Here is a 55191-nt window from a genome sequence, read left to right as displayed (position 1 = left end):
GCAGGCGCCCGAGCCTTGGGTCGCCCTGCGCGACGCGGCGGTCGTGACGTTGCTTTACGGCTGTGGCCTGCGGATCTCCGAGGCGCTGGGGTTGAAGGGGCGCGACCATCCGCTGGACGAGGTACTGCGCATCACCGGCAAGGGCGGCAAGGAACGGCTGGTGCCGGTGCTGCCCGTGGCACGCGAGGCGGTCGCGGCCTATGTCGCCGCCTGCCCCCACGGGATCGCCCCCGACATGCCCCTTTTCCGGGGGGTGCGCGGCGGCCCGCTCCTGCCGCGGATCGTCCAGAAGGTCGTGGCCGAAGCGCGGATGCAACTGGGCCTGCCGGCCACCGCAACGCCCCACGCCCTGCGCCACAGCTTCGCGACCCATCTGCTGGAGGCCGGCGGCGACCTGCGCACCATCCAGGAGCTTCTGGGCCATGCCTCGCTGTCGACGACGCAGACCTACACGGCCGTCGATACCGCCCGGCTGATGGAGGTCTATGACCGGGCCCACCCCAAGGCCTGAGCCGCCCTCGGGCGGGCAGGACGTTCCCGATCCCGTTTGCGCCGCGCGTTGAATTCCGGCATGAACAGGCCATGACAGCCCATATGCGCGCCATCCTGGTCCATCTTTTCACCGCCACCGGCGCGGTCTTTGCCATGCTTGCCATGCTGGCCGCGGTCAGCGAGGAATGGTCGCTGATGTTCCTGTGGCTGGTGGTGGCCTTCTTCGTGGACGGGATCGACGGCCCCTTGGCCCGCCGCTTCGACGTCAAGCGCCACGCGCCCGAGTTCGACGGCGTGCTGCTGGACCTGATCATCGATTATCTGACCTATGTCTTCATCCCGGCCTTCGCGCTGTTCGAATCGGATCTGTTGCCGGGCTGGACCGGCTGGGTCGCGATCATCCTGATCACCTTTGCCAGCGTGATGTATTTCGCCGACAACCGGATGAAGACCAAGGACAACAGCTTTGCCGGCTTTCCGGGCTGCTGGAACATGGTGGTGCTGGTGCTGTTCGCGGTCGAGCCGAATTTCTGGGTCATCCTGGGCATCGTCACCCTGCTGACGGGCGCGATGTTCACGCCGCTGAAGTTCATCCACCCGGTGCGCACCCGGCGCTGGCGCTGGTTCAGCCTGCCGATGGCGCTGGCCTGGACCTTCTTTGCAGGCTGGGCGGCCTGGGTCGATTTCGACCCGGCAAGCTGGGCCGGCTGGGGGCTGGTGATTACCAGCGCCTATTTGATCCTTGCGGGCATCGCCCAGCAGATCATCCCGGCGCGCGGCGGCGATGACGAAGGGCCCGAGGAGGCCTGAGCGGGTTTTGGGTGGCCCCGCAGGAGCCTCCGGCAGGGATATTTCGGCGACACTGAAGGATCAGAGCCGGGTTATGACGACCCCGGCCAGGATAAGCGCAGCGGCGATCGCCTTCTGCCGGTCCATCCGTTCGCCGAAGGCGATCCAGCCGATCAGCACCGCGAAAAGGATCGAGGTTTCGCGCAAAGCGGTGACCAGGGCGATGGGGGCCTGGGTCATGGCCCACACCGCGATGGCGTAGGCCAGATAGGACATGGCCGAGGCCAGCAATCCCCAGCCCAGCGCCGAGGGCGCCATGCGCAGCACCGAGGGGCCCTTGATCGCCACCTGAACCGGCACGAAGAACACTGCCGAGAAGATCAGCAGCCATCCCACGTAGGAGACCGCGTTGCCCGAGATGCGCGCGCCGGTGCCGTCGACCATGGAATAGGCCGCGGTCGCCAGCGCCGAGCCCAGCGCGAAGGGCACCATGCGCCGGGACTCGCCGTTGCGGAAGACGCCGCGCGCCATCAGGACGATGCCCGCCCCCAACACCAGGATACCCGCAACCTCGGCCGGGGCGATCGTGTCGGCCAGAAGGACCGCGCCGGCCACCAGCACCAGAAGCGGTGCGGCCCCCCGGGCCAGGGGGTAGACACGGCTGAGGTCGCCCTGCTCGTAGGCCACGGCCAACAGCAGTTGGTAGGTTGTATGGATCAGCCCCGATGCCAGCAGCCAGGGCCAGACATGGGGCTGGGGCCAAGGGTTGAAAGCGGCGATGATCACGCCGATCAGGGCATGCCCCACGGTCAGCACCAGCATCGCGCTTTGCTTGGAGGCACCGGTCTTGACGATGGCGTTCCACGAGGCGTGCAGCAGCGCGGCCCCGAGGACGGCGAAGAAGACAAGCAGCGTCATGGGCGGCCTTTCGGGGCGGCGGGTAATCCGGGGGCGGCGGGGCTGCCGCCCCCGGTCGATTCAGGGTGCCGGGCGCGCGGACGGGTGGGGCCGGCGGGGATAGCCCCGCGCCCTGCCCGCCCCGGCCGGATCAGACGCCCGCGTCCTTGAGGGCCGCGTCGCAGCGGCCGCAGACCTGCGCGTGGGCGTGGTGGCCCACGTCGGGCAGGATCTTCCAGCAACGCTGGCACTTTTCGCCCTCGGCCTGTTCGAAGACCACGCCGACGCCGTCGATCTCGGGCAGGCGGAAGGCCTCGTCGGGGATGGGATCGCCCGTCAGTTCCACCGCCGAGGTGATGCAGATGTCGGCGAAGGGCAGCGTGCGCAGCTGGGCCAGCACCGCCGGATCGGTGACATGGACCACGGGCGCGGCTTCGAGCGAGGCGCCGATGACCTTGTCGCGGCGCTGTTCCTCGAGGGCGGCGGTCACGACCCGGCGCACCCGCCGCACGCCGGCCCATTTGGCGGCCAGCGGATCGTCGCGCCAGTCGCCGGGGGTGGCGGGGATGTCCTGAAGGTGGACGGAGCTTGCGTCACCGGGGAACCGCTCCAGCCAGACCTCCTCCATCGTGAAGACCAGGATCGGCGCCAGCCATGTGGTCAGCCGGTGATAGAGGATGTCGAGCACGCTGCGCGCAGCGCGGCGTTCCACCGTGTCCCCGTCGCAGTAGAGCACGTCCTTGCGGATGTCGAAGTAGAAGGACGAAAGATCCACCGTGGCGAAGTTGAACAGCGCCTGAAACACGCCCTGGAAGTCATAGGCGGCGTAGCCCGTGCGCACCCGGTGGTCGAGCTCCGCCAGACGGTGCAGCACCCAGCGTTCAAGCTCGGGCATGTCCTCGGGGGCGATGCGATCGGCCTCGGAGAAGCCGGACAGGCTGCCCAGCATGAAGCGCATGGTGTTGCGCAGGCGGCGGTAGCTGTCGGCGACACCCTTCAGGATCTCGTCGCCGATGCGCAGGTCGGCGGTATAGTCCGACTGGGCCACCCAAAGCCGCAGGATGTCGGCGCCGTATTGCTTGATTACCGCCTCGGGGGCGATGGTGTTGCCCAGCGACTTGGACATCTTGTTGCCCTTGCCGTCGAGGGTGAAGCCGTGGGTCAGCACGCCGCGATAGGGGGCGCGGCCACGGGTGCCGCAGGCCTGCAGCATCGACGAGTGGAACCAGCCGCGGTGCTGGTCCGTGCCCTCGAGGTAGAGATCGGCCAAACCGTCCTCGGACCCGTCCTCGCGGTCGCGCAGAACAAAGGCGTGGGTGGAGCCCGAGTCGAACCACACGTCGAGGATGTCGAACACCTGCTCGTAGGCGTCGTGGTCGTGGTCGTCGCCGAGGAAGCGGGCCTTGGCGCCGTCCTTGTACCAGGCGTCGGCGCCCTCGGCCTCGAAGGCCTCGGTGATGCGGGCGTTGACGACGGGATCGCGCAGCAGAAAGTCGGGATCGGTGGGCTGGGTGTCCTTCTTGACGAAGCAGGTCAGGGGCACGCCCCAGGCACGCTGGCGCGACAGGACCCAGTCGGGCCGCGCCTCGATCATCGAGTAGAGCCGGTTGCGCCCGGTCTTGGGCGTCCATGTCACCAGCTTGTCGATCGAGGTCAGCGCCCGTTCGCGGATGGTGGTGCCATACTCGTCCTGGCCGTCGCCGACGGCGCGGTCGATGGCGGCGAACCATTGGGGCGTGTTGCGGAAGATCACCGGCGCCTTGGAGCGCCAGGAATGGGGATAGCTGTGGGTGACGCGGCCACGCGCGATCAGCCCGCTGGCGGCCACCAGCTTGTCGATGACGGCGGCGTTGGCCTTGCCTTCCTTGCCCTTGCGGTCAAAGACCTGAAGCCCGGCGAAGAACGGCACATGGTCCAGGAATTCGCTTTCCTCGCCCACGTTGTAGGTCATCCGGTCCAGCCAGTTGCGGCGGACGAAACATTCGAAATCGTCTGCGCCGTGGCTGGGGGCGGTATGCACGAAGCCGGTTCCGGCATCGTCGGTGACATGATCGCCGTCGATCATCGGCACGTCATAATCCCAGAAGCCCTCGGCACCCTCGACCCCGTTGAAGGGGTGGATGAGGGTGAGGCCCGACAGCTCGTCGGCGCTGACATCGCGCAGGCGGGTGCTGGCGGTCACGCGGGCGCGGGACAGCACCTCATCTGCCAGCTTGTCGGCCAGCAGGTAAAGGTCGCCTTGCGCCGTCCAGCTTTCCTCCTCGGTCCCGTCGACCCGGTAGAGGCCGTAGGCGATCTTGGGGTTGAAGGCGACGGCCTTGTTCGAGGGGATGGTCCAGGGCGTGGTGGTCCAGATCACGACGCGGGCGTCGGCCATGTCGGCGGGCGCGCCTTCGCGGATCTTGAAGGGCACCCAGATCGTGTGGCTCTTGTGGTCGTGGTATTCGACCTCGGCCTCGGCAAGGGCGGTCTTTTCCACCGGGCTCCACATCACGGGCTTGGAGCCACGATAGAGGGTGCCGTTCATCAGGAATTTCTGGAACTCCTCGGCGATGACACGCTCGGCGTGGAAATCCATCGTGAGGTAGGGGTTGTCCCAGTTGCCGGTGATGCCGATGCGCTTGAACTCGTCGCGCTGGATGTCGACCCAGCCTTCGGCGAAGCTGCGGCATTCCTGACGGAAATCGACGATCGGCACGGCGTCCTTGTCCAGACCCTTCTGGCGATACTTCTCTTCGATCTTCCATTCGATCGGCAGGCCGTGGCAGTCCCAGCCGGGGATGTAACGCGCGTCCCGGCCCGACATCTGCTGGCTGCGGATCACCATGTCCTTGAGGATCTTGTTCAGCGCGTGACCGATGTGCAGGTGCCCGTTGGCGTAGGGAGGGCCGTCATGCAGGGTGAAGGGCTGACGGGTCTCGGCCTTCGCCTTGTCGCGCAGCCGCTCGTAGACACCGATCCGCGCCCACCGCTCCAGCCAGCCGGGTTCGCGCTTGGGCAGGCCCGCGCGCATGGGAAATTCGGTCTGGGGAAGGTTCAGGGTGGTCTTGTAATCGGGGGCTTCGGGCGTGTCGGGCGTGTCGGCGCACATGGGATGCGATCCTTGGATGTCTTTTGGGCGGCATGAAGGGGATGAGGGCGGCACCTGTGGAACCCAAGCGCCTGTGACCGGCCGCTCGGATCAGAGGGCCGGGGTGGTAATTCGGATAATGATCGCGATTGCACGTCTCATGCGCAGGGTTATATGCCCCGCTCCGGGATTGGTCCAGAGGGTGCGGCGCATGGCCCTGCGGGGTGTGGCGGCGGGGGGAAGACGGGGGAGAAGACGGGGGAGGCGGGCCCGCGTGATGCAGGTCCGACGCCCCCCCGTCATCGCGTTATCCCGTCAGGAGCGCCCTTTCCAGGGCACCAGCCAGTTCTCGGCCAGCCGCATCAGGATGTCGATGCCGTAGCCGACGATGCCGATCAACACGATCCCCATGATGACGATATCGGTCAGCTGGAACTTCGAGGCCGCGACGATCATCTGCCCGGCCCCCTTCTCGGCGGCGACAAGCTCGGCCGCGACGACCGTGCCCCAACAGACCCCCATCGCCACCCGCGCGCCGGTGAAGATCTCGGGCAGCGAGTTGGGGATGATGACATGGCGCAGGATCTGCCATTTCGACGCCCCCAGCGAGTAGGCCGCGTGGATCTTGGTGATGTTCACCCCCGAGACCCCTGCCCGCGCCGCGATGGTCATGATCCACAAGGCAGCAAGGAACAGCAGCACGATCTTTCCGGTCTCGTCGATGCCGAACCAGATGATGACCAGCGGGATCAGCGCCAGCGGCGGCACCGGGCGCATGAACTCGACGATGGGGTCGAACCAGCCCCGGAACCAGTTGGACAGCCCCATCGCATAGCCCAGCGGGATCCCCACGGCAGAGCCCAGCGCGAAGCCCGCGACCACCCGCATCAACGACCAGCCGACGTGTTCCCACAAGGTGAAGCCGCGATAACCGTCGGTGCCGATCTCGATCAGGCGGTTCCAGACATCCTCGGGGGCGGGCAGCCAGATCTTCTCCATCTGCCAGCCGGGATCGGGGCTGAAGTTCAGCGTGCCCTTGGGGGTCATGGTGACCGTGCCGTCGGCAAGCTTGACGGTTTCGCCCGGTGCGATGGGTTGCCCGTCAATGGCGATCACCTTGTAGCCCTCGGCGTCGCCTCCGACGTCGTTGCGATCCACCCGGATCAGCCCCGACCGCCAGGCCGCGACGGAGGCCGCATCATCCTTGGCAAATCCCTCGCCGCCGTCGGCGCCCTCGGGCTTGGCGGCATCCTCGCCGACCCGGTGGACGTTGACCCGCACGACGCCTTCGTCGGTCGACAGATCCGGCGCCTGCGCAGTGTAGGTGAAGCTGGTCTCGCCCAGAAAGGGACCCGGCGCGTGGATGGGCGTGATCTTCGAGCCGGTGAACGCCCCCCAGATCAGGAAGATCGCCAGAACCGAGATGATGCTGGCGATGCGGTTCGGGCGCACGGCGCTTTCGTCCCCGAAGGTCACGGTCTTGAGCGAGGTGAAATCGCGCTGGCGTTCGACAAAGCGGCCCGTGGCGCGGACCGCGACGAAAGCGGCGATGAAGATGGCGACGTAGATCAGGGCGATGGTCATGACGCGGCCTCCGTGCGGCCCATGATTTCCTCTTCCATGTTCCAGATCATGGTCAGGATCTCTTCGCGGGTCTCGGCGTAGCCTTCGGTCTTCTTTACGTCGCGCAGGTCGGCATCGACGCCCATGTCGGCGAAGGGCAGGCGGTATTCCTTGTGGATGCGTCCGGGCCGGGGCGCCATGACCAGCAGGCGTTCGCCCAGCAAAAGCGCCTCTTCGACCGAGTGGGTGATCAGGATGATAGTCTTGCCGGTCTCTTTCCAGAGCTTCAGCACCAGCCCCTGCATCTTCTCGCGGGTCAGGGCATCAAGGGCGCCAAGAGGTTCGTCCATCAGGATCACCTCGGGGTCGTTGGCCAGACAGCGGGCCAGCGCCACGCGCTGCTGCATGCCGCCCGACAGCTCGTAGACCGCCTTGTCCTTGAAATCGCGCAGGCCGACCACGTCCAGCAGATGATCGACGATGCCGGCGCTTTCGGCCTTGGGCATGCCCTTCATGTTGGGGCCGAAGGCCACGTTCTCGCGCACGCTCATCCATTCGAACAGCGCGCCCTGCTGAAAGACCATGCCGCGTTCGGGACCCGGCCCGACGACGGGCTTGCCGCCCAGCACGACGCGGCCCTCGGTGGGGGCCAGAAAGCCCGCGACGATGTTCAGCAGGGTCGTCTTGCCACAGCCCGAGGGGCCAAGAACGCTCAGCAATTCGCCCTGCCTGATATCAAGCGAGACGTTCTGCAACGCCTGCACCGAGGTGCCGTTGGGCAGATCGAAGCGCATCGAGATGTTTTCGATGGATAATCCGGACATGTCCCCTCCTGTCCCGGTGGTGATCCGTTCGGCGGATCTGGCAATTGCGGCCGCACCGATAGGGTGCGGCCGCGGTGCCTGTCTGGCAAGACTGGGCTTGCGGGCGTTTACATGCCGATGGACTTGAGCGGCCCGATGTTCACCGCATCTTCATAGCTGTCGCGGGCCTGATCGATGTTGCCCGAGTCCTTGAAGACCTTGGCCACCCCGACCATGAACTCCTGCGAGCCTCCGCCCAGCCATTTCGCGCTGAGCTGCTCCTCGACCGAGGGGAAGACGAAGGTAGACAGGGTGGATTCGGCCGCCGCCTCGTCCATGCCGGCGTCCTTGGCGATCACGGGCAGCATCTCGGCCTTGTGCTCGCCCGAGTTCCACATGGCGTTGGCGTCGGCCGTCACCTTCAGGAACTTGGCGACCATGTCGGGGTTCTCGGCGACGAAGGCGGCGGGCGCGGTGGTCACGTCAAAGACCAGGATGCCCAGCTCTTCCTTCTCGGCGCCGGTCAGCAGCACGTTGCCATGCTCTTTCATGCGGCGCAGCGCGCCACCCCATCCGCAAGCCATGTCGACCGACCCCTGGCTAAGGGCCGCAGCCCCTTCGGCCGGGGCCATGTCCACGACCTCAAGCCCCGAGACGTCGATGCCGAAGTGGTCCATCTGCTTGAGAAAGCCGTAATGGGCGGCGGTGCCCAGCGGCACGGCGACCTTCTTGCCGGCAAGCTCGTCCGCCGAGTTCTTGTCGATCTCAAGGTTGGTGGCGACGACGCAATTGTCGTTGTCGGAATAGCTGACGGCCACATCGACGATCTGGATGTCCTGCCCGGCGGAGGCCGCGACCACGAAGGGCGGCACGCCCTGGCTGACCGACAGTTGCACGTCACCCGAGGCCATCGCCGCCGACATCGCCGTGCCGGTGTCGAAAGCGCGCCAGTTGACCTTGACGCCCATCTCCTCGTCATAGGTGCCCATCGCCTTGGCGTATTCGAAGGGCATGGGCCATTCCAGGAAATAGGCGACGGTGATTTCGCCATGGGCCTCGGCCAGCGCGGCGCGGGGCGCGGCGATCGTGCCGAGGGCGGCGATTGCCGCGGCAGCAGCGATCCAGTTCTTGAGTTGGGGCATGTTGGTCTCTCCCGTGTTGGGGCGGTCGTTGCCGCCAGCAATGAAAAAATCCGGCCACGGTTTGCCGCGGTCCGATACCTGTTCACTGTCCCGAGCCATGCACAAAAATCCCCTGTCGCATACCCCATTTCTGTTTCGCAGGGTCGACGGGTGTGGACTGCCCGATACCCCGGCAGGTCGCGGGCCGCGTCCGCCACCCGGGGCGGCACATCCGAAAACCTTTTGAAGATCACAACTTATGGGCGAGTTAATTGACGCGTATCCCGGACCCCGATGCCGCCGACCCAGGGTCGGAAAACATTTGGTATCGTTGAGAACACGCGCGTATATTGTCGGCGCAGGCCGCCCCGTCCCCGGTTGCATCCGGGGCGACCGGCACGTCTTATCTGCCCGTCAATTCCCAACGGCCGCCGTGGCCTTACCGATCGGAGCCTTTTTCATGGACGCCAGCTTCCTGTCGAACGATTTCGAGGATGTCGTTGCCGCTGACCGCACGAACGTGTGGCACCACATGACCCAGCACAAACCCTACGAATCCTCGGATCCCCGCATCATCGTCGAAGGGCGCGGCATGCGGGTCTGGGACCAGAAGGGCAAGGAGCACCTGGATTGCGTCTCGGGCGGGGTCTGGACGGTCAACGTGGGCTATGGGCGCGAATCCATCGCCGACGCGGTGCGCGACCAGCTGGTGAAGATGAACTATTTCGCGGGGTCGGCGGGTTCGATCCCCGGCGCACGCTTCTCCGAGCGGCTGCTGGCCAAGATGCCGGGGATGAGCCGCCTTTACTATTGCAACTCGGGTTCGGAGGCCAACGAGAAGGCCTTCAAGATGGTCCGCCAACTCAGCCACCAGCGCCACGGCGGGAAGAAATCCAAGATCCTCTACCGCGAGCGGGATTACCACGGCACCACCATCGGCACCCTGTCGGCCGGCGGTCAGGATGAGCGTAACGCCCATTACGGCCCCTTCGCGCCCGGCTTCGTCCGCGTGCCCCATTGCCTGGAATACCGCAGCCAGTATGGCGAGGTTTCCGACTATGGCGCACGCTCCGTCGCCGCCATAGAGGAGGTCATCCTGCGCGAGGGTCCCGACACCATCGGCGCCATCTGCCTTGAGCCGGTGACCGCAGGCGGCGGTGTCATCACCCCGCCCGAAGGCTACTGGGAAGGCGTGCAGGAGCTTTGCCGCAAGTACGAGATCCTGCTGCATATCGACGAGGTCGTCTGCGGCATCGGCCGCACGGGCACTTGGTTCGGCTATCAGCATTACGGCGTCAAACCCGACATGGTCTCGATGGCCAAGGGGGTCGCCTCGGGCTATGCCGCCATCGCCTGCCTGGCCACCACCGAAGAGCTGTTCGACGCGTTCAAGGACAATCCCGACGACCCGCTGAACTACTTCCGCGACATCTCGACCTTCGGGGGCTGCACCGCCGGACCGGCGGCCGCGATCGAGAACATGCGCATCATCGAGGACGAGGGCCTGCTGGAGAACTGCACCGCCATGGGCGCGCGGCTGATGGGCAACCTGGCCGAGCTGAAGGAGCGGCACAAGGTCGTGGGCGACGTGCGCGGCAAGGGGCTTTTCTGCGGCGCCGAGCTGGTCGCCGACCGCGACACGCGGGAGCCCGCCGACGAGCGCAAGGTCCAGGCCGTCGTTGCCGATTGCATGGCGCGGGGCGTCATCATCGGGGCCACCAACCGCTCGGTCCCCGGGTTCAACAACACGCTCTGCTTCAGCCCCGCGCTGATCGCCAAGCCCGACGACATCGACCATTTGACCGACACGGTCGACCAGGCCCTGGGCAAGATCTTCGGCTGAGCCGAACCCGCCGTCCCCGACCGGAAAAGAAAGGCGCCGCGCGACCACGCGGCGCCTTTCCTCGTTCTCAGCCCCGGGCGGTGCCCCCCTTGGGCGCCAGGCGCGAGATCACGTAGATTACCGTCGAAGCGGTGACGATCGACGGGCCCGCCGGCGTGTCCAGCCAGAACGAGGCCGCCAGCCCCGCCACCGCCGACAGCGCGCCGATGGCGGCGGCGATGGCGGCCATCGCCTCGGGCGTGCGGGCAAAGCTGCGGGCCGCGGCGGCGGGCAGGATCAGCATCGCCCCGATCAAAAGCGCCCCGACCACTTTGATCGCGACCGCCACCACCAGCGCCAGCGCCAGCGTCAGGATCAGCGACTCGCGGCGCGGGCTGATGCCCGAGGCCGCCGCCAGGTCGGGGTTGAGCGTGGACAGAAGCAGCCCCTCCCACCGCCAGGCCAGAAGGGCCAGCACCGCCACCGCCCCCAGCAGGATCGTCACCAGATCCCCCTGCCCCACGGCCAGGATATCCCCGAAGAGATAGGCCGACAGGTCGATCCGGTTGCCCCCCGCAAGCGAGGCGGTCACGAGCCCCAGCGCCAGCGCCGAATAGCTGATGACGCCCAGGCTGGTGTCGCTGTTCTGCTCCCCCCGGCCCAACAGCACCACCCCCAGGCCCAGCGTCAGCGCGGCAACAAGGCTGCCCAGCGCGATCGGCAGCGACATGGCCAGCGCCAGGGCGACGCCCAAGATCGAGGCATGGGCGGTCGCGTCCCCGAAATAGGCCAGCCGCCGCCACAGGACAAAGCACCCCAGCGGCCCGGCCGCCAGCGCCACGCCGACTCCGGCGAGGGCGGCGCGCAGAAGGAAATCGTAAAGCATCATTCCGATGGTCCCCCAACCGGTCGCGCGGGACCATGATTTTGGCCGCAGTCATGGGCCGGCCCGTCGCCGTGGTGGTCATGGTCATGTCCATGATCGTGGTCGTGGTCGTGGTGGTGGCTGTGGTCATGCTCGTGCCGGTAAAGGGCCAGCGCCCCCGCGGCAGCGTCGCCGAAAAGCGCGCGATAGGCCGGCGCGTCCGCGACCGCATCGGGCGCCCCCTCGCAGCAGACGTGTCCGTTCATGCAGATCACCCGGTCCGAGGCCCCCATCACCACGTGCAGATCATGGCTGACCAGCAGCACGGCGCAGCCGGTTTCGGCGCGGACCTGCTCGAGCAGGCGGTAGAAGGCGGCGATCCCGGGCTGGTCCAGCCCCTTGGTAGGTTCATCCAGGATCAGCATCTGGGGCCGGCTCAGGATGGCACGGGCCAGCAGCACACGCTGAAACTGCCCACCCGACAGGCGCGACATCTGCCGCCCCTCCAGCCCCTCGGCGCCGACGCGGGCCAGGGCGGCGGCGCGCTCGGCCCGGCCGGGGCCGCGCGGCAGCGACAGGAACCTCTCGACCGTCATGGGCAGGGCGGGACCGATTTCCAGGGTCTGGGGCACGTAGCCGATGCGCAGGCCCGGGCTCCGGCGGATGGTGCCCGCACCCGGCCGCAGCACCCCGATCAGCGCCTTGATAAGGGTCGACTTGCCCGAGCCGTTGGGCCCGATCACGGTGACGATCTCACCCGCGGTGATGCGGAAATCGACGTCGTGGATCCCTGCGCCCCCGGGATAGCCGGCGGCAAGGCCATGGGCCTCGATCAGTGGCGCGGTCCCTTGCCCGGGCTTTGCCAGCGCCCCGTCGGCGGCCATCACCGGCCCCCCCCGGCATCTTTGGAGCGGGGCGCGCCCTTGCCGTCGCCGATGCCCTCGCCGTCGTCGGCCAGGCAGGCCGGGCACATGCCGACCCCTTCGATATTCACCCCTTCAAGCTGAAACTCCAGCGGCACGGCGGCCTGTCCCACCGCGCGGCGCGCCCCGCCCGAGGGGCTTTCGGCCACCATTCCACAGCCTTCGCAGATCAGCAGCACGGGGTCGTGCCTCTCCCCGGGGTGCATGCAGGCGGTATAGCCGTTCACGCGGCGCACCCGGTGGGCGCAACCAGCCTCGACCAGAAAATCCAGCGCCCGGTAGGCAACGGGCGGCTGGGAGCCGAAGCCGTGATCGGCCAGCCGCTCCAGCACCTCGTAGGCGCCCATGGCGCGATGGGCCTCAAGCAGGATCTCGAGAGTCTGGCGCCGCACCGGGGTCAGCCGCAGGCCGCCGCTTGCGCAATGGGCCTCGGCCCGGGCCAGGATGCGGGCCTGGCACTGGCGATGATCATGGGCGGTAAAGGCGATTGCCTGATCGGGCGCTTGTTCGGGCGCCCCTTCGGCATGCCTCTTGGAAGAAGGATCGTCGGCCATGGTCTGAACCCCTGTCCTGCGGCGGCGGTCGCGCCACCCTGCGGCCCCGGAAAGCGACGTGCGATAAATCAGGCCGGTTTCCTGCTTGTGATATTATCACATTCATACGTATGTTACGGCGCAACGCAACACAAGCCGGGTAATCGCATGTCCCCTCTCTCATCCCTATCGCCGAAACGTTTCCTGCCCGGTCGGATCGCGGGGCTGGGCGCGATTCTCTGCGCCCTGGCGGTCGGCCTGTCCGCGCCCGCCGCGCAGGCGGCGCCGCCGCAGGTGGTTGCGGACCTGCCCGTGCCATGGTCCCTGACCGCCCAGATCATGGACGGGGTCGGCACGCCGCGTCTGCTGGTGGAGCCGGGCACTGATCCCCACGACCTGCAACTGCGCCCCTCGCAGGTGCGGCTTCTGACCGACGCCGAGCTGGTGGTCTGGACCGGGGCCGAGCTGTTGCCGCCGGTGGCCGAGATGCTGCATCGGCTGGAGATGGAGGAGGCCGCGCTTGCCCTGCTGGAGATCCCCGGCCCCGATGCCGCCGGGGAGCACGCAGAGGATGAACCCGAGGATGCCCATGACGCCGACGCCGGTGATGAGGCGCATCACGACGACGACGCGCTTCACGCCTGGCTCGACCCGCGCCGGGCCCTCGCCTGGGTCGATCCGATCGCCGAGCGGCTGGCGGCGATGGATCCCGAGAACGCGGCCACATACCGCGCCAATGCCGCCGCCCTGGCCCAGCGGATCGGCGAGGCAGAGACACAGGTGGAGGCCCTGGTCGCCCCCCTGCGCGACCGGCCCGTCATCGTGCTGCACGACGCCTACGCCCCCTTTGCCGAGCGATTCAAGCTGGAGATCGTCGGCGCTATCGCCGAGGCCGAGGGCATGCCCAGCTCGGCCCGGCGGTTGGTCGAACTGCGCCGCCTTCTGGTCGACACCGGCGCCCGCTGCGCCTTCCACGAGCCCCACCAATCCGATGCCCTGCTGCGCAACGTCGGGGAGGGGACCGGCATCCGCATCGGCACGCTCGACGCCTCGGGCGGGTTCGGGGAGCAGACGCCGGACCTTTATCCGCGCCTGCTGGTCGAACTGGCCGAGAGCATTGCACGCTGCGATGCGGGCGCGGCCCCGGACGAGGGTGCGAAATGACGGCGGGCGCGATGAACGGTGCGGCGGGCGGTAACGGCGCCACCCCCTGGCTGGGCGCCCTGATCGAGGATGGGCGGATCGAGATGCACGGGTTCGACCCCGCAGGCCGCGCCCTTACCTGCCTAAGCGCGCAGGCCGGTGAAAGCCCCGCCGATCAGCTTGCGGCGATGGCGGCCCAGCTTGATCCCCGGGCCGAGGTCCTGCTGCTTGCAGGTTGGACCGGGGGTACAGCCCTGCCCGCCCGCCCCGTCCCCTGCACGCCCCTTGCCGAAGGGGAGGCCACGGCGGTGGCACCCCGGGGATATGCAGGGCCGCGCCTGGTGGCGCTGCCGCCCATCGGACAGGCCAGCCCGCCGGACCTGATGGGCGCGGCCGCGATCCGCGTGGCGGGGGCGCTGGTGATGGAGCCCGAGTTCGACGGCGTGATCTGCGTCGTGGGCGCGCGCAGCTTCTGGGTGCATGTGAGCGCAGGCGAGATCGTATCCTTCCAGGGGTTCTTGGCGGGCGCCCTGCTGGACCGGCTGGCGCCCCCTGACCCCTTGGCCAATAAAGACCACGCCCTGCTTACGACAGAGGGTGCGGCTCAGGCATTCGACACCGCCCTTGCCGAGACCCGAAGCCGTCCCGAACGACTGGCCGCCGCCCTGCACCGGGCGACCCTGAAGGGGACCATCCCGCCGCAGGACGATCAGCCCGACAGCCGTCGGGCCACCATCGCCGGTGCCCTGATCGGGGCCGAGTTGACCGCCGCCCGCCCCTACTGGCTGGGACAGCGGGTGCTGCTGCTGGCTGACGCGCCGCTGGCAGAGGTTTACAAGCGCGCGCTGGACGCTCAGGGTGCTGAGGCCGGGTCGATGTCCGCGCAACAGGCCGCCGCCCTGGGTCTGGCGGCCGCGCGCGCGTCCCTCTGATCCCGGCTCCAGGGGCCCGGCGCGGGCCAGGGTGCGAGTGAACGGGGGGGGGCCGCATGGGTTCGCGGACACGGGACAGGACCGTCGAGGTTTTCGATTCAACCCCCTGCCGGTTGGGCGAGGGGCCGTTCTGGCACCCCGAACGCCAACAGCTTTTCTGGTTCGACATCCTTGGCCGCCGGTTGTTGACGCGCAGCGGCTCGGAGACCCAGGTCTGGCAGTTCGCCGAGCATGTCTCGGCCGCCGGCTGGATCGACCGGGACCGGCTTTTGATCGCCTCGGAAACCGCGCTTTTCAGTTTTGACGTGACCGATGGCACCCGCCATCGGCTGACCCCGCTCGAGGCCGACAACCCGCGCACCCGGTCCAACGACGGGCGGGCCGATCCCTGGGGCGGCTTCTGGATCGGCACGATGGGCAAGTCGGCCGAGCCCGAGGCGGGTTCGATCTGGCGTTACTATCGAGGGGAGTTGCGGCGGCTGGTTCCGGGGCTGACCATCTCGAACGCGATCTGTTTCTCGCCCGACCGCAGCTTTGCCTATTACACCGATACGACTACCCGGCAGATCATGCGCCAGCCCCTCGATCCCCAGGACGGCTGGCCCGACGGGCTGCCGCGTGTCTGGCTGAACCTCAATGAGGATTGCCTGAACCCGGACGGGGCGGTGATCGATGCACGGGGCAACATGTGGCTGGCCCAATGGGGCGCATCGCGCGTTGCCTGCCACAATCCGCAAGGCCGTCTGATCGAGGTGGTGGATCTGCCGGCGCCCCGCGTCTCCTGCCCGGCCTTCGGCGGCAAGGACATGCGGACGCTGTTCATCACCACCGCGATCCAGGGTTTCGAGGGGCAGCGCCCCGCCGCCATCCCCGAGGCCGGGCGCACCTACCGGGTCGAGGTGGCGGCCCGGGGCCAGCAGGAGCATCGGGTCATCGCATGACGCCGCCCCGCTTGCGCGACGCGCCGCGCGGCCAGCGCGCCCCTTTCGGCACCCGCCGCGACGGCACGATGGTCGAGCGCCTGACCATCGGCAGCGACCCCTGCGCGGCGGGCCGCATCAGCCTTGGCATCCTGACGCTGGGGGCCACGTTGCACGGGCTGTGGCTGGACGATGACCCGCACTCCCTCAGCCCCGGCGGCGCGGACCTGGCCGCCCAGGACGGGCCGCTATCGTCCTTCGGATCGCTGACGGGGCCGGTCGTAAACCGGGTGCGCGGAGGGCGGGTCCAGATCGACGGGGAGAGCTGGCAGATGCCCTGCGTGCCGGGCGGCGGCTGGAGCCAGCACAGCGGCCCCGAGGGGATCCAGGCGCGTATCTGGCAGGTCGCGGACCTTGCCCCCGACCGCGCCGTCCTGCGGCTGACACTGACCCACGGTGCCTGCGGCCTGCCCGGCGACCGCGTGATCGACGCCACCTACCACGCCACGCCGGGTGCCCTGCTTTGCACCGTCAGCGTCACCACCGACCGGCGCACACCGATCAACATCGCGCATCATGCCTATTGGAACCTGAACGGTGGCGGGTCGCTGGCGGGACACAGGGTGCAACTGGCGGCCAGCCGGATGCTTGAGACCGACGCGCAGATCCTGCCGACGGGTCGGCTGCTGCCGGTCGCGGGCGGGCCACTCGACTACCGCGGAATGCGGGTGCTGTCGCCCGGCCCCGACAACCGGCACGATCATTGTCTGGTCCTTGATGAACCGGCTGGGCAGGTCGTGGACGGCATGCGTCTGGCGGCAATGCTCGAAGGACCGAACGGCACACGGATGTGGCTTGAGACCGACGCGCCGGCGCTTCAGGTCTATGACGGCGGCACGGTGGACAGCGCCGGGATGGCGGGGCTGAACGGGCGGCCTATCGCTACCTATGAGGCGCTGGCGTTGGAGGCGCAGGGCTATCCCGACGCGCCCAACCGGCCCGAGTTTCCCACGATCATGCTGGACCCCGGCCAGAGCTGGCGCCGCAGGACACGCTGGTCCTTCGAACGGCCCAAAGCCAGGGGCTGACAGCAAAAGACCCGCCCGGCGTGCGCGCGGGGCGGGTCTTTCGATTGGTGTCAGGGGCCGCGATCAGACCGGGCGCCTGCGATCAGACCTCGATCTCCTGACCGATGCCACGCTCGCGGGCCAGTTCGACCGCCTTGGCGGCCACGGCCAGATCCTGGAGTCCGACGCCGGTGCCGTCGAACAGCGTGATCTCGTCATCGCTGCGGCGACCGGGATCCATGCCGGCGATGACGGCGCCAATCTCGGTGATGTCGGATTCCGCAAGGCTGCCGTCGGCGACGGCGTGCTGGGCCTCGCCGATGGTGATCGACTGGGCGATCTCGTCGGTGAAGACGCGGGCGCGGGCCAGAAGGGCGGCCTCGACTTCCTGCTTGCCCTTGGTGTCGGTGCCCATGCAGGCCAGGTGCGTGCCGCCCTTGACCTGGGCGTCCTTCAGGATCGGATCGAAGCTGGAGGTGATCGAGACGATCACGTCGGCCTCGGCCCCCATGCGGTCCAGATCGACCGACTCGTAGGGCAGGCCCAGCTCGGCCGCGGTCTCTTCCAGACGGCTCAGCATCTCGGGGTGGAAGTTCCAGCCGATGACCTTTTCAAAGTCGCGCTGCTTGGCGGCGGCGCGCATCTGGAAGGCCGACTGGTGACCGGCACCGATCATGCCCAGCACCTTGGCACCCTTCGGCGCCAGATAACGGATCGACACGGCCGAGGCCGCAGCGGTGCGCAGGGCGGTCAGCAGGTTGCCCCCCACCATCGCCGTCGGGCGGCCGGTGTCGGGATCGAACAGGAAGACCGAGGACTGGTGGTTGGTCAGCCCCTTGTCGGCATTGCCGGGCCAGTAGCCGCCGGCCTTGAGGCCCAGCACCAGACCCGCGCGGTCAAAGCCCGACTTGAAGCCGTAAAGCGCGTCGGCGTGGCCGATGGCCTCGCGGATGACAGGGAAGTTATAGGCGTCCTTGCGGGCCATCGCGGCAAAGACGGATTCGACGGCCTCGAACGAGTCCTGCGGCGAGATCAGGTCCGCGATCGCGGATTCGGGAACGACATACATCAGCGAAAAATTCCTTTCAGACATGAAAACGGCCGGCCCCGGCGGGCGGGGTCGGCCGTCTCTTGGATCAAGTGGGCTCAGTAGGCCTTGCCGCGGGCGGTCACGGGCCACAGGGTCTCGACCTTGCCGTTGCGCACGCCGACGTACCAGTCATGCACGTTGCAGGTCGGGTCGCAGTGGCCGGGCACCAGGCGCAGCTTGTCGTTGACCTTCAGCTTCTGGTCGGGGTCGGCGACGACGCCATGCTCGTCCGAGCATTTGACGTATTCCACGTCGTCCCGGCCGAAGACCTTGGGCAGACCGCTGTCCAGCGACTGGGCCTTGAGGCCGGCGTCCACGATCGCCTTGTCCTTCTTGGCGTGGCTCATGACCGAGGTCAGCAGGAACAGCGCGTTGTCGAATTCCGACTCGTCGATGCGCTTGCCGTCCTTGTCCTTGATGCGGCCGTAGTCGGCATCCATGAACGCGTAAGAGCCGCACTGAAGCTCGTTGTAGACGCCCGAGTTGCCCTCGAAATAGTAAGAGCCGGTGCCGCCACCGCCAACGATGTCGCACTCCAACCCTTCGGCCTTCAGGCCTTCGACCGCATCGCGGACCATGTCCACGGCGATGTCGATCTTGGCCTTGCGGTCGTCATAGTTTTCCATGTGCTGCATCGCGCCCTGATAGGCCTGGATGCCGGCGAACTTCAGGCCGGGGGCCTTGTCGATTGCCTTGGCGATGCGAACAACGTCCTCGGTGGTGGTGACGCCGCAGCGACCGGCGCCGCAGTCGATCTCGACCAGACACTCGATCTCGTTGCCGTGCTTCTGGGCAGCGGCGGACAGGTCGGCCACGTTCGCCTCGTCATCGACGCAGACGATGGCGCGGGCGCCGTGGTTGGGCAAGCGTGCCAGACGGTCGATCTTGGCCGGGTCGCGCACCTGGTTCGACACCAGAATGTCCTTTATGCCGGCGCGGGCGAAAGCCTCGGCCTCGGAAACCTTCTGACAGCAGATGCCGCAGCCGCCGCCCTTTTCGATCTGGTACTTCGCCACGTCGGCGGACTTGTGCATCTTGCCGTGCACGCGCAGGCGCATGCCGGTCTTTTCGCAGAAGGCGCGCATGGTCTCGACGTTCTTCTCGAACGCGTCCAGGTCGACGATCAGACAGGGGGTCTGAATGTCCTTCTCGTCCATGCCGATGGCGGCGGGGATGTCGTAGCCGACTTCGTAATCGTCCAGTTTGACTTGCTTGTTCATGGTTCAGCCTTTCATCCAGGGCAGCTTGTCCAGGTCGACGTTGCCGCCGGTGATAATGATACCCACACGTTTGCCTTTGAACGTGTCGGGGTTTTTCAGGATCGTGGCCAGCGGAACGGCGGAGCTGGGCTCCATCACCAGTTTCATCCGCTGCCAGATCAGTCGCATGGCATCGACGATCTCATCCTCGGAAGCCGTCAGGATATCGGTAACGTGGTTGGACACATAATGCCATGTGTTGTCCTTCAGCGGAACCTTCAGACCATCGGCCACGGTCACCGGCGCGTCGTCGGCGATGATGTGGCCGGCCTTGAACGACCGGTAGGCGTCGTCGGCCTGCTCGGGCTCGGCGGCATAGATCTCGACCCCGGGGGCGATGTTGGACAGGGTCAGGCAACAGCCCGACACCATCCCGCCGCCACCGATGGGGGCCACGACCGCGTCCAGCTCCTCGACCTGCTCGACCATCTCACGCGAACAGGTGGCCTGCCCGGTGATGATGCGCAGATCGTTGTAGGGGTGCACGAACTCGGCCCCGGTCTCTTCCTGGACCTTGGCAAAGACCTCTTCGCGCGAGGAGGTCGAGGGTTCGCATTCCACGATCCGCCCACCATAGCCGCGCACGGCGGCCTTCTTTGCCTCGGGGGCGGTGCGCGGCATGACAACCGTGCACTCGATCCCGCGGCGACCGGCGGCATAGCTCAGCGACAGGGCGTGGTTGCCCGACGAATGGGTCGCCACGCCGCGCTTTGCGGTCTCCTCGTCCAGGCCGAACACCGCGTTCGACGCGCCGCGCACCTTGAAGGCACCGGCCTTCTGGAAGTTCTCGCATTTGAAGAACAGCGAGGCCCCGGTCAGTTCATCGAGGTAGCTCGACGTCAGGACCGGCGTGCGGTGGATATAGGGTTTGATCCGCTCATGGGCGGCGACGACGTCTTCGAAAACCGGGAAACCGTCCTGGTCCTTCATCTCTTTGCCTTTCACTCGGCCGCGGCCTGCATGGCCGCGCTGCCCACGCGATAATACTCCTGTGCCGCGGCGACGCCACTGCCCAGTTTCACCGGGATGCCCAGATCGACCATCGACATCTCGGCGACCGACAGGCCCGACAGCATCATCGCTTCGGTCAGGCTGCCCAGGTGACCGATGCGGAACACCTTGGTGGCAACCTCGCCCAGGCCGACGCCGAAGGCCATGCCGTAGGCTTCGGCCGCGTGGGTCGCGACGGCAGAGCCGTTGAACCCCTCGGGGACGACCACGGCGGTCACGGTGTCGGAATAGAGCGACGGGTTCGCGGCGCAGGGCTTCAGGCCCCAGGCGGCGATGGCGCGGCGCACGCCCTCGGCGATGCGGTGGTGACGGTCGAACACCGCCTCCAGCCCCTCGTCGAGCAGCATGTTGACCGAGGTGTTGAGACCGTTCAGCAGACCCACTGCGGGGGTGTAGGGGTAGCCACCGGCGGCATAGGCGTTCAGCATGTCGCGGAAGTCGAAGAAGGTGCGCGGCAGCTTGGCGGCATCCATGTGCGACAGCGCCTTCTGGCTGACGCCACAGATCGCGAGGCCGGCGGGCATCATGAAGCCCTTCTGCGAGCCGGTGACGGCCAGGTCGACGCCCCAGTCATCCATGCGGAAGTCCATCGAGGCGACCGAGCTGACGCCATCGACCATCAGCAGCGCGGGGTGCTTGGCGGCATCCATCGCGGCGCGGACGGCACCGATGTCGCTGCGAACGCCCGTGGCGGTCTCGTTATGGGTGGCGAGGACGGCTTTGATCTCGTGGCCTTTGTCGGCCGCCAGGATCTCCTGGTACTTGTTCGCGGGGATGCCCTCGCCCCAGGGGGTCTCGACGATCTGCACTTCGAGGCCGTGGCGCTGGCACATGTCGATCCAGCGGTGGGAGAACATGCCGTTGCGCGCGGCCAGAACCTTGTCGCCCGGCGACAGCGTGTTCGAGATGGAGGCTTCCCAGGCACCGGTGCCCGAGGCGGGGAAGATGATGATCTCGCCGCTGGTGGTCTTGAGGACCTTCTTCAGGTTCTCGCGCACGGGGGCGAAGATTTCACCGAAGACCGACGAGCGGTGGTCGATCGTGGGCATGTCGCATGCCTTGCGGATCACTTCGGGGATATTGGTGGGACCGGGGATGAAGACCGGGTTTTGAAAAGACATATCGGGAATCCTCCTCTTTCGAGGGCAACATACGCCCGGGACCACGCCGTCGCAATTTTTTTGAAATACTTTTTCTTTTTTCGCACAGAGCGGAAAATATACTAAATTTCCGCACCTTATCCTTTTTCAAAAATATGGATCACTTTTTCAAAAACGAATCGTGCAGATGAGGGCGCCCCCCCAAGAGGGGGTGCCGCCCTCGCCCCTCGCCGGTCGCCCCTGCCCCCCGGAAACGCGAAAGGGCGCGGGGATGTCCCCGCGCCCTTCCGTTGCAATCTGGCGTTCGCTTACTTGGTGAACGAACCGATATAGGCGATGACCGCTTCGCGATCGTCTTCCTTGCGCAGGCCGCTGAAGCCCATCTTGGTGCCGTCCAGGAAGTCCTTCGGCTTGGTCAGGAAGCCGTGGAGGTTTTCCTTGGTCCAGACCAGGCCGCCGGCGCCGGCCTCTTCCATGGCGGAAGAGTAGCGGAAACCGTCGACAGTGCCTGCGGTCGCACCGACGATGCCGTTCAGCATCGGGCCCGACTTGTTCTTGGCGCCGTCACCGACCTGGTGGCAGGCCTTGCACTTCTTGAAGACCTTCTCGCCGTCGGCGATCAGCTCGGGATCGGCAGCGGTCTCGGAGGCCACGACCGGAGCTTCGGCTGCGGCCGGAGCCTCTGCCTTTTCTTCGGTTGCTGCGGCTTCTTCGGTCGCTTCCTCGGCGGGTGCCTCTTCCGATGCCTCTTCCGCCGGGGCGGCTGCGTCGGCTTCGGTCACGCCCGAATCCTCGCCGGTTGCCTCGGCCTCACGTGCCTTGCGGGTCGCCGTGTCCTCGGGGGTCACGTCAACGATCGCGGCGCGCGCGGTGATCTCGACCTCGGGTTTGCAGTCGGTCATGCAGACCTCGCCCGAGAACTTCGGCAGTTCAACCTCTGCCCGATCGTCGGGGTAGAAGGCTTCCGCGTTCGGCATCTTGACGTCCAGGAACGTCTCTTTCGACAGGGTGAACTCGTCGTCGACCAGGTCGTTGAGATACAGCAGGTAGGCCGTGATCGCGTAGACTTCATCGTTGGTCAGCGACTGCGCGTTGCCGAAGGGCATGGCGCGGTTCACGTAGTCGAACACCGTCGACAGGTAGGGCCAGTAGGAGCCGATCGTCTTCACCGGACGATCGTTCTTCAGCGAACCCTTGCCACCGGCCAGGACCGGCCAGCGGCCCACGGCCTCACCGAAGTCACCGTGACAGACCGCACAGTTGTCGGTGTAGAGAGGCTCACCATCCATGACTGAGCCGCTGCCCTCGGGCAGACCGGCGCCGTCGGGACGCACGTCGATGTCCCAGGCCGCGATCTCTTCCTCGGTGGCCGGGCGGCCAAGACCGAAGTTGCCAGTGTCGCCGCTGTAGCCTGCGGGCAGGACGGCCGCGTCGGCCGCGCCCTCGGCGGCGTGTGCCGCGCCGGACAGGTTGGCGGTGAATGCGGGCTTCACAGGTGCCGGGGTCGCCGCGGTTTCGGCGCGGGCAACCTGGGCGGTCTCGGCGGGCTCTTCAGCCTTGACCGAAGCCACGACGTCGACCCGCTTCTGGGCCGGCAGAGGCGTGACGTTGAAGTCGGCGGTCGTGTACGCCAGCCCGAGGACCGCTGTGGCCCCGAGGACGGCGGCGATGCTAACTGATTTCGACATTTTCGGCCTCGCCCTTTTCGTTGATGTACCAGGTCTGGATACCATTGTTGTGGTAGATCGAATTCTCGCCCCGGATCTTGCGCAGCTCGTCCTTGGTGGGCTGCACGTAGCCGGTGCTGTCATGGGCGCGGCTCTGCAGCAGAAGCGGCGTGCCGTCCCATTCGAACTCGAAGTAGAACCGGTGCATGGATTTGCTCAGCGACGGGCCGGACATGCGGGCCTCGTGCCAGTTCTTGCCGCCGTCGATGGTGACGTCGACGCGCGGGATGGTGCCGCGGCCGGACCAGGCGATGCCGGTCAGCACGGTGCGGCCCTTGCCGTGGGTCAGCGGCGCCTGCGGGCTGGGGTTGGTGATGACCGACTTGGCGTCCATCTCCCAGGTGAAGCGGCGTGCCTTACCGTCGGCCATGAGGTCCGTGTACTTGGACGTCTCTTCGCGGTGATGCCAAGGCTCGTCACCAACTTCGAGGCGGCGGAGCCACTTGACCCACATGTTGCCTTCCCAGCCGGGAACGACCAGGCGCAGGGGGTAGCCCTGCTCGACGCGCAGCGCCTCGCCGTTCATCTTGAACGCGACGAGACAGTCGTCCATGGCCTTTTCCATCGGGACCGAACGGGTCATGCCGGAGGCGTCTGCGCCTTCGGGCATCACCCACTTGCCGTTGGTCTTCACGCCGGCTTCTTCCAGCAGAAGGCGCAGCGGGATACCGGTGTACATGACGTTGTGGATCATGCCGTGGGTGAACTGGGCGCCGTTGAGCTGCGCACCGCGCCACTCCATGCCCGAGTTCGCCGCGCACTCGCAGAAGTACACGTGGTTCTCACGCGGGAAGCGCATCAGGTCCTTCATGGTGAAGACCAGGGGCTTGTCCACGAGGCCGTTGATCATCAGGCGGTGCTTGGCCGGATCGACCTGTGCCGCACCCGCGTGGTGACGCTCGAAGCAGACACCGTTGGGGGTGATGATGCCGTCAAGCTCGTGGATCGGCGTGAAGTTGATCGAGCTGACCGGATCGGCGGTCAGCCATTCAACGTTCCGACGACGCACGTGGCTTTCGTAGGGCGACGGCATGCCATAGGGAAATTCGTCAACGCCCGGGCCCAGCTCCTGCATCCAGGGCTGGATTTCGGTGATTGCCGGATCCCCGGCAGCGGCACGAGCCGCACCACCGGTGGCGACAGCGCCCCCAGCGGCAAGCCCGGCCTTAAGAAATCCCCGGCGCGTAGCGGGGGCAGATCTTTCACGGCTCATTCTCGTGTCCTCGCGCTTCTCTGAAAAGTTCATATTCAGATTAGTGAATGTTTGAGTTCGAGTCTACGGGATTCTCCCGCATACCCAACGATTGCTGGCATATTTTACTGACTTTTTCGGCATATTCAGCCGCCTGACGGTGGCCCGAAAACTGCAGGGTCTGCCAGTTCGATGACGGAAACGGGCCCACCCCTTAAGGGCGGGCCCGATCCAGAAGCCGGGTAGGTTAACCGGCGTTTACCAGGACCGACTGGTTCGGATCGACCGACACAGTGCCCTTGCGCTTGATGTAGTCCTCGACCACGTCCCAGATGGCGGGGCCTTCGGTGCCCTCGTTGACACTGGCCCAGCCCGAGACGACGTAGGACTTGGCGGGATCGACCGCCTCGCCGTTCTTGAGCATCGTCATGTTGGTGATCCGCTCGCCCTGGGGCTTGGAGATGTCGATGCTGTAGCCCATGCCGCCGACGCGGACCATGTCGCCACCCTGCTGGTAGTAGGGATCGGGGTTGAACAGGTTGTCCGCCACGTCCTCCAGAACGATCTTCAGGGTCTCGCCGGTCATCTCGGTGCGATAGGCGGCGGGGTAGTTCATCGCGGTGGCGTTGTGCAGATCCTCGCGGGTGATCTCCTGGCCCGGCAGCAGGCTGGGGCCCCAGCGGAAGCCGGGCGACAGGGCGATGTCGGCCTCACGCTCTTCGATGAGCGCGTTGCAGATCAGGTCGTCCCAGGTGCCGTTGAAGTTGCCGCGACGGTAGAGCAGGCTGTCGGTGGTGCCCAGCACCTCCTCCAGCTCGGCCTTGAAGGGCTCGCGCTGCTCGTCGATCAGGGCGGCGACCTCTGCGTCGGGCTCAATCACGTCCGAGAAGATCGGGATCAGCTTGTGCTTGAAGCCCATCATCCGGCCCTCGCGCACGTCCAGGTCCAGACGGCTGATGAACTTGCCGTTGGAGCCCGATGCGATCAGCAGGGTCTCGCCGACCATCAGGGGCTCGGGCAGGGCGTCGTGGGTGTGGCCGGTCAGGATCACGTCGATCCCCTCGACCCGCGAGGCCAGCTTGCGGTCCACGTCAAAGCCGTTGTGCGACAGCACGACGACCAAGTCGGCGCCGGCATCACGAACCTCTTGCACCACCTCGTTCATGCGCTCCTCACGGACGCCGAAGGACAGGCCGGGGAACAGCCACTTCGGGTTGGCGATGGGCATGTAGGGGAAGGCCTGGCCGATGACGGCGATCTTGGCGCCACCGCGCTCGAAGATCTTGTAGGGCTCGTATGCGGGTTCTTCCCACTCGGCGTCGTAGATGTTGGCGCCCAGGAAGGGGAAGTCGATCTCGTTGTCGACGATCTCGGTCACGCGGTCGAGGCCCAGGGTGAATTCCCAGTGGGAGGTCATCGCGTCGGGCTTGAGCGCGTTGAACACGTTGACCATGTCCTGGCCCATCGTCTTCTGCGCGGTGTAGGACCCCTGCCAGGTGTCGCCGCCGTCCAGCAGCAGCGCGTCGGGCCGGTCGGCGCGGATGGCGTTGACCACGGTGGCCACGCGGTCCATGCCGCCCATCTTGCCGTACTCACGGGCCAGGGCGACGAAGTCCTGGTTGGTCAGGGCGTAAGCGCGGGGCGAGCCTGCTTCGATGTTGAACATCTTCAGGAAGTCGGCACCGGTCACGTGGGGGGGGACACCGTTGACCTCGCCGACGCCGAGGTTGATCTCGGGCTCGCGGAAGTAGATGGGTTTCAGCTGGGCGTGGACGTCGGTGATGTGGATCAGCGTCACGTTGCCCATGGTATCGAACTCGAGCAGCTGGTCCTGGGTCATGGCCTGCTGAGCAGCGAGCTTGGACCAGTTACCGACCCCGGAGACACCATAGATCGCGGATGCCGCAATCGAGGCCTGCAAAAAGTCACGACGAGAGATCATGGGAAAATCCTCTGCCACAATACATATGCGGCTTTTTGAATGTTTCAGCGAAAGAAAATGGCCCCGGCCCGAGTATCCCTCGGGCCGGGGCCATTTTCAGATTCAGTTGCGGACCGAAGGAGTTTCGATCGCCAGCCCGTTGCCGCGCGAGGCGACGTAGAGCTCAAGCGCCTCGAACTCGTCCGAGCCTTCCTTGTAGGGAGTGGCGCGAACGTTGGTCATGCAGCCCTTGAAGCGGCCGTGAACCGAGTTCAGCTTGGCGTTCTTCAGACGGTAGGTCGGGAAACCGTTGATCTGGCCCTGGCTGAGGCGGTCGGCACGGATCATGTTGCCGTAGTTGTCCTCGTGGCAGTTGGCGCAGGCGAGGTCGAGCTGACCGACACGGGTGTAGTACAGCTCTTTGCCCTTTTCCCAGAACGGGGCAGCAGGCCCGTCCACGGCCACGTTGACCGGCATGCCGCGCGACTGAAGCCCAATGAGGGCGGTCACGGCGGTCATCTGCGTGCCCGAGTATTTCCACGGCTCGGCGCCCATGCGCTCGGTCCGGCACTCGTTCACGAGATCGGTCAGGGTCTCGAGTTCGCCGGCCTCGTTGACGCGCGGAAGCGTCGTGGTCAGCCCTGCGAAATCCTCGACATTTTCGTGGCAGTCCTTGCAGGACTTGCCGGCGGAACCGTCCGCTTCCGCGAACAGATCCGCCCCGGTATCCACGAAGACGAACGCCGGATTGTCAAAGTCATCGGCCTGAAGTGTCTGGGTCTCGTCGGACCGGTATACCCAGCCCGAGATGACCTCGTCGATATTCTCCAGATACGCCGGAGCCTCCGCGCGCGTCGGAATCGTCTTGCCTTCAATCGAAAGCTCGGCCGACTCGTCTGCTGTGGCGACTCCCGCGCCCGCAATCAATGCAGCAAATGCCATTGCGCTGATCTTGGTCAGTCTCATCCGGCGTTCCTCCCCTTTAAGATACTTTATTCGACCGTGATAGCCTTAGTGTCTTCATAGACCGAGCCATCGTCGTCGTACCAGGTGAACTTGAATTCACCGGCTTCCGGCACCTTGGCGTCGAACTGGAAGTAAGGGTTCGTCGAGACAGCAGGCTCGATCGTCACGTCGATCACGTTCTCACCGTTGAAGTCGCAGGTGAAGCGGTTGATGATCGAGCGCGGAATGATCTTGCCGTCGCTGTCCTTGCGCTGACCCGATTCCATCTTGTGGGAGATCAGGGTCTTGATGGTGATGGAATCCCCGGCGGATGCCGATTTCGGGACCTTCACGCGAGGTTTAACACCTTTAGCCATTCTTTGTCGTCCTTTTACCTAAATTAGCCGCCGCAGCCGCCGATGGTGACCTTCACGGTCTGCTTCGCGGTCTGGAACGAGCCATCTTCCATCTCGGCGACAGCAACCACGTCCTGGGTCGTCGCAAGGCGGATACGGGTCGAAGCTTCGCGCGAGCCGGCCAGCGGGCCAAACTTGAACGTGGCGACGGCAGGGTTCGGGTTGCCGATGGCCAGGAACGTCACGGCAACGGCGCCGGGGGCGTCGATGGCGACGGGAACGGTGTTGCCGTTTTCTGCGATCTCGGGCGCGGTCAGCACCAGGTCGCCGCCCTCGGCAGCTTCCTTGCCGCCGGTCACCGACATGACCGCTTCTTCGAAGGTCGCAGCGCCTGCGGGCAGTGCAACGATCGTCGCAGCGGCGGCGGCCCCGAGGGCCATCGCGTTACGTCGTGTCAAATTCATATCTTATCTCCTCACGATCCCGGAAGGATCACTGTTCCTTGAGTGTCATCAGATAGGCGACCACATCCTCGACCTCTTGCGCGGTCAGGACGGGTGTGCCTGCGAAATCCTTGAGAGGGCGGTTGTACCCCTCAGAGATGTAGAAGGCGGGCATGATCGTGCCCTCAAAAAGGTTCTTGGCATTCACCACGATGCCCCGAAGCTCGGCCTCGGACCAACGATCGGCAACGCCGTCGAGGGGAGGACCAACCTCACCATGAAAGGGCTGCTCTGCCAGATCGCTGTTCACGTGGCAGGCCAGGCAGTTGCCAAGCTTGCGGTTCGCGAAAACTTTCCGGCCATTCGCCGCATCACCGGCGGGGCCCAGGGACGCACCGACGGCACCATCCTCGAATTTGACATCGGTCGGCGCAGTCTCGGCCGCCATCGCCACGGTTGCAGTCGCAGCAATAACAACCAGCCCATAAAGAGCGTGCTTCATAGAGAATCCTCCCAATTCATTCCCTTTTCAAGCGATGCTATCCGAAGCCATGGTCTGCACGCAATATAGAATTGCATTTTGTGAATATGTGCACGACAGCCGCGGCGAGCCTCGCGTCCTCCCGAACGTAGGACAGGCGTTCACCGTAGATCGGAGCCCGGGGATTTTCAACGAAACTCGCGCGTTCCGGGCACGAAATCGGGGCAAAACCTGCGTGGTGCGGGCCGCTCCCCTTGCCCCTCAACGGTCGGGCCATCCCCCGCCGCAAGGTTTCGGCGCCCTGGGACGCACCGGAGAGGGGGGCGGAGCTTCGCCCATCGGCGCGGATCGGGGCGCCGGAGGGGGTCGTTTCCGGTCCACGACGGCATCCATCTGGTCCGAAATCCGAATCGCGGACGAATCACCAGGGGCCCTCGGCGCCGCCCTGCTGCTCCGCCGCATCTCTCTGCGGCGCGGCAAAACAAGGGGGCTCAGCCGATCTGGGTGAAGCCGGGGAACCACTCCAGCATCTGTGCACCAATGTAGTTCACGCTGTTGGTCGCCAGCAGAACGGCGAAGATGATGAGCATTACGCCCATCGCCACCTCGACATACTTCAGATAGCGGCGATGGCGCTGAACCATCCGCAGGAAGGGCTTGGCCAGCAGCGCCGCCAGCACGAAGGGCAGCGTCATCGACAGCCCATAGACCAGAAGCAGCAATCCGCCCTGCGCCACGTCGAGGCCGCTGGCCAGCACCAGGATCGCCGTCAGCGCCGGCCCGACGCAGGGCGTCCAGCCAAAGCCGAAGGCCAGCCCCATGACATATGCGCCGACAAGGCCCTTGGGTTCGGCCGTGCCGTTGAACCGGGCCTCGCGGTAAAGGATGGGAATGCGGATCACACCGATGAAGTGCAGGCCGAAGACGAACAGCACCGCCGCCGCGATCCACGAAAGCTCCCGGTCCCAGGCGCGGACGAACTGGCCGGCGGTCGAGGCGCCAAGCCCCAGCAGCACGAAGATCGTGGTCACGCCCAGCGCAAAGAATAGTGATGAGATCACCAGCCGCCGCTGCGCGCCCGGGGCGATGCCGCCGTCCTCGCGCAGCTCGGACATCGAGATTCCTGCAAGATAGCTGAGATAGAAGGGCACCATGGGAAGAACGCATGGCGACAGGAACGACAGGAGTCCGGCAAGCGCCGCGCCTCCGAAGGAAATCTCTAGCATGCTGAATCTCTTGTATGGGCCGGCTCGCCAATACATATTACAAAAATGATATGTGTCAAAAAGGATCGAAAATGTTCCTGAGGTTCACAGCACCCGCCGGGACGCCCCCCAAGGGCCGCCTGCGCACGGCCGCCCTCGCCGCGGCTTTCGCCCTTCCGGCACTGGTCGCCGGCGCCTTCGCGGGTCCCGCCGCGGCCGAGATCAACCTTGCCATGTTCGAAGAGCACGGATGCGTCTGGTGCGAGAAGTGGAACAAGGAGATCGGTCCGATCTATCACAAGACCGACGAGGGCAAGATCGCCCCGCTGGTTCGCTACGACGTGCACTCGACCGACTATTCCCAGTTCGAGCTGAAGTCGCGCCCCTACTTCACCCCGACCTTCATCCTGATGGAGGACGGCAAGGAGCTGTCGCGCATCGAGGGCTACCCGGGAGAGGATTTCTTCTGGGCCCTGCTGGGCATGATGATCGACAAGCTGCCCGACGAGAAGAAACAGATCCCGCCCGAGGCGACCACCGAGGCCGCGGCCGAAACGGATGCGGGGGCAGAGGGCGCGACCGGTGCGGCCACCACCGCCAACGCGGTCGGCACGGTCGAGGCCGCACCCGAGGGTTGATACCATTGAGCGCCAGCTCGGCGCCGGGCCCATGGGCCGCGCCAGGGCACCGGCGCGCCGCCGCTCCTCCCCGCCCCGTGCGGTGGACAATTTAATTCGTTTACGACTAAGTTACCACGGCTGGAGCCTTTCAACGCTGCCCCCTCGCCAAGGCCGGGGGCTTCGCGGTATAGAGGACATGCGCACGTGCGTTGCTGGCGGATCCTCCGGGATCCCGCCCGCTTTCGGGCGTGCATGGGCCCGACCGGTCTTCCGGCGCGGACGGGTATAGGGGCCACGAGCTGGATCGGAGCACTGCAAGGCACGGGCATGACACAGACTGCGTTGACATTCGGCCCCCATTCCGGCGACGGCCCCGCCACCGAAGGCGTGGGTCACGTGATCCTGCCCGAGGAGATGATTGCCAATTCGCAGGCGGCATCGTCGTTTCTCAAGGCGGTCGCCCATGAAAGCCGGCTGATGATCCTGTGTCACCTGACCACCGGCGAGAAAAGCGTCACCGAGCTGGAGAACCTGCTGTCCTCCCGCCAGGCTGCGGTCAGCCAGCAGCTTGCGCGCCTGCGCCTGGAGGGGCTGGTCGAGCACCGCCGCGAGGGCAAGGTCATCTATTACTGCATCAAGGATCACAAGGTCCGCAGACTGGTCGACCTGATCTACGAGATCTTCTGCGACCCGATCAAGGACTGAACCGAACGTCGGCGCCGCCGGGCGGCGTCGCCATCTGTCCCGGGGAGGACGAAATGGATCAGCTACCATTTGGCGCCGTTGCCGCCCTTGTCGGCCTGGGGACGGGAATGATCCTGGGCCTTGCCGCCCGGCTGGGCAGCTTCTGCACCCTCGGCGCGATCGAGTCGGCCTTCTACGGCGAGGATCAGCGCCGCGCGCGCATGTGGGGCGTGGTGCTGGGCACCGCGATCACGGCCATCTACCTGCTTGAGGCCGGTGGGCAGATCGATCTGCAACGCACGATCTATCATCAGTTCGACTGGAACCCGCTGGCCAGCATCATCGGCGGCCTGATCTTCGGCTATGGCATGGCACTGGCGGGCAATTGCGGGTTCGGGGCGCTGGCGCGTTTCGGCGGCGGCGAGATCCGCGCCATGGTCGTGGTGGTCGTGATGGGCATCTTCGGCTTCATTACCCTGAACGGACCGCTGGCCGAACTGCGGGTGCTCCTTTTCCCCATCACCCCGGCCGAGGGGGCGCAGGGACTACCCCAACTCTTCACCCAGGCCAGCGGGCTGCCGATGCTTGTTGCCGCGCTGCCCGTCGCCGGATTGCTCTTTTTCTGGGCCTTCGTGCATGCGCCGCTGCGCCACTCGCCCAGCCATGTGTTCTGGGGCATCGCCGCGGGGCTTGCGCTGGCCGGGGCGTTCTGGGGCACTTCGGTGCTGGAACGCGAAAGCATGGGCGAGGTCGCGGTCTCGGGCCACACCTTCACCGCCCCCCTTGGCCGCACGCTGCTTTACCTGATGACATCCTCGGCCGGCGGCCTCAGCTTCTCGGTCGGATCGGTCCTGGGCGTGCTTTCCGGGGCCCTTCTGGGATCCTTCATCAAGCGTGAGTTCCGCTGGGAAGCCTGTGAGGACCCGCGTGAGCTGGGCCGCCTGGTTTCGGGCGCGGCCCTGATGGGCGTGGGCGGGATCGTGGCCATGGGCTGTTCCATCGGACAGGGCGCCTCGGGCTTCTCCACGCTGGCGTTCTCGGGTCCGGTGACACTGGCGGCGATCATCGTGGGCGCGCTGGTGGGACTGCGCCAGCTTCTGCAGGGGTTTCAGCCGGGTTAGGCCTTGGGTGTTTCCCCCGGCCGCTCCATGACCAAAGTCTCCAGCGCCGCGCGGGTCGCGGCGGGGATCGGTGCGGGCCGGCGGGTTTGCCGGTCGACATTGACATGAACGAACCGCCCCTCGGCGGCGGCGCGCGGGGCCTCGCGTGCGAAAAGCCCCACCGCGTATTCCACCGACGAGCCGCCCAGCCGCATCACCCGCAAGCCGGCCTCGACCTCGTCGGGAAAGCGCAGCTCGGAATGGTAGCGACAGCCGGTCTCGACCACGAGGAACACCGTCTTGCCCACCTGCGGATCAAGCAGGCCCCGCCGCATCAGGAACCCGTTCACGGCCGTGTCGAACAGGCTGTAATGGACGACGTTGTTCATGTGGCCGTAGACGTCGTTGTCCGACCAGCGGGTGCCCAGCACCTGAAAGCGGGCATAGGCGCTGCGCGGCGCGGGGGCCGGGCGGCTCAAAACGCGGCCTCGTAGATCGCGAGGGCGTCTGCCTCGGCCACCGGGCGCGGGTTGTTGACCAGAAGCCGCTGCTGGTTCATCGCATCGCGCGCCAGCGCCGGCAGCGCCTCGCGCGTGACCCCGGCATCGCGCAAACGCTCGGGCAGACCGCATTCCATGGCCAGCCCGGCCAGCGCATCGGCGAAATCCGCCGCCAGCGCCTGTGCCCCCTGCCCCGTGCCGCCCATCTCGGGGAAGGCGATGGCCGCGATCTCGGCGTAGGCCTGCGGCGCCGTCACCGCGTTGAAACGCAGCACATGGGGCAGCACCAGCGCGTTCGACAGCCCGTGCGGCAGCTTGAAATGCCCGCCCAGCGGATAGGCCAGCGCATGGACCGCCGCCACGGGCGAATTGGCAAAGGCCTGACCGGCCAGAAGCGAGCCCAGCAACATGTCCGACCGCGCCGCCAGATCGTCGGGGGTGCGCACCGCCCGCAACAAGGCGCCGCCCATCAGGCGCAGCGCCTCGCGGGCCAAGGCCCGCGAGATCGGGTTGTTGTTGGGGCTGGCCGAGGCATAGGCCTCGATCGCGTGCACCATCGCGTCGATGCCAGTGGCGGCGGTCACGTGGGCGGGCAGGCCCAGCGTCAGCTCGGGGTCCAGCAGCGCGACATCGGGCAGGATGACGGGGCTGACAACGCCCATCTTTTCACGGGCCCCGGTGGTCACGATCGATACCGGCGTCACCTCGGACCCGGTGCCAGCCGTCGTGGGCACCAGCATCAGCGGCAGGCGGGGGCCTTTGGCATTGCCGACGCCGTAAGCCTCGGCCAGCGGCTGGTCGCTTGCCGCCAGCAGTGCCGCCAGCTTGGCCACATCCAGCGACGAGCCGCCCCCCAGCCCAAGCACGCCGGTCACACCGGCCTCGCGGGCTTGCGCGGCGGCGGCCTTGACCACCGCCTCGGGCGGGTCGGCGACCACATCGGCGAAGAGCGTGACCGCGACACCGGCCTCGTCCAGGACCGTCTGCGCCCGGTGGATGATGTCGGTGGCCATCATGCCCGCATCGGTCACAAGCATCACGCGCGGGCCCAGAACCTCATGCGCGATGGCGCCCAGTTCCGCGGCCAGCCCCGCCCCCATGCGGATGCTTTTGGTGGTGTTGAAGGTGAAACTCATGCGTGCCGCCCCTGCCCTGCGTGGTCGCGGGCATGATGCGCAGCGCGGCGGCCAAGATCAACCAACAGAGCAGAGGGCCGACCCCGCAGGCAGCGGGGTGGCGCGATCCGAGCCGTCAGCCGCGACCGCGGTAGGTGGACACGCCCTGATCCGGAACCCAGACACCCGCCGGCACCTCGCCGGTCTGGTAGAAGATGTCGATGGGGATGCCGCCGCGCGGATACCAGTAGCCACCAAGCCGCAGCCAGCGCGGCTCGAGGGTATCAATCAGCCGGCGGGCCACGGTGACCGAGCAATCCTCGTGAAACGCGCCGTGGTTGCGGAAGCTGGTAAGGAACAGCTTCAGCGACTTGCTTTCGACCAGCCAGTCGCCGGGAACGTAATCGATCACCAGATGGGCGAAATCGGGCTGTCCCGTCATCGGGCAAAGCGATGTGAACTCGGGCGCGGTGAAGCGCACGGCATAGTTCACGTCCGCTTGCGGGTTGGGCACCCGTTCCAGCACCGCCTCTTCGGGCGAGGCGGGCTGCTTGGTGTCGCCGCCCAGCATGGTCAGGTTCTGATAGATGTTGTCACTCATGCCTTTGCCCTTTCCGGGATAAGATCAGACGCCGCGTTTGTTGCCCCAGATCAGGACATGCAGTTGCGGCAGGATATGTGCATCGAACCAGCCGTCGGCCAGTGCGCGTTCGACCAGCCATTCCATCCGGTCGTTGATGCCCTCCATGTCGATGGGGGCATCCTCGGCCTCGGGCGGGGGCGGGGTGTGGTTGCCCGGCTGAAGATAGACGGGCAGGTCGGGGTAGCGGGCGGCGACCTCACGGGACCAGAGGTAATCGGCCTCGTCGAAGATGACGATCTTCAGCACGATCCGCGTGCCCGCGCCGGCCGCGATGCAGGCGTCGAACTGGGCCCAATCTGGCGTTTCGCCCGACGAGGGGGGCTTGGGGCTGAGGATCAGCAGCGCGAGCCGCGCGAACCAGTCCCGCGCGACCGAGCCTTGGGTTTCCAGCGCAAAGCCGTAGCCGGCCGCGCGACCCGTCTCGATCAGCGGGCCGAAATCCTGAATCGCGGGGTTGCCGCCCGAGAGGGTGACGGTCAGCGGCCGGTCGCCCGACAGTTGGCGCACCCGGTCCCAGACCTGTCCTGTGTCCATCGCCGCCCACTCGTGGCGGTAGGCGCTGTCGACCGCATGCAGGCTGTCGCACCACACACAGCGGTAATCGCACCCCCCTGCCCGCACGAAGACCGTGGGCTGGCCGATCAGCGCGCCCTCGCCCTGAATGGTGGGGCCGAAGATCTCGGCGATGCGCAGGCGCTCGGCCTGGGGGGTGGGGGCCGGGCGCACAGGCATGGGGTCGGCCTGGGCCGTCATGGACGATACTCGGCCCATGTCTTGGGCGTCTCGCTGATGCGCACGGCGCTGACCTGCGGCCAGCTTGCGCGCGCCCGATCAAAGATCGTGCGGGCCAGCCATTCCGAGGTCACGCCGTCATGGCCGAAGACCTCGTTCAGGTGGCGGTGGTCCAGCGTGTCATCGATCCAGGACTTCAGCGGCGCCAGCGCCCGGTAATCCACGACGAACCCGTCGTCGTCCAGCGTCTCGGACGACAGCTCCACCTCGACGATGTAGTTGTGCCCGTGCATCCGGGCGCAGGGATGATCGTCAGGCAGACGGCACAGCTGATGCGAGGCCGAGAAGTGGAATTCCTTGGTGATGCGATACATCACGCCTCCTTCGCGGCGATGGCCGCGCGCCAGAAATCGGGGTCGGCATAGGGAGTCGGATCCTCGACCCCCGCCAGATGAAAGGCCTCGCGCCGCTCGACGCAGGTGCCGCAACGCCCGCAATGGATCTCGCCGCCCTTGTAGCATGACCACGTCTCGGCGAAGGGGGTATTGTGGCGGGCGCCCTCGGTCACGATGGCGGACTTGGGCTGATGGACGAAGGGGGCCAGCAGGCGGACCCGGCCATAGCCCTCCATCGCGTGGGCCTGCATGGTGTCGAAGGCCTCGACAAAGCCGGGGCGGCAGTCGGGGTAGATGAAATGGTCGCCCCCGTGGACGGCCGTTGCCACGGCCTCGGCGCCCCGCGCCTGGGCGATGCCGAAGGCCACGGTCAGCATGATGGCGTTGCGGTTGGGCACGACCGTGATGCGCATGGATTCCTCGGCGTAGTGGCCGTCGGGAACCTCGACATTGTCGGTCAGGGCCGAGCCGGACAGAAGCGCCCCCGCCGCGCGCAGGTCCACAAGCTGGAACCACACGCCCAGCCGCTTGGCGCAGGCGCGGGCGCTGTCCAGCTCCTTGGCGTGGCGCTGGCCGTAATCGAAGGCGACAAGGCCCATCAGATTGCCCTGCGCCGCCACCGAATGGGCAAGCGACACGGAATCCAATCCGCCCGAGCAGATCACGATCGTTTTCATGTCATGTCCTTGTTTTGCGAACCGGGTAGGCTGCGACCGGTGCCCGGAACCTCCGGGCGGGGGTGGTTTACTCAAAGACCGCGCAAAAGGAAAGCCCGACGCTGCGGGTCGTCCTTTCACGATTTCGATCCCGTGTGATCCGGCGCGCCGCTCAGGGCGCGTCGGCCAGCGCCTCCATCGTCTCGTCCGCGTCCAGCGGGTGATAGCAGGCATAGGAATGCACCCCGCCCTCGTAGGGGGGGAAGGCCTCGCGGCATTCGGCGGTCGCTTTCCAGCAGCGCGGGTTGAACGGGCAACCCGGCGGCGCCGCCAGGGGCGAGGGCAACTCTCCCTCCAGCTTGATGCGGTTGCGCTTGCGCCGGGGGTCAGCCACCGGCGTCGCCGACAGAAGCGAGCGGGTGTAGGGGTGGCGCGGATGGGCGAAGACATCCTCTTTGGGGCCCTGCTCGACCGGGCGGCCCAGATACATCACCATCACGTCGTCGGCCAGATGACGCACCACCGACAGATCGTGGCTGATGAACAGATAGGCCAGACCCAGCCGGTCCTGAAGATCCACCAGCAGGTTCAGGATCTGGCTCTGGATCGAGAGGTCCAGCGCCGAGACAGGCTCGTCCAGCACCAGAATCTTGGGATCCAGCATCAGGGCACGGGCCACGGCCACGCGCTGACGCTGCCCGCCCGAGAACATGTGGGGATACCGCTCGAAATGCTCGGGGCGCAGGCCGACCAGCTCCAGCATCTCGCGGGCGCGGGCCTCGCGTTCCTCGGCCTTCACCTCGGGGCGGTTCAGCTTCAGGGGCTCCATCAGCGTGGCGCCGATGGTCTGGCGCGGGTTGAGCGAGCCGTAGGGATCCTGAAACACGATCTGCACCATCGAGCGCAGGTCGCGGTCGCGGCTGGCGCCCTCGGGACCGATCAGCTTGCCACCGATGCTCAGTTCCCCCTCGGTCGGGGGTTCGATCATGGTGACGACGCGGGCCAGGGTGGACTTGCCACAGCCCGACTCGCCCACCACTGCCAGGGTGCGGCCCGGGGTCAGGGTGAAGCTGGCACCGTTGAGGGCGCGCACCACGGCGGGTTTCTTGAAGGCACCGCCGCCGATCTCGTAGTGCCGGGTCAGGTGCGATGCGGTCAGGATGGGGCCAGTGGTGGGGCCAGTTTCAGGGCTGGTCCCCGATGGGTTCGCGGTGCTCATGCCGTCACCTCCTGGCTTTTTTGCGGAACGCCGTCGATCAGCGGGTAGTGGCACAGCGCCTGGCCCAGGGCCTGCGGCTGGCGCGGCGGCACGATGGTGCGGCAGCGCTCATCGGCAAAGGCACAGCGGGGCGAGAACAGACAGCCCTGCGGCCGGTCGAACTGTCCCGGCACGACGCCCTTGATGGTGGGCAGGTGCTTGCCGGTGGCCCGCTCGGGCAGGGCCGCCAGCAGGGCCGCGGTGTAGGGATGATGCGGATCGTCAAACAGATCCTCGACCGGCTGTTCCTCGACCTTCTGGCCGGCGTATTGCACCGAGACGCGGCGCACGGTCTCGGCGACCACGCCCATGTCGTGGGTGATCAGGATCATGGCCATGCCGGCGGTCTGTTGCAGGCCGGTCAGCAGCTCCAGGATCTGGGCCTGGATGGTCACGTCCAGCGCCGTCGTCGGCTCATCCGCGATCAGAAGCTTGGGCTGGCAGGCAAGGGCGATGGCGATCATCGCCCGCTGGCTCATGCCCCCCGATAGCTGGTGCGGGAAGGCGTTGAGCCGCTTGGCCGGGTCGGGAATGCCCACCAGTTCCAGCAGTTCGACCGCCCGGTCCTGACGCTGCCGGCGGTCCAGCGAGGTGTGCAGCTTCAGGCTTTCCTTGATCTGGAAGCCCACGGTGAAGCAGGGGTTCAGGCTGGACATCGGTTCCTGAAAGATCATCGAGATGTCGCGCCCGATGATCTGGCGCTTGGCCCGCGCCGACAGGCTGCGCAGGTCCTGACCGTCGAACTCCATCTTGTCTGCGGTCACAGTGGCGGTCCAGGGCAGCAGGCCCATCAGCGCCAGCATCGACACCGACTTGCCCGAACCCGACTCGCCCACGATGGCCATCAGGTCGCCCGGCTCGACGGTCACATCGACCCCGTCCACCGCGCGGAAGCGGCCGCTGGCGGTGGCGAAATCGACCGAGAGGTTGCGGATTTCCAGAAGCGGCATCGGCTCAGCTCCTTTTCAGCTTGGGATCGAGGGCATCGCGAAGCCCGTCGCCCATCAGGTTGATCGCCAGCACGGTCACCAGAATGCACAAGCCCGGGAAGGTCACGACCCACCAGGCACGCAGAATGAACTCGCGCGCTTCGGCCAGCATGGTCCCCCATTCGGGCGTGGGCGGCTGCGCCCCCATCCCCAGAAAGCCAAGGGCGGCGGCATCAAGCACGGCGGTCGAGAACGACAGCGCCGCCTGCACGATGATCGGTCCAAGACAGTTGGGCAGAACGGTGCGGAACATGATGCGGATCGGTCCCGCGCCCGCCACCCGCGCGGCGGTGACATAGTCGCGCCCGCGCTCGGACAGCACGGCGGCGCGTGTCAGGCGCACGAAATGCGGCTGCAACACGATGGAAATGGCAATCATCGCGTTGATCAGCGAGGGGCCCAGGATCGCCACCAGCACCAGCGCCAGCAGCAGGCTGGGAAAGGACAGCACGATGTCCATCACCCGCATGATCAGCGTGTCGCCCCAGCGCGGCGCGAACCCTGCCAGCACCCCGATCACCACCCCGAAGAACGAGGCGATGCCCACCACCACCAGACCGATCAGGAACGAGAAGCGCGCGCCGTAAAGCAGTCGCGACAGCATGTCCCGGCCCAGCGGATCGGTGCCCAGCGGAAACTGCCAGCTTCCGCCGGCCTCCCACACGGGGGGTTGCAGGAGGTGGTCGCGGAACTGGGCGTTGGGCGTGTAGGGCGCCAGAAGCGGCGCCGCGATCGCGATCAGCAGGAAGCTGGCGAAGATCACCAGCCCGATCACCGCGCCGCGGTTTTCCTTGAACGAGGACCAGAATTCGCGGAACGGCCCCGGCGGTGCGGTGGCCACGGTCCGGGCGATCTGAGAGCTTGCGTCGGCCATGTCTCAGCCCTTCCTGATCTTGGGATTGATGAAGCCGTAAAGCACGTCGACCGACAGGTTGACGATCATCACGATGGTGGCGATCAGCAACAGCCCGCCCTGCACCACCTGATAGTCACGGCGGAAGATGGAATCGACCATCCACTTGCCGATGCCGGGCCAGGAAAAGATCGTCTCGGTCAGGATGGCGCCGGCCAGCAGGGTGCCGACCGACAGGCCGATCACCGTGACCACCGGGATCATCGCGTTACGCAGGGCGTGCAGCCCGTTGACGCGCAGCGGTGCCAGACCCTTGGCCCGGGCGGTGCGCACGTAATCCTCGCCCAGCACCTCAAGCATGGCCGAACGGGTTTGCCGCGCGATCACCGCCAGCGGGATCGTCGCCAGCACGATGGTCGGCAGGATCAGGTGACGGACGGCCGAGAGGAACGCGCCCTTCTGCCCCGACAGCAGGCTGTCGATCAGCATGAAGCCCGTGGGCGTGTCGAAGAAATACATCAGCGAGATGCGGCCCGAAACCGGGGTCCATCCCAGCCCGCTGGAAAAGACGATGATCAGCAGCAGCGCCCACCAGAAGATCGGCATCGAATACCCGATCAGCGCCGTGGTCATCAGCGCCTGGTCGAAGAACTTGCCGCGATTGACGGCGGCGATCACGCCCGCCGGAATGCCCAGCGCCACGGCCAGCAGGATCGCGCAGATCGACAGCTCCAGCGTGGCGGGGAACAGGGCGAAGAATTCGGTCACCACGGGTTTCTTGGTCACGAAGGACGTGCCCAGGTCGCCCTGGAACAGACCGCCCAGGTATTCGAGATACTGCGCCCAGAGCGGACGGTCGAAGCCCATCTGCTCGGACAGCTCCTTGTAACGCTCGGGCGAGACGCCGCGCTCGCCGGCCAGCAGAAGGATGGGATCGCCCGGGATCAGGCGGATGAAGGCGAATGAGACCACCGTCACCCCGAAGAACGTGGGCAGGAAGGTCAGCAGGCGTCGGAACAGGAAGGATAACATGAGGGCTCTGCCGCTGTTTTTCAGGTGTGCGGCCGGGGAAATCCCCGACCGAAAGCACCCGACCGGAATGCAAAGGAGCGGCCGGAACACGTGCCGGCCGCCCCCAGTGATAGCGCGGGCGCGTTACTCGGAAACGCTTACGCCGTAGAAGATGTGACCGCCGAAGGGGTCGATCTTGTAGTCCTGAACCGATTTCGCAATCGGCTCGAACACGACCGAGTGGGCGATCGTGGCCCAGGGCGCCTGCTCTTTGAAGACAACCTGTGCATCTTCGTAAAGCTTGGTGCGCTCGGCCTTGTCCGAGGTGACCTTGGCCTTCTGGATCAGGTCCTCGAAGGGCTGGTGGCACCACTGGGCGCGGTTGGAACCGCCGACGCCGTCACAGCCCAGCAGCACGGCCAGGAAGTTGTCCGGATCGCCGTTGTCACCGGTCCAGCCCAGCAGGACGGCACCGTCGCGATCTTCTTCCTTCGAGCGGCTGAGATACTCGCCCCACTCATAGGACACGATCTCGACGTTGACGCCGACCTTCGAGAAATCCTCCTGGATCAGCTCGGCCATGCGGCGGGCGTTGGGGTTGTAGGGACGCTGGACGGGCATCGCCCAGATCTTCATCGACAGGTCCGAGACGCCGGCGTCGGCAAGGGCCTTCTTGGCGGCCTCGACGTCATAGCCGTCATCCTCGACCGCATCGTTGTAGGACCAGATGGTCGGCGGGATCGGGTTCTTGGCGACCTTGCCGGCACCCTGGAAGATCACGTCGATGATGGCGTCCTTGTTGATCGCCATGTTGAGGGCCTTGCGGACCTCGGGCTTGTCGAAGGGCGCGACCTTGGTGTTGTAGGCCAGATAGCCGACGTTCAGGCCTTCCTGGCTCATAAGGTTGATCTGATCGTCCGACTTCATCGCCTCAAGGTCGGCGGGGTTCGGATAGGGCATCACGTGGCATTCGCCGGCCTTCAGCTTCTGGTAACGGACCGAGGCGTCGGGGGTGATGGCGAAGACCAGGTTGTCGATGGGGGCCTTGCCGCGGAAATAATCCTCATGCGCCTGATAGCGGATGACGGCGTCCTTCTGGTAGCCGACCATTTCGAACGGGCCGGTGCCCACGGGCTGCTGGTTCAGCATCTCGACCTTGCCGTCGGCTGCCAGCTTGTCAGCATATTCGGCCGACATGATCGAGGCGAAGTCCATCGCCAGGTTGGCGACAAAGGGGGCCTCGGGGCGGGTCAGCTTGAACTTGACGGTATAGTCGTCGACCTTCTCGATGCCTGCGATCAGGTCGGGCATCGACATGCCGTTGAAGTATTCCCAGGTGCCGCCCGACGCCTTGTTGAACGGGTGGTCGTCCAGGCGCTGACGCTCGAAGGTGAAGATCACGTCATCGGCGTTGAAGTCGCGGGTGGGGGTGAAATACTCGGTGTCCTGAAACTTGACGCCCTGGCGCAGCTTGAAGGTGTATTCGGTGCCGTCCTCGGAGACGTCCCAGCTTTCGGCCAGACCGGGGATGGTCTCGGTGGTGCCGCGCTCGAACTCGACAAGGCGGTTGTAGACGTTCTTGGCCGAGGCATCGAAGGTGGTGCCGGAGGTGAACAGTGCGGGGTCAAACCCCTCGGGCGAACCCTCGGAGCAGTAAACGAGGGTCGAGGCGGATGCGGCGCCACCCATGAGGGCGGCCGCGGTCACCGCCGCGGCGATTGCGGGAATTCTTTTCATTCCTCTGTCTCCTGTTGGTCATTGTCAGAGACCCCGCCAGCAGCGGCAGGGGCGTCATGGCAGGCAGGTGAACAGCGAAGTCCGTGGGGCGCAACAAAAATCAAAGGTTGCGTGACGCAATTTTGTCCAAAAGGTAAAAGTTTTGTAAATGTTTCAAGCGGGCAAGGCGGACGATAATTTTTTGTCCCGGCCCCGCGTCTCCGGCGGGTTTGCTGGCCGCCGCAGGGGACCGATACCCGCGCCGGGCACCCAAGCGACTCACCGTCGCCCGGGTGTTCGGTGCGGGTGGCGAGTCAGGGCTTGGGGCGGCGGGGTGCGGCGCTGCCGCCCTTGCCCGCCGGTTTGCCACCGGGCTTGCCGCCCGGCTTCGCGAAGGGCTTGCCACCCGGCTTGCCGCCGGGTTTGCCGAAGCTCTTGCCGCCGGGTTTGCCGCCGGGTTTGCCGGCGCCCTTCGGGCCGGGTTTGCCCTTGCCCGCGCCGCGCGGCTTGAGCGAGCGCGAGGGATCGGAGGCCCAGTCGGGCGCCCCGCGCGAAGCGGGCGCGTCGGGGCCGTCCCCTTTGCCGGGACGGGGTGCGAAACCGCCGGCGGGTTTGCCACCGGGCTTGCCACCCGGCTTGCTAGAAGGCTTCCCACCGGGCTTGCCGGCGAACTTGCCGCCGCCCTTGCCCTCCCACTTGTCGCCGCGGGGGCGGTCCTCATTGTCGAAGTCCCGGGGCTTCCCGCCGGGTTTGCCATCGGGTTTGCCGCCGGGCTTGCCGAACTTGCCCTTGCTGCCACTCTTGCCGTCATGCGGGCCGGAACGGTCGGCCTTGGGGTCGAACCGCTCGGGGCGGGTGGCCTTGCCGGGCTTGAAGGGCTTGCCGGTCTTGTCGGCGCGCGGATCGTCGCCCGCCCCTTCGATCCGGGCCTCGCGCGGCTTCTTCGGCGCCGGGCGGGGCGCGATGTCGGCGGCTTCGGACGGGGCACCCTGGTCGGGCTGCCAGCCGTTGTCGGCGGCGGGGGCCTCGCGCCGGGGCTTGGCGCCCTTGTCGGCGCCGGGCTTGCCTTTGTACGCGGGACGCTCTGCCCGCTCGGGGCGGCCCTTGCCGCCGGCGCGGGGCGGCGCCGCCAGATCGGGGGCGGAGTCCATCTGCCGCAGGCTGGCGCCATCCTCAAGCTGCATCGACGGACCGATCGCGGCCAGGAAGGCGGGCACGCTGCTGGTCAGGATCTCGACATAGGTCTCGCGCTGCTGGATGCGGATCGCGCCGATGTCGTCGCGGGTGATGTCGCCCTTGCGGCACAGCAGCGGCAGAAGCCAGCGCGGCTCGGCGTTGCGGTCGCGTCCGATCGACACCGAGAACCAGGTGCCGGGGCCGAAGGCCTCGCGCGGGCGGGTCTCGACCTTGCCGTCAGACAGCTCCTCGGGGGCCGAGACGCGGCTGCGGTAAAGGCGCAGGTAAGCGGCGGCCAGCTGTTCGGGAGCAAACTCCGAGGTCAGGCGATCGACGAAGGCGCGTTCGTCCTTTGCCACGGGCTCCTGCCATGCCGGGTCGGCCATCAGCCGCTCTTCGTCGCGGGCCAGGACCTCGGCCGCCGAGGGCGGGCTGCCCCACTCGGCCTTGACCTTGGCCATGCCGAGAAGCCGCTCGGCCTTGCGCTTGGACTGGGCGGTGACGATCAGCGCGCTGACGCCCTTGCGCCCCGCCCGTCCCGTCCGCCCCGAGCGGTGCAGCAGCGTGTCCGAGTTCGACGGAAGCTCGGCGTGGATCACCAGCTCGAGGTTGGGCAGGTCGATGCCACGCGCGGCCACGTCGGTGGCGACGCAGACCTGTGCCCTCCCGTCGCGCATCGCTTGCAGGGCGTGGGTCCGTTCGGTCTGGGTCAGTTCCCCCGACAGGGCCACGACGGCAAAGCCCCGGTTGGAAAACCGGGTCGTCAGGCGGTTGACCATGGCGCGGGTGTTGCAGAAGACGATGGCGTTCTTGGCTTCGTAAAAGCGCAGGACGTTGATGATCGCATTCTCGGCCTCGCGCGATTGCACGGTCAGGGCGCGGTATTCGATATCGGCGTGCTGGCTGGTGCCGGCGGTGGTGCTGACGCGCACCGCGTCGCGCTGATAGCTGCCGGCAAGCTGGGCGATCGCCGGGGGCACCGTGGCCGAGAAAAGCAGCGTGCGCCGGTCCTCGGGCGCCTCGGACAGGATGAACTCAAGATCCTCGCGGAAGCCCAGGTCCAGCATCTCGTCGGCCTCGTCGAGGACGATGGCGCGCAGGGTGCTCATGTCGAGCGATCCGCGCTGGATGTGATCGCGCAGGCGCCCCGGCGTGGCGACGACCACATGAGCGCCCCGGTCCAGCGCCCGCCGCTCGTCGCGCATGTCCATGCCGCCCACGCAGGAGGTCACGACCGCCCCCGCCTTGCCATAAAGCCAGGTCAGCTCGCGCCGGACCTGAAGCGCCAGCTCGCGCGTGGGCGCGATAATCAGCGCCAGGGGCGTCGCGGCGGGGCCGAAGCGCGTCTCGTCGCCCAGCAGGGTCGGGGCGATGGCCAGGCCGAAGCCCACGGTTTTGCCCGAGCCGGTCTGGGCCGAGACGAGCAGGTCCGATGCCTCGAGCGCCGGATCGGTGACCGCTTCCTGGACCGGGGTAAGCGTGGTGTAGCCCTGTTGTTCGAGGGCGTCGGAAATGGTCTGGATCACGGGATCACCTATTCTGGTTCGGGCGCGGCGGCCGGGGGGCGGTCCCGGTGCCCGCCGGTGCCCGGCGCGATGGCGCGCGGGGTGGCGAAGGGCGGGCCGCGCGGGCCAAGGCGGGGCGGCTCATCACGGATCGGACCGGCCCGCGACCGGCAGCACCTAATGCCCCGGGCCGCGAATGTATATAGTCGAGTTGCGCAAATTCGCATGTAACGCCGCGCAGCGGGGCCTGTTGAACCCCGGAATCGGCCGTTGGAGTAAAGGCGCCGGGCGCGGGGTGAGCCTGGCTTCCGGGCGCGCCCATCTATCCACCGAACGAATAGGACCTATACGAACCATTCGTTTCTCGACTGTCCCGCAGGCGGGTAGGATCCGGGGCATTTGAAGAGAAGGGGATTACCAATGCACGGAACCGCACTCTATTTCCTGGCCTCCGCCGCCTGCTACGCCGTCGTCGGCATGACCGGCGGCATCGTCATGTCGGCCACGGGCGATTTCAGCCTGGCGCCGGTGCACGCCCACCTGAACCTGGTGGGCTGGGTCACCATGGCGATCTTCGGGATATATTATCACCTGGTGCCCGAGGCCGCCGAGACCACCCTGGCCCGGGTCCATTTCTGGACCTCGACGGCAGGTCTGTGGCTACTTGTGCCCGGGATCGTCATGGCGGTGCGCGGCAGCGACGAGACGCTGGCCAAGGTCGGCTCTGTGCTGACGGTGGCGGGGATGCTGATCTTTGTGGCGACGGTGCTGCGCGGCCGAACGGCCCGTGCCTCGGCCCTGCCGGCGGAGTAGTTAGGCCGCGTCCGGGATCGGCGCGCCCTGCCGTGGCGGCGGCGGGGGCGGGCCGGTTCGGGCATGCCTCCGGCGGGGATATTTTCGCGACAGTGACGGGGGGCTTTGCGCAGATCGCGGAGGATGCCGCGGGTCGAAAGCGGCTGAGCGGGAAAAATTCGGACGAACTTTCCGGCCTTCTGGACGTTGCCCCCAGGAACGGGGCATTTCGGACCGAAGGGGGAATTGACGATGGGACAGGTATCTGGGCTGGAGGCAGCGTCGGGTTTTGCCACACAGGAAAGTTCGGTGGACGGCCGGCCGGAGCCCGCGTCGGCGCTTGAGCTTTTCCGGCGGACGCGCGCGCGCACGACCGATCTGGTCGCGGGGCTGAGCCCCGAGGACATGACCGTCCAGTCGATGGAGGATGCCAGCCCCGCCAAATGGCACCTGGCCCACACCACATGGTTCTTCGAGCAGTTCATCCTGCGCGAGCGGGTGGCCGATTACCGCTCCCCCGACGATCGCTTCGCCTATCTTTTCAATTCCTACTACGTGCAGGCCGGGCCCCGGCACGCGCGCTCGCGCCGGGGGCTGATCACCCGGCCCGGGGTGGAGGAGGTGATGTCCTATCGCCGCCATGTGGAGGCCGCGCTGGAGGATCTGCTGCGCGGGGAGCAGGCCGATGACGATCTGGCCGCTCGGGTGGTGCTGGGCTGTCACCACGAGATGCAGCACCAGGAGCTTCTGGTCACGGACCTGCTGCATGCGCTGTCGTTCAACCCGTTGATGCCGGCCATCCGCAAGCCCGAGCCGATGCCCAGCCACGGCGAGACACCGATGGGCTGGACAGAGCACGAGGGCGGGATCTTCGCCATCGGCCACGAGGGGCCGGGGTTTGCCTATGATTGCGAAGGGCCGCGCCACGACGTGCTGCTGCGCCCCTTTGCGCTGGGTGATCGGCCCGTGACCAACGGCGACTGGATCGCCTTCATGGAGGACGGCGGCTATGACCGGCCCGAGCTGTGGCTGATGGAGGGCTGGGCCGCGGCCGAACGCAACAGCTGGGACGCGCCGCTCTACTGGTGGCAACAGGATGGCGAGTGGTGGTGCTTCCAGACCCGTGGGGCACAGCCGGTGAACCTTTCCGCCCCGGTGGCGCATGTCAGCTATTACGAGGCCGATGCCTATGCCCGCTGGGCCGGCAAGCGGCTTCCGACCGAGGCCGAGTGGGAGGTGGCCGCCGCCGGCCAGCCCATCCGCGGCAATTTCATGGAAAGCGGCCGCCTGCGCCCGGTGCCGCGCGCCGATGCACGCGAGAGCCAGCTTTATGGCGATGTCTGGGAATGGACCCAGTCGCCCTTCACCCCCTACCCCGGTTTCCGCCCCCCCGAGGGGGCGTTGGGCGAGTACAACGGCAAGTTCATGGTCAATCAGATGGTCCTGCGCGGCGGGGCCTGCACGACGCCCATCGAGCAGATGCGCGCCAGCTACCGCACCTTCTTCCATCCAGACAAGCGCTGGCAGATGACCGGCCTGCGGCTGGCGGACGACCGATGAACGAGCTTGCGGCAGAGACCGCCCGCAGTTCCGAATTCGCCCGACTGGCTGTTGAGGGGCTGAGCACCTCTCCCAAGCGGGCGGAGGCGAAGTTCTTCTACGACGAGGAGGGATCGCGCCTTTTCGACCGCATTTGCGAGCTGGAGGAATATTATCCCACCCGCACCGAGACCGCGATCCTGCGCGCCCGAGCGCCGGAGCTGGCCGAATGGGTGCCGGAGGGTGCTGCACTTGTGGAGTTGGGAAGCGGCTCCAGCACCAAGACGCGGATCCTGCTGGACGCGCTGCCGGGGCTGGGCGCCTACGTGCCGCTGGATATCTCGGCCGAGCATATGCAGGCCAGCGCGCGGGCCCTGGCCGCGCATTACCCCGCGCTGGACATCCACCCGGTCGCGGCCGATTTCACCCGGGCGATCGAGCTGCCGGGCGACCTGCGGGCGATGCCCAAGCTGCTGTTCTTTCCCGGATCGACCATCGGGAACTTCACCCCGCCCGAGGCGGTCGAGCTGCTGCGCCGCCTGCGCGGCATCGACAATGTCGCGGGCTTCGTGCTGGGCGTCGACCTGCGCAAGGACGAGGATGTATTGGTACGGGCCTACGACGACGCCGAGGGGGTAACGGCGGCGTTCAACAAGAACCTGTTGCGTCGCATGAACACCGAACTGGGGGCCGATTTCGACCTTGACCGCTTCGGCCACGAGGCCCGGTGGAACGAGGCCTGCAGCCGGATCGAGATGCACCTGGTCAGCACCTGCGACCAGAGCGTCCGGGTCGCCGGCCACCGGATCGACTTTGCCCGAGGCGAAAGCATCCACACCGAAAGCTCCCACAAGTACTCCGTCGACGGGTTCCGCGAGATGGCGGCGACAGCGGGCTGGAGCGCGGATGAGACCTGGGTCGACGACCGGGGCCTTTTCAGCGTGCACGTGCTGCGGCCCTGAGCGGCCTATCCGGCCGAGACCGCGCGCCCCTCGTACATGAAGGTCATGGGGCGCGGCCCCTTGGCGTAGCCGGTATCGAGACGTTCGATCCGGAAACCCGCCTGCTCCAGTTCCTGGGCGACGGGACGGTTGAGGTGGCAATTGCCGGCGCAGCGCCGCCAGAAGGGGGTCAGCCGGTCCTGCCAGCGGCGCACCGGCGGATCGGGCGCCCGTCCGTGTTCGACGAAGGCCAGCGCGCCGCCCGGGCGCAGGACGCGGCGCAGCTCGGCCAGGACCCGGGCGGGATCGCGGACCGAACAGAGGGTCCAGGTCACCGTCACCATGTCAAAGCTGTCGCAGCTAAGCGGCAGATCCTCGGCCGAGGCCTCGATCAGGTCGACGGGGGCGGCGGCGGTGGCGGCCCGGTCACGGGCCAGATCCAGCAGGGGCGCCGAGGGGTCGATGGCGGTGATCGCCTCGACCCCGTCGCCGTAGAGCGGCAGGTTCAGCCCGCTCCCCACCCCGATCTCGAGCACGCGGCCACGGGCGCCGCCGATCACCCGTTCCCGGTAGGGGGTCAGCAGGGAGGTGCCCATCGCCATATGGGTCAGTCGTGGCAGGAAATAGCGGTCGTAAATGCCCATCTGTCCGGTCCCCGGTCATGGTTCGGACAAAGATGGGACAGCCAAGGGCCGCCGATCGCAAGGGACAATTGCGTGATCGCGCCCTAGCGGTCCACTGAACGGTCCCGCGGAAGGCCCCTTAATCGGCGGGTACGTTGGCGTCCTGGGAAGACCCGGCCTGCCTGTCCCGGACGCCTGCCTCGAAGATCTGGGCGAACTTGTCGGCCAGCGCCCCGGAGGCCAGGGCCGGCGCCGCGGCCGAGGCATGTTCGGCCCGCTCGGCGATCTCCGAGGGCAGCACGTCGCGGCGCGCCGACAGGAGGGCGTCGAAGAAATCGGGGGTGAACTCGGGGTGGGGCTGACAGCTGAAGGCCGTGTCGCCGTATTGCAGGAAGGCGTAGCGGCAGAAATCCGACTGGCCCAGCACCTGGGCGCCGGGGGGCAGTTCCACGACCTGGTCCTGGTGCCACGCCAACAGCGCGAGGCTCCGCTCGCCGAAGCTGTATTCGACCGGCCCCACCGACCAGCCCCCCTGGAACTTCTCGACCCGGCCACCAAGGGCCTGGGCCAGGATCTGGTGGCCGAAACAGACGCCCACGATGGGACGGCGCGCGGCATGGGCGCGGCGCAGGAACTCCTCCAGCGGGGGGATCCACGGATGATCCTCGTAGACCCCGAAGCGCGAGCCGGTGACAAGCCAGCCATCGGCCTCGTCCAGGGATTCCGGCAGCTCTCCGTCCAGAACGGCGTAGGTACGGAAATCATAGCCGCGCCCCGCCAGCAGCCCCTTGAACAGCACGTCGTAATCGCCCCGGCCCTCGGTCACTTCGCGGGGGCTGCGGCCGGTCTGGAGAATGCCGATCTTCATGGCGGTGGGCCCTTTTCTGCCTGGCGGTTCATCGCATCGGGCGGCGGCGGTTCATCAACAGCGCGGCCACGATGATCGCCAGTGATACAAGCGCGATGACGATGGTCGCAAGCGCATTCACGTCCGGGCTGACGCCCAGCCGCACCTTCGAGAATACCACCATCGGCAGGGTCGAGGATCCGGGCCCCGAAACGAAGCTGGCGATGACCAGATCGTCGAGGCTGAGGGTGAAGGCCAGCAGCCAGGACGAGATCAGCGCCGGCATTATCCCCGGCAGCGTGACGTCGAAAAAGACCCGCACCGGGCGCGCGCCCAGGTCCATCGCCGCCTCTTCCAGGCTGAGGTCGGTCTCGGCCAGGCGCGATTGCACCACCACGGCAGCATAGGCCGCACCGAAGGTGGCGTGGGCGATGATGATCGTCATCATCCCCCGTCCCGAGGGCCAGCCGATCAGCCCCTCCATGCTGATAAAGAGCAACAGCAGCGACAGGCCGATGATGACCTCGGGCATGACCAAGGGCGCGGTGATCATCATCGACAGCAGTGCGCGGCTTCGGAAGGGTCCGAAGCGCACCAGCACGAAGGCGCCCAGCGTGCCGACCACCGTCGCGATGCTGGCGCTGGCGGCGGCGACGCGCAGGCTGATCCATGCGGCCTCGAGGATCTGGCTGTCGCGGAAAAGCTCCACGTACCACTTGGTCGAGAACCCGCCCCAGACCGTGACCAGCCGGCTTTCATTGAAGCTGAAGACCACCAGCGACACGATCGGCGCGTAAAGAAAGACAAAGCCCAGAAGCACGATCAGCGCCAGCAGCGGGCGGTGCCGGGAAACCCCCCTCATGCCGCGTCCTCCGCCTTGGAAGCGTCGGCCTCGGGCGCGGCCTGAACCCGCCGCAGCAGCATGATGGGCAGGATCAGGACCAGCAGCATCACCACCGCCACCGCCGAGGCGACCGGCCAGTCCCGGTTCGAGAAGAACTCGTTCCACAGGACTGCCCCGATCATCAGCGTGTCGGGCCCACCCAGCAGGGCCGGGATGACGAACTCGCCCACGGCGGGAATGAAGACCAGCATGCAGCCCGCCACGATGCCACGCGCCGACAGCGGCAAGGTCACCGTCGCGAAGGTGGTCAGCGGGCGGGCGCCCAAGTCGGCCGAGGCCTCCAGCAGCGCGCCGTCAAGCCGCGCGAGGTTGGCATAGAGTGGCAGTATCATGAACGGCAGGTAGGTGTAGACGATGCCCAGATAGACCGCGAAATCGGTCTGCATCAGCACCAACGGCGTGTCGATGAGGCCCAGCGCCATCAGCGTGTTGTTGATGACCCCGTTGGATTTCAGAAAGCCGATCCACGCATAGACCCGCAACAGGAAAGACGTCCAGAAAGGCAGGATCACCAGCATAAGAAGCAGGTTGCGCCGCCCCGCGGGGGAGCGGGCAATGGCATAGGCCATGGGATAGCCGATCAGCAGAGTGATCAGGGTCGAGATCGCGGCGATGCGCAGCGACTCCAGGTAGGCCGCGAGGTAGAGCCGATCCTGGATCAAAAACAGGAAATTGCCGAAGTTCAGCGACAGGTCGAGCGTGCCGTCCTTCCATTCCCAAAGCGGCAGGTAGGGCGGCCGGGCGATGGCCGGAACCGAAAGCGAGATCTTGGCCACGTAAAGGAAGGGCACCAGGAAGAAGAGGCCCAGCCACAGCAGCGGCACCGCGATCACCAGCCGCCGCCGGTTGCGGGCAAGGGCCCGGCCCAGGGCGCCGCGGCCGAGGGGACCGCCCCCGCTCATCCCTCCAGCACCACGCCGGCCGAGCCGTCCCATTCCAGCACCACAGAGGCGCCGGGGCGCGGCACGTCATCGTCGTAGCGGCTGCGGTTGGACATGTTGACCCGCACGATCATCCCCGAGTCCAGGCGCACGTGGTAGACCGACAGGTTGCCCATGTAGGCCACTTCCTCGACGCGGCCTTCGACCGCGTTCGGCCGGGTGCCCGAGGGGCTGGCCAGCATCTCGATCTTCTCCGGACGGATGGCGACGGTTACCGCCTGCCCGACTGTCCCGGCAACCGAGTGGGAGATGTGGATATCCATGCCCGCGCCCGGGCAAGCGATGGTGGCGGAATCGGTGCCGTCAACCGCGATGCGCCCATCGAACAGGTTCACCGAGCCGATGAAATCCGCGACGAACCGCGAGCGGGGGAATTCGTAGATCTCATGCGGGGTCCCGGTCTGGACGATCCGTCCTTCGGTCATCACGCCGAGCCGGGTCGAGAGGGTCATCGCCTCTTCCTGGTCATGGGTGACGACGATGAAGGTGATGCCCAGACTCTGCTGGATCTTGATCAGTTCAAGCTGCGTCTCCTCGCGCAGCTTGCGGTCCAGCGCGCCCAGGGGTTCGTCCAGCAACAGCAGCTTGGGGCGCTTGACCAGCGCCCGGGCAAGGGCCACGCGCTGACGCTGGCCGCCCGACAGCTGGTGCGGGCGACGGGCGGCAAAGCCCTGCATCTGAACGAGGGACAGCATGTCGGTGACGCGGGTCGCGATCTCGGCCCGGGGCAGCCCTTCGCGCCGCAGGCCGTAGGCGATGTTCTTCTCGACGCTGAGATGGGGAAACAGCGCGTAGGATTGGAACATCATGTTCGTGTCGCGCAGGTAGGGCGGCACCCCGGTCTGGTCGCGGCCGTCGATGATGACGCGCCCGGCGCTGACATCCTCGAACCCGGCCAGCATCCGCAGAAGGGTAGACTTGCCGCAACCCGAACCGCCCAGCAGGCAGAAAAGCTCTCCCCGATAGATGTCGAGGCTGACATCCTGCACGGCGGTGAAACTGCCAAAGCGCTTGGTCACCCCTTCGACCCGGACGAAGGGCGTGGCGGCGGGGTCCTCCCACGGCCGGGGGACGGCAGAGGTCACAGTCTGCGGCGTCGTGGTCTGCGGGGGGGCGGTCCGGCCGGGAACCGTCTGTGCCATCGCTGTCTCTCCGTCGGATGCGGGGCGGCGGGTCCTTCCACCTGCCGCCCCTGCCCGCCAGCCTACTGGCCGGTCTTGATCGAGGTCCAGGCCCGGGTCAGCGTCCGGTCGAACCGTGCCGTGTGGGGCTTGAGCGAGAACAGCTTGGCCTTCGCCTGCTCGGGCGGGTAGATGCCCGGATCGTCGCGGACCGAGGGATCGACGAATTCGGTCGCGGCGGTGTTGGGGTTGGCGAAGAAGACATAGTTGGTGATGTCGGCCGCAATCTCGGGACGCAGGATGAAGTCGATGAACTTCATGGCGTTGTCCTTGTTGGGGGCATCGACCGGCACGGCCAGCATGTCAAAACCGACCTGCGCACCCTCGGGCGGGATCGAATAGACGATCTCGACGCCCTGGCCAGCCTCGGCGGCGCGGTCGCGGGCTTGCAGGATATCGCCCGAATATCCGACGGCGACGCAGATCTCGCCGTTGGCCAGATCGTTGATGTATTGCGACGAATGGAAATAGCGCACGTGCGGGCGGATGCTTTCCAGCAGCGCCTGGGCCTTTTCCAGGTCCCCCGCCTCTTCGGAATTGGGGTCGAGGCCAAGGTAATTCAGGGCGGGCGCCACGATCTCGGTGGGGGAATCCAGCAGGGCGATGCCGCAATCCGCCAGCCTGGCCGCGGTCTCGGGGTCGAACACCATGTCCCAGCTGCCCAGCTTGGCGGCATCCACCCGCTCGGCGGCCTTGGCCTTGTCATAGCCGATGCCGGTGGTGAACATCATGTAGGGCACGCCATAGGTGTTACCCGGATCGTTGACGGCGATCACCTCGAGGATGCCGGTATCGAGGTTGCCGTAATTCTCGAGCTTCGAGCGGTCGATCTCGGCAAACACACCGGCCTGGGCCTGGCGGGCCATGAACTCGATCGAGGGGACCACAACGTCGTAGCCGGTCGAGCCGCTGAGCATCTTCGCCTCAAGCACCTCGTTGCTGTCGAAGACGTCGTAATTGACCTTGATACCTGTCTCGGCCTCAAACTTCTCGATCGTGTCCTCGGCGATGTAATCGGACCAGTTGTAGACGTTGAGCTCGTTGCTGCCCCCCGCCTGCTGTGCCGACGCGGCGCCTGTCAGCGCAAGGAGCGCGGCACTCATCTTCATCAATGTTTTCAACTTTCAGACTCCCCGTTTCAAGTATGTGGCCGTTCAGGTTTCTTGGTCGTGTTGGTTGCGTGGTCGTGGTGGTGCCGGGCGCCCTAGAGGCCCAGCCGGTCGCGCAGACCATACCACCAGGACCCCATCACCGAGTAGGGCACGCGCAGGGCGCGGCCACCGGGGAAGGGATACCAGGGCAGGCCCGCGAAAACGTCGAAGCGCGACAGGTCCCCCGAGATGGCCTCGGACAGGATCCGCCCGAACATGTGCGATCCGGTGACGCCATGGCCGCTGTAGCCATGGGCGAAATAGGTGTTGCGGCCCAGCCGGCCCATCTGGGGCACGCGACTGAACGACAGGGCGAAATTGCCGCTCCAGGCATAGTCGACGCGCGTGGACTTCAACTGGGGGAAGACCTTGTGCAGGTTGCGCCTCAGCTTGGCCTCGATGTCGCGCGGGTCCGAGCCGCCGTAGACGGTGCCACCACCGAACAAGAGCCGGCGGTCGGCGGACAGGCGGTAATAGTCGAGGATGTAGCGGATGTCCTCGATGCAGCCGTCGCCGGGGATCAGCTCGGCCGCCAGTTCCTCGCCCAGGGGCTCGGTCGCCATCACCTGGGTCGAGACGGGCATCACCCGCGCCGCCAGTTCCGGGACCACGCCGCCCAGGTAGGCATTGCCGCACAGCACCAGCGTGTCGCAGGTGACCTGCCCCTTGTTGGTGCGCACGATGGGGCGCGGCGCCTCGCTATCCACCGAGATCACGGGCGAATGTTCGTGGATGACCCCGCCCAGGCTTTCCAGCGCCGCCGCCTCGCCCAGCGCCAGGTTGAGCGGGTGCATATGCCCGCCCGTCGGATCCAGCAGGCCGCCCGCATATAGGTCCGAGCGGACATGATCGCGCAGCGCCTCGCGGTCCAGCATCACCTGGGTGTCAATGCCATAGCCGGCCCAAAGCGCGCGGCGGGCCTCAAGCTCGCGCATATGCGCGGCCGTCAGGCCGACGAAGATGTTGGTATCCTTCAGGTCGCAGCGGATGTCATAGGTGGCGACCCGCTCGCGGATGATCTGGCCGCCCTCCTGCACCAGGCCGGCGACGAAGCGGGCGGTATTCTGGCCATAGCGGCGCGCGATGGTCTGAAGGCTGGCGTTCAAGCCATTGACGATCTGTCCGCCGTTGCGGCCCGATGCGCCCCAACCGACCTGGGCCCCTTCTATCACCACGACCTGGAAGCCCTTTTCGGCCAGGTGCAACGCGGTCGAAAGGCCCGAATACCCGGCCCCCACCACGCAGACCTGTGCCTTGATCTTGCCCGTCAGCGCCGGGCGCACGGGCGCGGGGTTGGCCGAGGCGGCGTAGTAGCTGCCGGTATGTTCGCCGTTGCCGGCGTAGGAAGTGACGGTCGCGCACATCAGACGGTTTCCAGGTAGGCGTGATACTCAAGCTCGGTCACGTGGCGGTTGAAACGGAACTGTTCCTGCCGCTTGCAGTCCACCAGCATGCGCTGGAGCCGCTTGGCATAGATCTCGCGCACGTGGCGCCCCTCGGCGAAGGCGTCGATGGCCGAGGCCCAGTCGGGCGGTAGGCGAGGGCGTTCGCCTTCCAGCGCATAGGCATCGCCCTCGACCGGCTCGGTCGGCTTCCAGCCCTTTTCCATGCCCAGAAGCGCCCCGCCCAGGATCGAGGCCAGCACCAGA

53 protein-coding genes (2 of these 53 running past the window's edge) are annotated in these 55191 nt (G+C 66.7%); 13 read left to right on the top strand and 40 right to left on the bottom strand.

Annotated elements, in window-relative coordinates:
- A protein-coding gene (locus CLV77_RS02365; protein ID WP_076979427.1) for a tyrosine recombinase XerC crosses the window boundary here: on the top strand, positions 1-511 show its 3' portion. 455 nt of this gene lie to the left of the window's left edge; the window shows 511 of its 966 coding nt (coding positions 456-966); its start codon lies beyond the left edge, outside the window; the stop codon is at positions 509-511.
- A 71-nt stretch (positions 512-582) separates the two neighbouring features.
- Entirely contained in the window at positions 583-1302 is a 720-nt protein-coding gene (locus CLV77_RS02360; protein WP_076979428.1) for a CDP-alcohol phosphatidyltransferase family protein, read from the top strand.
- Positions 1303-1362: 60 nt separating this feature from the next.
- On the opposite strand, the gene CLV77_RS02355 is transcribed toward CLV77_RS02360, so the two are convergent.
- From CLV77_RS02355 to CLV77_RS02335, 5 genes are all read right to left on the bottom strand, one after another.
- Positions 1363-2199, bottom strand: a complete 837-nt coding sequence (locus CLV77_RS02355) for a DMT family transporter (protein ID WP_076979429.1) — start codon at positions 2197-2199, stop codon at positions 1363-1365.
- Between the two features lie 130 nt (positions 2200-2329).
- On the bottom strand, positions 2330-5269 hold the full coding sequence (gene ileS / locus CLV77_RS02350) for an isoleucine--tRNA ligase (RefSeq protein WP_076979430.1): 2940 nt from the start codon (positions 5267-5269) through the stop codon (positions 2330-2332).
- Between the two features lie 294 nt (positions 5270-5563).
- The gene (locus CLV77_RS02345) at positions 5564-6832 is read right to left on the bottom strand and encodes an ABC transporter permease (RefSeq protein ID WP_076979431.1); all 1269 of its coding nucleotides are present in this window, start codon (positions 6830-6832) and stop codon (positions 5564-5566) included.
- Positions 6829-7635 (bottom strand): ABC transporter ATP-binding protein, encoded by an 807-nt coding sequence (locus CLV77_RS02340; RefSeq protein WP_076979432.1) that lies wholly within the window; start codon positions 7633-7635, stop codon positions 6829-6831. The genes CLV77_RS02345 and CLV77_RS02340 overlap by 4 nt, the downstream gene beginning before the upstream one ends.
- Before the next feature lie 107 nt (positions 7636-7742).
- On the bottom strand, positions 7743-8756 hold the full coding sequence (locus tag CLV77_RS02335) for a taurine ABC transporter substrate-binding protein (protein WP_076981029.1): 1014 nt from the start codon (positions 8754-8756) through the stop codon (positions 7743-7745).
- A 439-nt stretch (positions 8757-9195) separates the two neighbouring features.
- Here CLV77_RS02335 and CLV77_RS02330 point away from each other — a divergent pair, with 439 nt between their 5' ends.
- Positions 9196-10578 (top strand): aminotransferase family protein, encoded by a 1383-nt coding sequence (locus CLV77_RS02330; RefSeq protein ID WP_076979433.1) that lies wholly within the window; start codon positions 9196-9198, stop codon positions 10576-10578.
- Positions 10579-10645: 67 nt separating this feature from the next.
- Here the strand turns inward: CLV77_RS02330 and CLV77_RS02325 are convergent, their stop codons facing one another.
- Genes CLV77_RS02325 through CLV77_RS02315 form a run of 3 tightly spaced genes read right to left on the bottom strand, consistent with a single transcriptional unit; the run spans position 10646 to position 12899 of the window.
- Positions 10646-11443, bottom strand: coding sequence for a metal ABC transporter permease (locus CLV77_RS02325; RefSeq protein ID WP_076981030.1), 798 nt, complete (start codon positions 11441-11443; stop codon positions 10646-10648).
- Entirely contained in the window at positions 11443-12306 is an 864-nt protein-coding gene (locus tag CLV77_RS02320; RefSeq protein ID WP_083707719.1) for a metal ABC transporter ATP-binding protein, read from the bottom strand. The genes CLV77_RS02325 and CLV77_RS02320 overlap by 1 nt, the downstream gene beginning before the upstream one ends.
- A complete protein-coding gene (locus tag CLV77_RS02315) occupies positions 12306-12899 on the bottom strand; it encodes a Fur family transcriptional regulator (RefSeq protein WP_076979434.1) in 594 nt (197 codons plus the stop codon). Before CLV77_RS02315 ends, CLV77_RS02320 begins: the two co-directional genes overlap by 1 nt.
- 147 nt (positions 12900-13046) lie before the next feature.
- Here CLV77_RS02315 and CLV77_RS02310 point away from each other — a divergent pair, with 147 nt between their 5' ends.
- The 4 genes from CLV77_RS02310 to CLV77_RS02295 are packed head-to-tail and all read left to right on the top strand — an operon-like array spanning position 13047 to position 16961.
- Positions 13047-14042, top strand: a complete 996-nt coding sequence (locus CLV77_RS02310; protein WP_157801993.1) for a metal ABC transporter solute-binding protein, Zn/Mn family — start codon at positions 13047-13049, stop codon at positions 14040-14042.
- Complete coding sequence (locus tag CLV77_RS02305) at positions 14039-14953, top strand: 2-dehydro-3-deoxygalactonokinase (protein ID WP_083707721.1); 915 nt, start codon at positions 14039-14041, stop codon at positions 14951-14953. The genes CLV77_RS02310 and CLV77_RS02305 overlap by 4 nt, the downstream gene beginning before the upstream one ends.
- A gap of 56 nt (positions 14954-15009) precedes the next feature.
- Positions 15010-15894, top strand: coding sequence for an SMP-30/gluconolactonase/LRE family protein (locus tag CLV77_RS02300; RefSeq protein WP_076979436.1), 885 nt, complete (start codon positions 15010-15012; stop codon positions 15892-15894).
- Positions 15891-16961 (top strand): aldose epimerase family protein, encoded by a 1071-nt coding sequence (locus CLV77_RS02295; protein WP_076979437.1) that lies wholly within the window; start codon positions 15891-15893, stop codon positions 16959-16961. Before CLV77_RS02300 ends, CLV77_RS02295 begins: the two co-directional genes overlap by 4 nt.
- Positions 16962-17043: 82 nt before the next feature.
- On the opposite strand, the gene bhcD is transcribed toward CLV77_RS02295, so the two are convergent.
- From bhcD to CLV77_RS02235, 12 genes are all read right to left on the bottom strand, one after another.
- The gene (gene bhcD / locus CLV77_RS02290) at positions 17044-18009 is read right to left on the bottom strand and encodes an iminosuccinate reductase BhcD (RefSeq protein WP_076979438.1); all 966 of its coding nucleotides are present in this window, start codon (positions 18007-18009) and stop codon (positions 17044-17046) included.
- Positions 18010-18086: 77 nt separating this feature from the next.
- Entirely contained in the window at positions 18087-19250 is a 1164-nt protein-coding gene (bhcC, locus tag CLV77_RS02285) for a 3-hydroxy-D-aspartate aldolase BhcC (RefSeq protein WP_076979439.1), read from the bottom strand.
- Positions 19251-19253: 3 nt separating this feature from the next.
- Positions 19254-20219, bottom strand: a complete 966-nt coding sequence (bhcB, locus tag CLV77_RS02280) for a beta-hydroxyaspartate dehydratase BhcB (RefSeq protein WP_076979440.1) — start codon at positions 20217-20219, stop codon at positions 19254-19256.
- Between the two features lie 11 nt (positions 20220-20230).
- Positions 20231-21421, bottom strand: a complete 1191-nt coding sequence (gene bhcA / locus CLV77_RS02275) for an L-aspartate--glyoxylate aminotransferase BhcA (protein WP_076979441.1) — start codon at positions 21419-21421, stop codon at positions 20231-20233.
- Between the two features lie 287 nt (positions 21422-21708).
- Complete coding sequence (locus CLV77_RS02270) at positions 21709-23088, bottom strand: c-type cytochrome (protein ID WP_076979442.1); 1380 nt, start codon at positions 23086-23088, stop codon at positions 21709-21711.
- Entirely contained in the window at positions 23072-24340 is a 1269-nt protein-coding gene (soxC, locus tag CLV77_RS02265; RefSeq protein ID WP_076979443.1) for a sulfite dehydrogenase, read from the bottom strand. The genes CLV77_RS02270 and soxC overlap by 17 nt, the downstream gene beginning before the upstream one ends.
- Before the next feature lie 226 nt (positions 24341-24566).
- The gene (soxB, locus tag CLV77_RS02260; RefSeq protein ID WP_076979444.1) at positions 24567-26261 is read right to left on the bottom strand and encodes a thiosulfohydrolase SoxB; all 1695 of its coding nucleotides are present in this window, start codon (positions 26259-26261) and stop codon (positions 24567-24569) included.
- Between the two features lie 102 nt (positions 26262-26363).
- Positions 26364-27206: a sulfur oxidation c-type cytochrome SoxA gene (soxA, locus tag CLV77_RS02255; protein WP_076979445.1), complete on the bottom strand. Its 843-nt coding sequence runs from the start codon at positions 27204-27206 to the stop codon at positions 26364-26366.
- Positions 27207-27232: 26 nt separating this feature from the next.
- Positions 27233-27562 carry a thiosulfate oxidation carrier complex protein SoxZ gene (gene soxZ / locus CLV77_RS02250; protein ID WP_076979446.1) on the bottom strand — a complete coding sequence of 110 codons (330 nt, stop codon included), beginning with the start codon at positions 27560-27562 and terminating at the stop codon, positions 27233-27235.
- Between the two features lie 23 nt (positions 27563-27585).
- Positions 27586-28005 (bottom strand): thiosulfate oxidation carrier protein SoxY, encoded by a 420-nt coding sequence (gene soxY, locus CLV77_RS02245; RefSeq protein ID WP_076979447.1) that lies wholly within the window; start codon positions 28003-28005, stop codon positions 27586-27588.
- Between the two features lie 28 nt (positions 28006-28033).
- The gene (gene soxX, locus CLV77_RS02240) at positions 28034-28486 is read right to left on the bottom strand and encodes a sulfur oxidation c-type cytochrome SoxX (RefSeq protein WP_076979448.1); all 453 of its coding nucleotides are present in this window, start codon (positions 28484-28486) and stop codon (positions 28034-28036) included.
- A gap of 470 nt (positions 28487-28956) precedes the next feature.
- The gene (locus tag CLV77_RS02235) at positions 28957-29691 is read right to left on the bottom strand and encodes a cytochrome c biogenesis CcdA family protein (protein WP_076979449.1); all 735 of its coding nucleotides are present in this window, start codon (positions 29689-29691) and stop codon (positions 28957-28959) included.
- Between the two features lie 71 nt (positions 29692-29762).
- On the opposite strand from CLV77_RS02235, the gene CLV77_RS16655 reads away from it, so the two are divergent.
- From CLV77_RS16655 to CLV77_RS02220, 3 genes are all read left to right on the top strand, one after another.
- A complete protein-coding gene (locus tag CLV77_RS16655; protein WP_076979450.1) occupies positions 29763-30308 on the top strand; it encodes a thioredoxin domain-containing protein in 546 nt (181 codons plus the stop codon).
- 396 nt (positions 30309-30704) lie between these two features.
- A complete protein-coding gene (locus CLV77_RS02225; RefSeq protein ID WP_233128043.1) occupies positions 30705-30995 on the top strand; it encodes an ArsR/SmtB family transcription factor in 291 nt (96 codons plus the stop codon).
- A gap of 53 nt (positions 30996-31048) precedes the next feature.
- Positions 31049-32095 (top strand): YeeE/YedE family protein, encoded by a 1047-nt coding sequence (locus CLV77_RS02220; protein ID WP_076979451.1) that lies wholly within the window; start codon positions 31049-31051, stop codon positions 32093-32095.
- Here CLV77_RS02220 and CLV77_RS02215 read toward each other — a convergent pair.
- From CLV77_RS02215 to CLV77_RS02160, 12 genes are all read right to left on the bottom strand, one after another.
- A complete protein-coding gene (locus CLV77_RS02215; RefSeq protein ID WP_076979452.1) occupies positions 32092-32553 on the bottom strand; it encodes an acyl-CoA thioesterase in 462 nt (153 codons plus the stop codon). The two genes, CLV77_RS02220 and CLV77_RS02215, sit on opposite strands and share 4 nt — an antisense overlap.
- Positions 32550-33710, bottom strand: a complete 1161-nt coding sequence (locus CLV77_RS16650; RefSeq protein WP_076979453.1) for an iron-containing alcohol dehydrogenase — start codon at positions 33708-33710, stop codon at positions 32550-32552. Before CLV77_RS16650 ends, CLV77_RS02215 begins: the two co-directional genes overlap by 4 nt.
- A 115-nt stretch (positions 33711-33825) precedes the next feature.
- Positions 33826-34290, bottom strand: coding sequence for a preQ(1) synthase (queF, locus tag CLV77_RS02205; protein WP_076979454.1), 465 nt, complete (start codon positions 34288-34290; stop codon positions 33826-33828).
- A gap of 24 nt (positions 34291-34314) precedes the next feature.
- The gene (queE, locus tag CLV77_RS02200; protein WP_244901583.1) at positions 34315-35085 is read right to left on the bottom strand and encodes a 7-carboxy-7-deazaguanine synthase QueE; all 771 of its coding nucleotides are present in this window, start codon (positions 35083-35085) and stop codon (positions 34315-34317) included.
- A complete protein-coding gene (queD, locus tag CLV77_RS02195; protein ID WP_076979455.1) occupies positions 35082-35438 on the bottom strand; it encodes a 6-carboxytetrahydropterin synthase QueD in 357 nt (118 codons plus the stop codon). The genes queE and queD overlap by 4 nt, the downstream gene beginning before the upstream one ends.
- A complete protein-coding gene (queC, locus tag CLV77_RS02190; protein WP_076979456.1) occupies positions 35438-36136 on the bottom strand; it encodes a 7-cyano-7-deazaguanine synthase QueC in 699 nt (232 codons plus the stop codon). Before queC ends, queD begins: the two co-directional genes overlap by 1 nt.
- Positions 36137-36287: 151 nt before the next feature.
- Entirely contained in the window at positions 36288-37334 is a 1047-nt protein-coding gene (locus CLV77_RS02185) for an ABC transporter ATP-binding protein (RefSeq protein ID WP_076979457.1), read from the bottom strand.
- Complete coding sequence (locus tag CLV77_RS02180) at positions 37331-38323, bottom strand: ABC transporter ATP-binding protein (protein WP_076979458.1); 993 nt, start codon at positions 38321-38323, stop codon at positions 37331-37333. Before CLV77_RS02180 ends, CLV77_RS02185 begins: the two co-directional genes overlap by 4 nt.
- Before the next feature lie 4 nt (positions 38324-38327).
- Entirely contained in the window at positions 38328-39236 is a 909-nt protein-coding gene (locus tag CLV77_RS02175) for an ABC transporter permease subunit (protein WP_076979459.1), read from the bottom strand.
- 3 nt (positions 39237-39239) lie between these two features.
- On the bottom strand, positions 39240-40247 hold the full coding sequence (locus CLV77_RS02170; RefSeq protein WP_076979460.1) for an ABC transporter permease subunit: 1008 nt from the start codon (positions 40245-40247) through the stop codon (positions 39240-39242).
- Between the two features lie 123 nt (positions 40248-40370).
- A complete protein-coding gene (locus tag CLV77_RS02165) occupies positions 40371-41963 on the bottom strand; it encodes an ABC transporter substrate-binding protein (protein ID WP_076979461.1) in 1593 nt (530 codons plus the stop codon).
- A 293-nt stretch (positions 41964-42256) separates the two neighbouring features.
- The gene (locus CLV77_RS02160; RefSeq protein WP_076979462.1) at positions 42257-44644 is read right to left on the bottom strand and encodes a DEAD/DEAH box helicase; all 2388 of its coding nucleotides are present in this window, start codon (positions 44642-44644) and stop codon (positions 42257-42259) included.
- 399 nt (positions 44645-45043) lie between these two features.
- On the opposite strand from CLV77_RS02160, the gene CLV77_RS02155 reads away from it, so the two are divergent.
- The 3 genes from CLV77_RS02155 (at position 45044) to egtD (ending at position 47916) form a co-directional block, all read left to right on the top strand.
- The gene (locus CLV77_RS02155) at positions 45044-45436 is read left to right on the top strand and encodes a hypothetical protein (RefSeq protein ID WP_076979463.1); all 393 of its coding nucleotides are present in this window, start codon (positions 45044-45046) and stop codon (positions 45434-45436) included.
- Positions 45437-45667: 231 nt separating this feature from the next.
- Positions 45668-46975 carry an ergothioneine biosynthesis protein EgtB gene (egtB, locus tag CLV77_RS02150; RefSeq protein WP_083707724.1) on the top strand — a complete coding sequence of 436 codons (1308 nt, stop codon included), beginning with the start codon at positions 45668-45670 and terminating at the stop codon, positions 46973-46975.
- Entirely contained in the window at positions 46972-47916 is a 945-nt protein-coding gene (gene egtD / locus CLV77_RS02145) for an L-histidine N(alpha)-methyltransferase (protein ID WP_076979465.1), read from the top strand. Before egtB ends, egtD begins: the two co-directional genes overlap by 4 nt.
- Positions 47917-47921: 5 nt before the next feature.
- Here the strand turns inward: egtD and CLV77_RS02140 are convergent, their stop codons facing one another.
- The 8 genes from CLV77_RS02140 to CLV77_RS02105 all read right to left on the bottom strand — a co-directional run.
- Positions 47922-48539, bottom strand: coding sequence for a class I SAM-dependent methyltransferase (locus tag CLV77_RS02140; protein ID WP_076979466.1), 618 nt, complete (start codon positions 48537-48539; stop codon positions 47922-47924).
- A 118-nt stretch (positions 48540-48657) separates the two neighbouring features.
- Positions 48658-49386 (bottom strand): type 1 glutamine amidotransferase, encoded by a 729-nt coding sequence (locus CLV77_RS02135; RefSeq protein ID WP_076979467.1) that lies wholly within the window; start codon positions 49384-49386, stop codon positions 48658-48660.
- Between the two features lie 28 nt (positions 49387-49414).
- The gene (locus CLV77_RS02130; protein ID WP_076979468.1) at positions 49415-50227 is read right to left on the bottom strand and encodes an ABC transporter permease subunit; all 813 of its coding nucleotides are present in this window, start codon (positions 50225-50227) and stop codon (positions 49415-49417) included.
- Positions 50224-51171: an ABC transporter permease subunit gene (locus CLV77_RS02125; RefSeq protein WP_083707725.1), complete on the bottom strand. Its 948-nt coding sequence runs from the start codon at positions 51169-51171 to the stop codon at positions 50224-50226. Before CLV77_RS02125 ends, CLV77_RS02130 begins: the two co-directional genes overlap by 4 nt.
- On the bottom strand, positions 51168-52352 hold the full coding sequence (locus CLV77_RS02120) for an ABC transporter ATP-binding protein (protein ID WP_083707726.1): 1185 nt from the start codon (positions 52350-52352) through the stop codon (positions 51168-51170). The genes CLV77_RS02125 and CLV77_RS02120 overlap by 4 nt, the downstream gene beginning before the upstream one ends.
- Before the next feature lie 62 nt (positions 52353-52414).
- A complete protein-coding gene (locus CLV77_RS02115) occupies positions 52415-53494 on the bottom strand; it encodes a polyamine ABC transporter substrate-binding protein (RefSeq protein ID WP_100053110.1) in 1080 nt (359 codons plus the stop codon).
- A gap of 101 nt (positions 53495-53595) precedes the next feature.
- Entirely contained in the window at positions 53596-54906 is a 1311-nt protein-coding gene (locus CLV77_RS02110) for an NAD(P)/FAD-dependent oxidoreductase (RefSeq protein WP_076979471.1), read from the bottom strand.
- Positions 54906-55191: the 3' end of a glutamine synthetase family protein gene (locus tag CLV77_RS02105; RefSeq protein ID WP_083707727.1), read on the bottom strand. Its footprint extends 1070 nt past the window's final position; only the last 286 of its 1356 coding nucleotides appear in the window; the start codon falls outside the window, past its right edge; the stop codon is at positions 54906-54908. The genes CLV77_RS02110 and CLV77_RS02105 overlap by 1 nt, the downstream gene beginning before the upstream one ends.

It is taken from the genome of Brevirhabdus pacifica (genome assembly GCF_002797755.1).
GTDB classification, from domain to species: Bacteria; Pseudomonadota; Alphaproteobacteria; order Rhodobacterales; family Rhodobacteraceae; genus Brevirhabdus; species Brevirhabdus pacifica.
The sequence above is the reverse complement of the archived record's forward strand: the minus strand, read 5'-3'. Positions and strand labels throughout refer to the sequence as shown.

Excerpts from the sequence above, each read along its gene's own strand:
- CLV77_RS02360 (WP_076979428.1), top strand. The coding sequence starts at position 583 with ATGACAGCCCATATGCGCGCCATCCTGGTCCATCTTTTCACCGCCACC.
- CLV77_RS02355 (WP_076979429.1), bottom strand. The coding sequence starts at position 2,199 with ATGACGCTGCTTGTCTTCTTCGCCGTCCTCGGGGCCGCGCTGCTGCAC.
- ileS (WP_076979430.1), bottom strand. The coding sequence starts at position 5,269 with ATGTGCGCCGACACGCCCGACACGCCCGAAGCCCCCGATTACAAGACC.
- CLV77_RS02345 (WP_076979431.1), bottom strand. The coding sequence starts at position 6,832 with ATGACCATCGCCCTGATCTACGTCGCCATCTTCATCGCCGCTTTCGTC.
- CLV77_RS02340 (WP_076979432.1), bottom strand. The coding sequence starts at position 7,635 with ATGTCCGGATTATCCATCGAAAACATCTCGATGCGCTTCGATCTGCCC.
- CLV77_RS02335 (WP_076981029.1), bottom strand. The coding sequence starts at position 8,756 with ATGCCCCAACTCAAGAACTGGATCGCTGCTGCCGCGGCAATCGCCGCC.
- CLV77_RS02330 (WP_076979433.1), top strand. The coding sequence starts at position 9,196 with ATGGACGCCAGCTTCCTGTCGAACGATTTCGAGGATGTCGTTGCCGCT.
- CLV77_RS02325 (WP_076981030.1), bottom strand. The coding sequence starts at position 11,443 with ATGCTTTACGATTTCCTTCTGCGCGCCGCCCTCGCCGGAGTCGGCGTG.
- CLV77_RS02320 (WP_083707719.1), bottom strand. The coding sequence starts at position 12,306 with ATGGCCGCCGACGGGGCGCTGGCAAAGCCCGGGCAAGGGACCGCGCCA.
- CLV77_RS02315 (WP_076979434.1), bottom strand. The coding sequence starts at position 12,899 with ATGGCCGACGATCCTTCTTCCAAGAGGCATGCCGAAGGGGCGCCCGAA.
- CLV77_RS02310 (WP_157801993.1), top strand. The coding sequence starts at position 13,047 with ATGTCCCCTCTCTCATCCCTATCGCCGAAACGTTTCCTGCCCGGTCGG.
- CLV77_RS02305 (WP_083707721.1), top strand. The coding sequence starts at position 14,039 with ATGACGGCGGGCGCGATGAACGGTGCGGCGGGCGGTAACGGCGCCACC.
- CLV77_RS02300 (WP_076979436.1), top strand. The coding sequence starts at position 15,010 with ATGGGTTCGCGGACACGGGACAGGACCGTCGAGGTTTTCGATTCAACC.
- CLV77_RS02295 (WP_076979437.1), top strand. The coding sequence starts at position 15,891 with ATGACGCCGCCCCGCTTGCGCGACGCGCCGCGCGGCCAGCGCGCCCCT.
- bhcD (WP_076979438.1), bottom strand. The coding sequence starts at position 18,009 with ATGTATGTCGTTCCCGAATCCGCGATCGCGGACCTGATCTCGCCGCAG.
- bhcC (WP_076979439.1), bottom strand. The coding sequence starts at position 19,250 with ATGAACAAGCAAGTCAAACTGGACGATTACGAAGTCGGCTACGACATC.
- bhcB (WP_076979440.1), bottom strand. The coding sequence starts at position 20,219 with ATGAAGGACCAGGACGGTTTCCCGGTTTTCGAAGACGTCGTCGCCGCC.
- bhcA (WP_076979441.1), bottom strand. The coding sequence starts at position 21,421 with ATGTCTTTTCAAAACCCGGTCTTCATCCCCGGTCCCACCAATATCCCC.
- CLV77_RS02270 (WP_076979442.1), bottom strand. The coding sequence starts at position 23,088 with ATGTCGAAATCAGTTAGCATCGCCGCCGTCCTCGGGGCCACAGCGGTC.
- soxC (WP_076979443.1), bottom strand. The coding sequence starts at position 24,340 with ATGAGCCGTGAAAGATCTGCCCCCGCTACGCGCCGGGGATTTCTTAAG.
- soxB (WP_076979444.1), bottom strand. The coding sequence starts at position 26,261 with ATGATCTCTCGTCGTGACTTTTTGCAGGCCTCGATTGCGGCATCCGCG.
- soxA (WP_076979445.1), bottom strand. The coding sequence starts at position 27,206 with ATGAGACTGACCAAGATCAGCGCAATGGCATTTGCTGCATTGATTGCG.
- soxZ (WP_076979446.1), bottom strand. The coding sequence starts at position 27,562 with ATGGCTAAAGGTGTTAAACCTCGCGTGAAGGTCCCGAAATCGGCATCC.
- soxY (WP_076979447.1), bottom strand. The coding sequence starts at position 28,005 with ATGAATTTGACACGACGTAACGCGATGGCCCTCGGGGCCGCCGCCGCT.
- soxX (WP_076979448.1), bottom strand. The coding sequence starts at position 28,486 with ATGAAGCACGCTCTTTATGGGCTGGTTGTTATTGCTGCGACTGCAACC.
- CLV77_RS02235 (WP_076979449.1), bottom strand. The coding sequence starts at position 29,691 with ATGCTAGAGATTTCCTTCGGAGGCGCGGCGCTTGCCGGACTCCTGTCG.
- CLV77_RS16655 (WP_076979450.1), top strand. The coding sequence starts at position 29,763 with ATGTTCCTGAGGTTCACAGCACCCGCCGGGACGCCCCCCAAGGGCCGC.
- CLV77_RS02225 (WP_233128043.1), top strand. The coding sequence starts at position 30,705 with ATGATTGCCAATTCGCAGGCGGCATCGTCGTTTCTCAAGGCGGTCGCC.
- CLV77_RS02220 (WP_076979451.1), top strand. The coding sequence starts at position 31,049 with ATGGATCAGCTACCATTTGGCGCCGTTGCCGCCCTTGTCGGCCTGGGG.
- CLV77_RS16650 (WP_076979453.1), bottom strand. The coding sequence starts at position 33,710 with ATGAGTTTCACCTTCAACACCACCAAAAGCATCCGCATGGGGGCGGGG.
- queF (WP_076979454.1), bottom strand. The coding sequence starts at position 34,290 with ATGAGTGACAACATCTATCAGAACCTGACCATGCTGGGCGGCGACACC.
- queE (WP_244901583.1), bottom strand. The coding sequence starts at position 35,085 with ATGACGGCCCAGGCCGACCCCATGCCTGTGCGCCCGGCCCCCACCCCC.
- queD (WP_076979455.1), bottom strand. The coding sequence starts at position 35,438 with ATGTATCGCATCACCAAGGAATTCCACTTCTCGGCCTCGCATCAGCTG.
- queC (WP_076979456.1), bottom strand. The coding sequence starts at position 36,136 with ATGAAAACGATCGTGATCTGCTCGGGCGGATTGGATTCCGTGTCGCTT.
- CLV77_RS02185 (WP_076979457.1), bottom strand. The coding sequence starts at position 37,334 with ATGAGCACCGCGAACCCATCGGGGACCAGCCCTGAAACTGGCCCCACC.
- CLV77_RS02180 (WP_076979458.1), bottom strand. The coding sequence starts at position 38,323 with ATGCCGCTTCTGGAAATCCGCAACCTCTCGGTCGATTTCGCCACCGCC.
- CLV77_RS02175 (WP_076979459.1), bottom strand. The coding sequence starts at position 39,236 with ATGGCCGACGCAAGCTCTCAGATCGCCCGGACCGTGGCCACCGCACCG.
- CLV77_RS02170 (WP_076979460.1), bottom strand. The coding sequence starts at position 40,247 with ATGTTATCCTTCCTGTTCCGACGCCTGCTGACCTTCCTGCCCACGTTC.
- CLV77_RS02165 (WP_076979461.1), bottom strand. The coding sequence starts at position 41,963 with ATGAAAAGAATTCCCGCAATCGCCGCGGCGGTGACCGCGGCCGCCCTC.
- CLV77_RS02155 (WP_076979463.1), top strand. The coding sequence starts at position 45,044 with ATGCACGGAACCGCACTCTATTTCCTGGCCTCCGCCGCCTGCTACGCC.
- egtB (WP_083707724.1), top strand. The coding sequence starts at position 45,668 with ATGGGACAGGTATCTGGGCTGGAGGCAGCGTCGGGTTTTGCCACACAG.
- egtD (WP_076979465.1), top strand. The coding sequence starts at position 46,972 with ATGAACGAGCTTGCGGCAGAGACCGCCCGCAGTTCCGAATTCGCCCGA.
- CLV77_RS02140 (WP_076979466.1), bottom strand. The coding sequence starts at position 48,539 with ATGGGCATTTACGACCGCTATTTCCTGCCACGACTGACCCATATGGCG.
- CLV77_RS02135 (WP_076979467.1), bottom strand. The coding sequence starts at position 49,386 with ATGAAGATCGGCATTCTCCAGACCGGCCGCAGCCCCCGCGAAGTGACC.
- CLV77_RS02130 (WP_076979468.1), bottom strand. The coding sequence starts at position 50,227 with ATGAGGGGGGTTTCCCGGCACCGCCCGCTGCTGGCGCTGATCGTGCTT.
- CLV77_RS02125 (WP_083707725.1), bottom strand. The coding sequence starts at position 51,171 with ATGAGCGGGGGCGGTCCCCTCGGCCGCGGCGCCCTGGGCCGGGCCCTT.
- CLV77_RS02120 (WP_083707726.1), bottom strand. The coding sequence starts at position 52,352 with ATGGCACAGACGGTTCCCGGCCGGACCGCCCCCCCGCAGACCACGACG.
- CLV77_RS02115 (WP_100053110.1), bottom strand. The coding sequence starts at position 53,494 with ATGAGTGCCGCGCTCCTTGCGCTGACAGGCGCCGCGTCGGCACAGCAG.
- CLV77_RS02110 (WP_076979471.1), bottom strand. The coding sequence starts at position 54,906 with ATGTGCGCGACCGTCACTTCCTACGCCGGCAACGGCGAACATACCGGC.